This window comes from Pseudonocardia sp. CA-142604 (genome assembly GCF_050948475.1).
Classification (GTDB): domain Bacteria; phylum Actinomycetota; class Actinomycetes; order Mycobacteriales; family Pseudonocardiaceae; genus Pseudonocardia; species Pseudonocardia alaniniphila.
In genome coordinates this window covers 1822821-1879221 of the sequence record NZ_CP192045.1, presented here as the reverse complement: position 1 = coordinate 1879221, position 56401 = coordinate 1822821, and the positions used below count along the sequence as shown (strand labels likewise).

The window sequence follows — 56401 nt, the reverse complement described above, 5'->3', positions numbered from 1 at the left end:
AGGGCGGCCCCGTCGGTGGCGTACCCGGCGGAGATTTCCCGTGCTGCAGAGCTCTGATCAGCGCCGATTGTGTTCTCCACGGGCCGGAGCCTAGCCGGAGGGCCCCCTTCCGGCAGGGCTGCGAACGCGACTCACCCCGCGCGGGGGGCGGTGGCTCCGGCCCCGGGCCTAATGTGACGGGGGTGAACGACCGTCTGGTATGGATCGACTGCGAGATGACCGGGCTGGATCTCCAGCGCGACGCGCTCATCGAGATTGCCGTTTTGGTGACCGATGGCGACCTGAATGTGCTCGGCCGCGGTGTCGACGTCGTCATCCATGCGGACGAGTCGGCGCTCGCCGGCATGCCCGACGTCGTGCGTGAGATGCACGCCCACTCCGGCCTGACCGAGGCCGTCCGTGCGTCGAACGTCACGCTCGCCGAAGCCGAGGCACTCGCGCTCGCCTACATCCGTGAGCACGTCCCGGAGCCGCGCAGCGCCCCGCTCGCCGGCAACTCGATCGCCACCGACCGCGGCTTCCTGTCCCGCGACATGCCCGAGCTCGACGCCCACCTGCACTACCGCATGGTCGACGTCAGCTCGGTCAAGGAGCTGTGCCGCCGCTGGTTCCCCCGGGTGTTCTACGCGAAGCCCGAGAAGGGGCTCGCGCACCGCGCGCTCGCCGATATCGAGGAGTCGATCCGCGAGCTCGAGTACTACCGGCGCACCCTCTTCGTCGCAGCGCCGGGACCGACCACGGAGCAGGCGCAAGCCGCTGCGGCGCAGGTCGCGGGCCAGGAGGTAACCCGGTTCGATGTTGCGGAGCCGCCGCGCTAGGCTTGTGGAGGTTCCGGTCGAGGCCGGAACCATGGTGGGTGTAGCTCAGCTGGTAGAGCACCTGGTTGTGGTCCAGGAAGTCGCGGGTTCGAGTCCCGTCACTCACCCTGTGTCGGGGCTACCCCCGCCGCACGGCCCACCGGATGAACGTGTAGCGTTCCTCCTCGGCGCCGAGCGGTAGGGCGTCACGACATGCGCCGCTAGCTCAATAGGCAGAGCAGCTGACTCTTAATCAGCGGGTTGGGGGTTCGATTCCCTCGCGGCGCACCAGCTCAACCACTGTCTCGGTCCTCGGACCGAGCTTTTTGCAGCCGTCTCCGACAGCAACGCCCTCAGGACAGCTGATCGTCGAATTCGTCGAGCGCTCCCCGCTGGGCGTCCAGGTTCACGTGCGCTCCGCTGGGAGTGCCGCGGGCGACGGTGCGGATCTGGCAGGACCGGTTCGCGCAGCAGCGCTTCGGCGGGCTGGTCGATGAACCGCGGCCGAGACGACCGCGCACGGTGTCCGACGATGCGGCGGAGAGGCTGATCACCAAGACGTCGGAGTCATCACCACGCGAGGCGACGCACTGGTCGACGCGGTCGATGGCGGCGCACCTGGGGATGGCACAGTCGACGGTGTCGCTGGTACGGCTGGCGTTCGGGCTCGCCCCCCGCGGGTCGGTCGGCCCGTCTGCCCGGTGATGATCGTCACTTGAGGCCCCGTAGCCGTGTATCGCCCGGTTTCCGACCCCGATCTGCTGATCATGGTCGAGTCCCGGGCCGGCCGCCCGGCAGGGCATGCGCGCCCGTGCCCGAGGATGGACCGCACAACCGGGAAGCCCCACGTGTGGGTCATCCAGCAGCGGCCGGGGCGTGATCGGGTAGGCGGGACCGAGGTTCCGGGTTGACGCTGCCCTCCCATGCCAAATGCGGGCCTCGATCGCCGGATGACCCCCGAGTGGTATTGACAACTCATAAAATTCAATTTGTGGGCGGGTCGATGATATGAACCACCAGTGCCTCCAGGTGCCACTATTTGCATAAATCGGAATATGGATTTTGTGACAGGCAACGCTGGAGTTAACCTCACCTCCGTGCAGATTCGCGAGTTCTCCGGTGAGGAGTTCGAAGACGTCGCCCGTGAGTTTCTCGTGCCGGCGATCATGCGGTGCGGTCCCGACCTGCGCGGGCGGATGGCGTCGCAGGAACTGGGCCAGGACTTGGCACTCTCGCTGTCGCGCTGGGGGCCGAGGTCGGCGGTCCGGACCGACCGGATGGCGGCGCGGGACTCGGAAGGCAACCGGATGCTCGTCGTCGTACCGCTGGCCGGCCGGTTACACATGGTCCAGCGCGACCGTTTCGCCCGATTGACTGCCGGTACGGGGCTTTTGACTGAGGCGTGTAGTCCCTCCAAGTGGGCCGCGCGGACCGAGAACCAGCTGCTGACCTTGTCGTTCTCCCGCGAGCTGCTGCCGCTGCGTGCTGCCGAGATCACCGAGGCCTGTGCACGCAGCATGGACCCCACATCCCCGGCCATGCAGACGCTGTCCACATACCTCGGTCGATTGTTCGAGATCGCCGAGGGCCTCACCGCGCCGCAACGGATGGACGCCGGGCACGCCGCGATCGACCTGCTCGCAATGGCGCTGCGGGACGTCGTCCCCTCGGTCCCGGGCAGCGACGGCTCCGCGACGGTGCTGCTCGACATGATGCTGATGCACGTACGGGAGCATCAGGCCGACCCGCACCTGCAGGTCGAGGAGCTGGCGCGGCGGCACAACGTGTCAGTCAGTCACGTGTACACCCTGTTCGAACGGATCGGAACCACACCTGGTGCGTACCTGCGCGAGCAGCGGCTGCTCGCGGCGCAGGCGATGCTGTTGGACCAGCGGTACGCCTGGCTCGACACGACGGACATCGCGGCAGCGGTGGGGTTCGTCGAGCCCAGGACGTTTCAGCGGGCATTCCGGCGGCAGTACGGGATGACGCCCAGTAACTGGCGCCGTGAGCAATCCCGTACCGGATCTGCTCCCGCAGCCCTCAACGAGGCAATGCCTTCCCCACGAGAAAACGCTCGGCCCGGATACGGCAGATGTTGAGCCACGGTCATCGCCGAACTCGCGGAATCGGTCGGCCCCGGGCGACCCGCGACCGGATCGAGAGGTCGCGCCGGCCTTGTGCCGCCGACCCGCCATGGTCAGCCCGTTACCGGACCCAGCGTTCCACGTTCTCGGTGATCGACTTGAACTGTTTGTTCTCGATCGACTCGACAGCCCGGTCGAGTTTCCGAAGTTGCCGAGACAGCCACAGCCAGCGCGTGGCTCGTGACGACCATGCGACCCGACTGACGATCTCCGCCGCGTCGAGCAGGAGGTCATAGAGCCCCTGAGGCAGAGCCGCGGCTTCGGGGTCCCCGTAGCGCTCGACCTCTTCGAGTGTGTAGTGCAGGCAAGCGGTCGAGAGCTGCACGTAACGGACAATGGAACGGCGAGGTATCCGGGCGATCAGTGCAGCAGTTTCGAGCTGCCGGATGGCGCCCCGCAGCCGCGCGATGTCCTCCGCATCGGTTCCACCGTGGCTCGGCCACCGGGCGGCCTCCACCGCGGCGAGCTCGGTGAGCACGGCCGCCCGGCTCTTTCGCCGATCCTTCCCGGATGCGAACCACTGGCTGATGATCGTCGCGATCCCGAGTGCGCCGAGGACCGAGACGAGGAGCGGCACGGCGGTCGCGAGATCAGTCGGCACGCCGTGGAGCCTATTGATCACAGACCGTGCTGAAACGATCGAGACAGATCACGATTGTCGGCCGATGAGCGACGCGACCGCGGTGACCTTCCGGGAGCGTTCGCCATACAGCCGTTTCCGGGACGGTGCTCACGCCGCCGACCGGCCGGCCTGTCGTCACGTACCGGCACGACGACCCCCCGTTCGGATGGAGGCCCGGCACGGTCGGCGGACGCACGGATTCGTCGCCGGTCCTCGGCCTCCACAGCTGCTACTTTCCGCGAATCACCCCTGGTCACAGCGGCGAGGCTGCGTGCGTCCGCTCCTCCCGTACCACTTCGAGAGGCTGCATGCCGATGGCACGACCGACCTCCGACCTGTCCGCCGACGTCGTGATCTGTGCCTACACCGAGGACCGCTGGGACATGCTGTGCCGCGCGGTGGCCTCGGTGCAGGAGCAGTCGACCGTGCCGGGCCAGATTCTCGTGTGCGTCGACCACAACGAGCGGCTGTACGAGCGCTGCGTGGAGCGGTGGGGGGCGATCGGGACCACCGAACTGCCGACCGTACGCGTTCTGCGCAACCGTTTCCCCGGACGGCTGGGCTCGGCGCGCAACACCGCCGTCGAGCAGGTCTCAGCCGACATCGTCGCGTTCCTCGACGATGACGCCGAGGCCACGCCCACCTGGTTGGAAACGCTGTTGCGGGTCTACGTCGACCACCCCGGGGCGGTTGCGGTCGGCGGCGCGCCCTTGCCGAACCACCGGATCGAGCGGCCGGGCTGGTTCCCGCACGAGTTCGACTGGGTGTTCGGGTGCCACTACGAGGGCCTGCCCGACCAGCTGGCCCCGGTCCGGCACCTGATCGGCGCAAGTATGTCCGTACGCACCGACGCTCTGTGGTCCGTGGGCGGGTTCCACTCCGACAAGCACGACGACATGGACCTCTCCCACCGTGTCGCGGCCGACTACGGCGCCGCGGCGGTCCTCTACGAGCCGAAGGCGCAGATCTCCCACGTCGTCCACGCCGAGCGGCTCACCTGGAGCTACTTCTGGCGGCGCTGTTACTGGATCAACCGCAGCAAGGTCCGGGCGTTCCACGACATGGGCGAGGCCGGCAACATCACCGCCGAACTGCAGTTCGCTCGCCGGATGGCGGCGAGCGTGGTTCGCAAACTGCTGCGTGCGGTGCGCGGAGACACGGACGCGCTCCGGCAGGCGGCGGCGATCGTGGCCGGGCTCGGGGCGGCCGGCGTCGGTCATCTGCAGGGCAAGCTGGAACTGCGCCTCGGCAGGCTGCCGGTGTCGCTCACCACCGGCCTCGAACCGCGGTGAGCCCGCGGGGCACCAACCTCGTCGTCGGCTCCGGCCCCTCCGCGGCCGCGGTCGCTCTCGCCCTCTCCGAGCACCCGGGCCAGCAGGTCACGGTGCTGGACCTGGGCGGCCGGCTGGACGAGGAGCGCCGCACCGTCCGCGACCGGCTGGCTTCCGCCGACCCGGCGGACTGGCAGCCGCGCGACCTCGACGTCGTCACCGCGCGAGTGCCATGGAACGACCCGCTCAGCGCGGTCCCGCAAAAACGCACCTTCGGCTCCGCGTACCCGTTTCACGACCTGGGGCAGCTCCGCGGGATCAGTGGCACCCCGGGGACCAACCTCCACGTCGCATCGTCGGCCTACGGTGGATTCTCGACCGTGTGGGGCGCCCAGGTCATGCCCTTCTCCCGCAGCACCTTCGACCGCTGGCCGGTCTCCTGGGAGGACATGGAGCCGCACTACCGGGCGGTGCTCGGCGAAGTCCCCCTGGCCGGGGACGACGACGACCTCGCGGAGCTGTTCCCGCTGCTGCGTCCCACGAGCGGACTGCCACCGCTCGGTCCCCGCGCCGCGGCCGTGCTGCGCCGCTACGAGCGGCACCGCGACGCGCTGCGGGCGCGCGGGATCACCGTCGGGCGGGCACGGCTGGCCTTTCGCGCGCGCCAGTGCGTGCGCTGCGGCCTGTGCATGAGCGGGTGCCCGTACCAGCTGATCTACAGCGCCGCCCAGACGATGGACCGGGCACGGGCCCGCCCCGGCGTGCGGGTGCTGGACGGGCTGCTGGTGGAGCGCATCGGACAGGAGCGCGGCCAGGCCGTCGCGTCCTGCCGTGACGTGCGGACCGGGCAACGCTCGGAATTCCGTGCCGATCGCCTGTTCGTCGGCGCAGGCGGGCTGGGCACGACGCGGCTGGTCCTCGGGTCGCTGGCCGCACCGCCCCGGCGCCTGGAGCTCGCGGAGTCGGCCCAGTACGTCGTGCCGTTCCTCTCCGCGCGGCCGGTCACGGACCCGCGCGGCCCCGGCGTCCGGGACTTCACCCTCAACCAGTTCAACGTGCTGCTGCACTTCGACGACGAGGGTTACACGACCTCCCAGGTCCACTGCTACCCGTACAACCCGGCGATCTCGGACGCGCTGCCCGGGCTCCTGCGGCGCCGGTGGGCGGCGCCGGCGACCCGCGAGATGCTGCGCCGGCTGTCGGTGGGGTTCGGCTACCTCCCGTCCTGGGCCTCGCCTCCGATCACCGTGGTCGCCCGCCCCGGCTCCTCGGGCGGCCTGCCGGACCTGGAGCTCGGCCGCGACGAGATGTCGGAGCGCCCGGAGCTGCTCGGCCGGGCGCTGCGCCGGCTGGTGAGCGCGGCACCCCGCCTGGACCTGTGGCCGCTGCTGACGCACGTGACCCTGTCGGGAGCGGGGAAGAGCTACCACTTCGGCGGGGCGTTCCCCCACCGCGACGGGCCGAGGGCGACAGCGACCGACCTCTGGGGCCGGCTGCCCTACTGGGATCGCGTGCACCTCGTGGACGGCTCGGTGCTGCCGTCGGTGCCGTCGACCACGTTCACGCTGACCGTGATGGCCAACGCGCACCGCATCGCCTGCGGGGTGCTCGCAGGCCGAGCGCCCGCCGCGGTCGAGGCGGAGCCGGCGAGGCACTGACCCACAGTGCCTGCCAGATCTAACAGGAACGACGCAGGTACCAAGAGCACTCGTAGTACGCCCACCTCGGCGGACGGCCCGGAACTAGCCTCGGGGCCGTGCAGATATTCGACTTCTGCGGTGAGGAGCTGGAAGAAGTCGCCGGTGAGTTCCTCTTGTCGAGGATCGCCCCGACGTGTCCGGACTTCCGTGGGCGGGTGGCGTTCCAGGAGCTGGGCGAGGCCGGCGCGCTCTGCCGGTCGCACTGGGGAGGGCCGCTACGGATATTCCGGACGGACCGGATGGCGGCGAGGGCGTCGGCAGACAACCTGATGCTGTTCTGCGTACAGGTGGCCGGTGAGAGCAGCCACCATCAGCACGACCGCTCCGCCAGGCTGGCGGCCGGTACAGGAGTGCTCAAGGAGACGCGCAGCGCCTACGAGCGGAGGTCGTCGGCCGAGACCCGGAGCCTGACCCTGCGTTTCCCGCGCGAGCTGCTCCCCCTCCGTACCACCGAGATCACCGAAGGCTGTGCACGCGGCATGGACCCGGCGGCGCCTGCCATGCGGGTGCTGTCCGGCTACCTCGGTCGGTTGTTCGAGGTCGCCGAGGACCTCACCGCGCCGCAGCGGCTGGACGCCGGGTGCGCCGCGATCGATCTGCTGGCGATGGTGCTGCGGGACGTCACCCCCTCCGTGCCGAGCGGGGACGGCCCTGGGGAGGTGTTGCTCGAGATGATGCGGATGCACGTCCAGGAAAATCTGGCCGACCCGGGGCTGCGGGTCGCGGAGCTGGCTCGGCGGCACCACGTGTCGGTTCGCCATGCCCACACGCTGTTCGAGCGGATCGGGACCACCCCCGGTGCCTACCTTCGCGAGCAGCGCCTGCTCGAGGCTCGGGTGATGTTGTCCGACCCGCGCTACGCCCACCTGGGAATGCGGGACATCGCCGCGGCCGTCGGGATCGTCAACCTCAGGACGTTCGAGCGGGCGTTCCGGCGGCAGTACGGGATGAAGCCGAGCAGTTGGCGCCGCGAGCACCTCCCCACCGGATCCGCTCCGCGACCCTGACGCTGCGGGGATCGCGCATGAGCGACGTGGAACGGCAAACGATCGTCAGCCAAGTTCGTCCGTCAGGCGGGGTGCGACTCCGAACTCCAGCGCCGTACGCCCGTCTGCCACCGGGCCCGAGCCGCGGAGCACGAGCCCGCACTCGGCGGCCAGCTCGGCCAGCTCGTCGACCGTCCGTTCCCGGCCGCCGAAGCACATCAGCATGAACAGGTCCATCGCGGTGCCGACCCCCTGCCCCCGCACCGGCTCGATCACCACCACAGTGCTGTCCGGTTCGGCGGCGCGACGACATTCGGCGAGGATCTCGCGGGCATGGTCGTCGTCCCAGTCGTGCAGGATGTCGGACAGAAGGTAGGCGTCGGCCCCCACGGGCAGAGGGTCGAAGAAGCTGCCGGAAACGGCGCCTGCCCGGTCGTCGAGTCCGGCTGCCGCGAATCTGTCGGTCGCAGCGGCAGCCGTCGGTGACAGGTCCAGGACCCGTCCGCGAAGATCGGGATGAGCGCGCAGGATCGCTGCAAGTACGGTGCCATCGCCTCCGCCGACGTCGAGGATCTCGGAGAACCGACTCCAGTCGAAACGTTCGGCGATCTGCGTTGCCTGCATCCGGAATCGCCAATTCATCTGGGCGTCGAACGAGCGTCGCAACTCCGGGCTGGCGTCGAGGTCCGCCCAGAAATCGCGCGCGTATCGCTGCACGTAGCCCGGAGTCCCCGTGGTGATCGTCCCGAGCAGTTCGACGAAGCCGAGTTCGGCGCGCCCGCCTGCGCTGTTGATGTCGAGTAAGGGCTTGATCCCTTCCGGGGCATCCTCGCTCAGCTCGGCGCCGAGGGTCGTCGGTCGATAACGGCCGGAATCCGTATCGCGGTCGAAGACACCGATCGTGACCAGGTGATCGAGCAAGCGTCGTAAGGCGGGGGCCGCGGTTCCGGTCTCGGAAGCAAGTTGCTCCGCCGTTGCTCCCGCGCTCCCCGCGCGCTCCACCAGGCTGAGTGTCGCCGCCACCCGTATGGACATGGGCGTAGCCAGATCGGCCATGGCGCGAATCGACGGTGCGCCCATCGGTGGATCCACCGTCGGAACTTAGTCACCGGACACGACTCCGCGCCACCGGCGCGACCTGAGGGCAGCCGCCGCCTCAGCTGCTGTCGTACGCGGCGATCAGGCGCTTCGGCGCCCGGTTTCGCCAGGCGTGCTCGATCAGCTCCTGCATGCGCTCCTCGCTGACCTTGGCCAGGTCGACGCGGAGGCCGACGAAGATCCGGCCGCTCCGCCACACCTCCTCGTAGACGTCCGGCTGATCGGCGGCCGCCGTCTCGGCCTCCGCCTGCCCGACACACACGATCGCGTGCGCGTCGCCCCTCTCCAGGTGTGCGAGGAGCTTGTCCGCGACCCGAAAGCCGGGCAGGCGGAAGTGTGGCTTCTCCACGACGTCCGGCAGCGCCATCGCGTAGCTACGGATATCAGCCAGCCTGATCATGGACGGGCTCCTCGTCGGCGTCTCCAGTGGACGAACGCGCGATGACGTTAGCGAACCTCTGACGCGCCGAGGAGCGCGTAACGGCCACACATTCGGGACGAAGTGAACAAACAGCGTCCTGGCAGTCGAGGGCGCCCAGAGGGGGACCTGATGACGCAGGGTGGGCCGGGCCGGCCTCCACAGCAGCCCGAACCGGGTTGGCAGTCGCCGCCCCCGGGACAGAGCCGGCAGTCACCGCACGGGGGGTGGCGCCAGCAGCCCGTGTACGGGCCGAGTTGGCCACCGCCGCAGCATCCGTACGCGCAGCGGCCCTACCAGCCACAGCCACCGAGAAGGCGCAAGAAGTGGCCGTGGGTCGCCGGGGCCGTCGTGCTGCTCCTCGCGGCGCTGATCGGCACTGCGATCAATGCGGCCACGCCGAACTCCAGGGCGGCCGACAGCGCAGCCGCCGCAGTACCGCTCGTCCCGCATCGCGTGATCAATTCCCGCGACTGGCAACTCATCGTGAAGGATCCCGACGCCCACGAGGGCGAGCGCATCATCGTGTACGGGCGAGTCACACAGTTCGACGCTGCAACCGGCAATGACACGTTTCGCGCGAGCGTGGACAGCGTCGACCACCCCGGCAACGCCTACGCCTTCGACACGAACACGATCCTGAGCGGCAACGCGTCTGCCCTGAAAGACGTTGTCATCGATGATCTGTTCAGGGCCGAGGTCACCGTGGCCGGCTCGATGTCCTACGGCACGCAGATCGGCGGGAGCACGACGGTGCCGATGTTGACGGTCGACACCATCAAGGTCATCGGCCGGGGATGACACGCGTCCTGGACCGATGAGTTCTCCACGCGCGGTGGTCTAACCGGTAGCGACACAACGACACCGAAGGGACCACCCCGATGGCCGACATCGTCTCCACCCTCTTCATCTCTCTCGACGGCGTGGCCGAGATCGCCGAGGACTGGCACTTCCCCTACTTCGACGAGAACATGGGCCGCGCCGTGAGCGAGGACTACGCCCCGGCCGATGTCCTGTTGCTCGGCCGCGTCACCTACGACAGCTTCGCCGGCGCGTGGCCGGACCGAGAAGCCGCGGGCGAAGACGACGCGGCGTTCGCCAAGTCGCTCGGGGACCGGCGCAAGATCGTCGTCTCGCGCAAGCCGCTGGAGTCCACCTGGCGCAATACCGAGCGACTCGACGGCGATCTCGTCGAGGCCGCAGCGGCACTCAAGGCCGACCCTTCCATTGCGAGCATCCTGATCCCCGGCTCCATCTCGGTGGTGCAACAACTCCTGGCGGCGGGGCTCGTCGACGAGCTGCGCCTTCTGGTGCACCCCGTGGCAGCGCGGAACGGCAGGCGACTCTTCGAGGACGGGGACGTCCGCTACCACCTGAGTCTGCTGAAGTCGGAGACGTTCCCCACGGGCGTGGTTCGCCTGCTGTACGCACCCGCCTCGGCACCCGGCAAGACGACCTACGAGGACATCAAGGACATGGGCCCGGGCACGCGCACCGACGACTGAGGCCGATCGCCCCATGGTCGCCGCACGCGCCGTCCGCCGCTCGTCGGGTGGTGGTGGGTCAACCGCTCCGTACACTCACCGCCCGTGATCAACCTGGATGAGCGGCGTCGCCCGCAACCGCCCCTCGCGGGCGACGAGACCGCCACTCTCCTGGGATTCCTGGACTTCCAGCGCGCCACCTTCGACTGGAAGTGCGCGGGACTTGATGCGGCTGGGCTCGGGGCGACGGTCGGCGTCTCGTCGATGACCCTGGGCGGGATGATCAAGCACCTGGCGTTCGTCGAGGACCACTGGTGCACCCAGTGGCTGTACGGGCGAGACATGCCGCCCCCGTGGGACACGGTGGACTGGAAGGCCGACCCGGACTGGGACTGGCACTCGGCCGCCCAGGACTCCCCTGAGCAGCTCTTCGCACTCTGGCGGGACGCCATGGCCCGCTCCCGCGCCCTGGTCGCCGAGGCGCTGGCCGACGGCGGCCTGGAGCAGCAGGCCCGGCGCACGCCGCCCGAGCACTGGCACAGCGAGCCACCGACCCTGCGCTGGATCCTGGTCCACCTGATCGAGGAGTACGCACGACACAACGGCCACGCCGACCTCCTGCGGGAGTCGGTGGACGGGCTCACCGGGGAGTAGCCGCCCCGGATCACGACGCCTGATGGGCCCGGAACCGCGTATTCGTCCTGGGATGCCGATCTTTGTCGGGGACTGGCGCTAGGGTGCCGCCCATGGCTGAGGTTCTGCTGTTCCACCATGCCCAGGGCCTCACTGCGGGGTGCCTCTCGTTCGCTGAAGCGCTCCGCGCCGCCGGACATGTCGTGCACACCCCGGATCTCTACGAGGGCAGAACCTTCGCCGAGCTGGCCGACGGTGTCGACCATGCCGAGGAAGTCGGCTTCCCCACCATCATCGAGCGCGGCCGGCTCGCCGCCGAGGGCCTGCCCGGCGAGATCGTCTATGCCGGGTTCTCGCTCGGAGTGATGCCCGCGCAGATGCTCGCGCAGACGCGTCCGGGCGCGAAGGGCGCGCTGTTCTTCCACAGCTGCGTACCCACCTCCGAGTTCGGTGGCCGGTGGCCCGCGGGCCTTCCGCTCCAGATCCACACCATGGACGCCGACGACTGGGGCGACCTCGACATCGCCCGCGATCTCGTCGACTCGCTGGAGAACGCGGAGCTCTTCCTGTACCCGGGCGACGGCCACCTGTTCGCCGACGACAGCCTGCCGTCGTACGACGAAAGTGCGGCGGCGCTCGTCAAGGAGCGCGTGCTCAGCTTCCTCGACAAGGTCGAGTAAACCGAATGGCGTTGCCCTCGGCACGCACCCGGGGACGCCGCCCGAAACGATTCATCCACATTTGCGGAAATCCTCCTCCCTGAGTGGCTTGCGAATTTCTCCGAAAACCTCGGGGCTCGGGTCGTGTGCAATGCTTATTGCCGCTGATCCCCCGACAACAGCCCCGAGCGGACCGACGCGTCATTCCTGGACCGATCCGCATGATCCGGACCATTCGTCCGGTCGGCAGGCATGAACTGCGAGGCGTGCCCGCACAAGGCGTCGTGAAAGGCAAGGCCCTCATGACCGAGAACGAGCCCCACGAGCAGCGCCGCCGGGTCGTGGTGGCGTGCCAGGGCGGAGGAAGCCAGACGGCGTTCACCGCCGGGGTGCTCACCGAACTGCTGGCCGACCCCACCGTCGAGATCCGCGCGCTCAGCGGCACGTCGGGGGGCGCCGTGTGTGCGCTCCTCGCCTGGTACGGCCTACTGACCCATCGGCCGGAGGACGGCATCAGGCGACTCGAGGACTTCTGGGAGGACAACACCACACACGGCTTCTACGAGAACCTGCTCCAGGCCGTGACGGTCGCCTCGGTCCGCACGGTCGCCGAGCTCGGCATCACCGTCGAGTTCAGCCCTTACAACATTCCGTTCGACGCGCGCCAGCAGTTTCTGCAGTTGTTGGAGCGGCACGTTCCGTTCGACGACATCCGCCCGGACGAGCTCGACCCGTCAGGACCACGGCTTCTGGTCGGCGCCACCGATGTGCTCAGCGGCCGGTTCCGCGTGTTCCGCAGCCACGTCGTCAACAGATACCCCGCCGACCGGATCGCGAGCACGGTGATCCTGGCTTCCTCGGCCGTGCCCACCCTGTTCCGCGCCGTACGCGTCGGCGAGGACGTGTACTGGGACGGCGTCTACGCCCAGAACCCGCCGATCCGGGAGCTCGTGGACGCCGGACGGCCCGTCGCACCGCAGGGATCCGTCGGGGCGCCCCCGGAGGAGCTCTGGGTGATCCAGATCGACCCCGACCAGCGCAGCGGCGTGCCCATGGCGGTGGACGCGATCCGCGACCGGCGCACCGAGCTGTCCGCGAACATCTCCTACCAGCAGGAGATCTTCACCATCGGGCACGTCAACAAGCTCATCCACGAGCGCCTGCTCACCGCACGCGCGCTCACCAGATACCGCCCCATCAAGGTCCGCGTCATCACGATGAGCGACGCCGTGGCCTCGGGTCTGGACTGGGAGTCCAAGCTCGTGCGTTCCCCCGGGTTCATCCACAGGCTCTTCGCCCACGGGAAGGAGCGCGCCCGGCTCTTCCGCCACCTCCTCGACTCTCCGGACGCCGACGAGGCCACCGCTCTGCGCGACCGCAACATCTGGGGCCAATGGACGGCCCCGGTGCCGCCGTACCTCGGGTAGCGGGCTCGACCGGGCAGGCTCCTCGCGGATCGGGCGACGAACCCGGACCGGTACATGATCAGCGGCGATCCGACCCGGGCCTCTCCTTCCGCCGCGGCGCCGCTACGGTCATGCGATGACAGCGGAGCAGCAGCCGGAACGCATCGGCCGGTACGTGCGGATGGTGGCACAGCCGGGCCGGGGGGCCGCGCTGGCCGACACCCTGCTCCGGGTGGCCAGCGGCCTGCGCGACACGCCGGGCTGTGAGCTGTATCTGATCAACCTCTCCGCCGACGAGCCCGACACCATCTGGGTCACGGAAGTGTGGGCCGACGAGGCGGCGTCCGACCGGGCCCTGTCGGCTGACCTCGGCGAGGTCGGGATCGGCGAGGTGCTCGAACTGCTGGCCGGCCCGCCCGAGCTCGTGGATCTTCGTCCCCTGGGCGGCACCGGGCTGCCGACGAGCTGAGGACTGCGGGCGCTCCGGGCGCGGCTCAGGTCTCGCCGCGCCCCGGCTCCGTCGCCTTCTGCTTGTGCGCGCGCAACGAGCCGGCGTGCGCCTTCATCGTCGGGTCGCCCTTCGTCTTGATGAGGCTCGCGACCGTGACCACGACGAGCACCGCCACGATCACCACCAGGCTCATCGCCGTGGAGATCTCCGGGACGCCCGGGCTCACGTCCTCGTGCGCCCAGTGCAGGATCAGCTTGACCCCGATGAAGCCCAGGATGATCGACAAGCCGGTGGACAGGTACACCAGCCGGTCGAGTAGCCCCTTCACCAGGAAGAACAGCGCGCGCAGGCCGAGAAGTGCGAAGGCGTTGGCCACGAAGACGATGTAGGGCTCCGCGGTCACACCGAACACCGCGGGGATCGAGTCGAGCGCGAACAGCAGGTCGATGCTGCCGATCGCGATGAGCACGACGAACAGCGGGGTCAGCACGCGGCGGCCGTCGACCTTCGTGATGATCCGGCCGTCGACGTACTCGGTGGTGATCGGCAGGACCCGCCGCGCGCCACGGACCACCGCGTTGTCCTCGACGTCGGGGTCCTCGTTGCGGTGCCGGAACAGCTGCACGGCCGTGTAGATCAGCAGCAGCCCGAACACCAGGAACATGAACGAGAACAGCGACAGGAGCGTGGCGCCCAGCGCGATGAAGATGGCGCGCATGATCAGCGCCAGCACGATGCCGAACGTCAGGACCTTGTGCTGGTACTCCTCCGGCACCGCGAACGTGGTCATGATGATCACGAAGACGAACAGGTTGTCGACCGAGAGACTCTTCTCGACGATGTAGCCGGCGAAGAACTGGGTGCCTGCGTCACCCCCGTAGGTCATGCCGAACCACACGCCGAAGGCGACGGCGACAGCGACGTAGAAGACGGACCACGCCGTGGCCTCGCGGAACCCCACACGGTGCGGGCGTATCCCCGACAGCACGAGGTCGATCACGAGAAGCACGACGACCAACCCGATCGTCGCCGCCCAGGTCGCCCCGCTGATCTGCAGCACCTGATCCTCCACACCCTCCGATCGGCATTACCGACGCATTACCCAAGGGCATCGGGACCGATGCGTTATGCGTCACCCGGCGCGAAGGTGGGCACGTCGCCTAAAACCTCGGAGAGGGGGTAGTCCTCGCCCGTCATCGCTGTGGTGACGCACCAGCAGAGGAGGAGCTCGATGGCGCTCGACGACGACGACATGATGACCACGGCCGGCGGCGGGACCGAAGGGCCTGCCGACTCGGGAGCAGGCGGCGGCACCCCCGGCGTCCACGACGGCGGCGCTGACGGCGGAGCCGACTCCGGAGCAGAAGGCCCGGCCGACTCCGGCGCAGGCGGCGGCACCCCCGGCGTCCACGACGGCGGCGCAGATGGCGGAGCCGACTCCGGAGCAGAAGGCCCGGCCGACTCCGGCGCAAGCGGCGGCACCCCCGGCGTCCACGACGGCGGCGCAGATGGCGGAGCCGACTCCGGAGCAGAAGGCCCGGCCGACTCCGGCGCAAGCGGCGGCACCCCCGGCGTCCACGACGGCGGCGCGGACGGCGGAGCGGACAGCGGTGCCCGCTGAGGTCACCGGACCTGCGGGGGGTGGTGCCGGGCAGCCCGTGACGGGGTGCCCGGCACCGCCGCAACGCACCGCTCTCGCCCGCGTCACGGGCCTGGACGCCACCGAGTTCGGCGCCCGACACTGGGGCCGCGAGCCGCGGCTCGTCCGCGGGGCGGACACCGATGCCTTCCGCGACCTGCTGGATCTGGACGGTGTGGACGAGCTGCTCTCGCGCCGTGGACTCCGCACCCCGTTCCTTCGCCTGGCGCGCAACGGGTCGGTGGTCGACTCCAGCTCGTTCACCGGCCCGGGCGGGGTGGGCGCGGAGATCGGTGACCAGGTCCATGACGACAAGGTCGCCGCGCTCTTCGCCGAGGGCACGACCGTGGTGCTGCAGGCGCTGCACCGCACATGGCCGGCCTTGATCGACTTCGCCGTGGCGCTGTCGGAGGAGCTCGGGCACCCGGTCCAGGCCAACGCGTACGTGACGCCACCGTCGTCGCGCGGGTTCTCGGCCCATTACGACGTGCACGACGTGTTCGTGCTGCAGCTCGCCGGGCGCAAGCACTGGACCGTGCACGCGCCGGTGTATCCCGACCCGTTGCGTGACCAGCCATGGAACGCCCACGCGACGACGGTGGCCGCTCGCGCCCGGGACGAGAACCCCGTGATCGACACGGTGCTGGAACCCGGCGACGTGATGTACCTGCCGCGAGGATGGCTGCACGCCGCCACCGCGCTGGGTGACGTGTCGGCGCACCTGACGGTCGGCGTCCACGTGGTCACCCGGTTCGCGCTGGTGGAGGCCTTGACCGCACTCGTCGCAGACGACGAGCAGCTGCGGGGTTCGCTCCCTCTGGGCATCGACGTCGCCGATCCCGCGCAGCTCGCCCCGCACGTCGACGCGGTCCGCGCGGCCCTGGCAGCCGCCCTGGACCGGGTGAGCGCCGACGACGTGGCCCGCCGCGTGCGCGGCCGGGTCTGGACGGGTGGCCGGCCGGAGCCGGTGCGGCCGGTGGCCGTGGCCACGTTCGTCGAGCACCTCGCCGCAGGCGACGGAGTGCGGCGCCGCGCGGGGCTGCGGTACCGGCTCGTTCACCAGGGCGAGCAGGTCGTCCTCGCCCTGCCCGATCGGCAGATCACGCTGCCGGCCGCCACCGAGGCCGCGGTGCGTGCGCTGACGAGCGGGGGAACCTGCTCCGTGGGTAGCCTCCCGGGCATGGACGAGGCCGACCAGGTTGTCCTGGTGCGCCGCTTGCTTCGGGAGGGTGTGCTGGTGCCGGCCACTCACGAATGACCCCGGCCGTGCCCTGGCCTCGCTGCTCGTTCGTCGCCGACGCCGCCCAGGACCCGCGGGAAGGCAGCGCACCACCGGCCGACTTCTGGTTCCTGATCGAGCATCCGGGGCCATGGGGCCGGATCCCGCTCGCGCAGTCGGGGATCCACTCGGCCGCGGTGGCGGCGATCGCTGCCTGGTCCACGGCGGAGAAGGGTCGCGTGGTGCTCATCCGCAGGCCGGGCCGCGCCGCACGGAACTCCCCGGCCGACGAGATGCCCGCTCCCGGCGCGGTGCGCCGCTGGTTCCGCGTCGACTCGCGCCCCGGCCACGAGTCGATCCGCACGGGCACGTTCGTCGACGAGTCGGATCTGGTCACGGCCGTGCACGCCCCGGGAGAGCCGTACGCCGGTCCGATGGCCCTCGTCTGCACCCACGGCCGGCACGACACCTGCTGTGCCGTGCGTGGACGCCCCGTCGCCGCTGCGATGGTCGCCGCCGACCCCGAGCACGTCTGGGAGTGCAGCCACATCGGCGGCTGCCGCTTCGCCCCGGCACTGGTGCTGCTCCCCCACGGGTTCGTGCTCGGCGGGCCGGGTCCGAGCGAGGCGCCCGCGGTCCTGCGCGACTACGCCGCGGGGCGGCTGGATGCGCCGTGGGTGCGCGGACGCTCGTCGCTGCCGCCCGCCGTCCAGGCCGCGCAGCACCACGCCGTCGCGGCCACCGGAGCCACGGGCGTCGACGCACTGGGGCTCGTCGGCATCTCGGCCGAGCAGCTTGCGGACGGCAGTTCCGGCTGGCGGGTGGAGCTGGCCGACCCCGCATGCACGGTGTGGCTGCGCGAGCGCCGGGTGGAGACGGGGCGGCCGCTGACCTGCGCAGCCACGGTAACCGGCTGGATGCGGGTGTTCGACCTGGTCGAACTCACGGTGGGGACCCCGCAGGGCTCCCTGCACGACGCCGACACCTGAGCCGCGACGAGCGTCGGGGCCAGCGCGGCTCAGTGCGCGAGCTCTGCGCGGACCGTGGCCACCGCGTCCTCGTCGAGCAGTCCGAGCGCCGCGGCATGGGCTGCGATCTGCGCGCTGTCGTCCACCGCCAGCATCGGCACCCCGGCTGCGGTGATCTCGGCGGCGAGCGTGTCGACCTGCCGGATGCGCACCGGATCGGCTCCCGTGGTGCGGCGGATGTACACCGCGGCGACCCGCTCGGGGATGGCCCGTGCGATCGTCGCGTAGATCTCGGGGTCCTCCTGCCCGCTGTCGCCGATGAGAATGAGCCGCAGGTGCGGGTGCTCGTCGAGCAGCCGCCGCACCAGCCCGAGCTTGTGGGCCTGTGCCCCGATCCGGAACAGCCCGGTATGGGACGGCCCCCAGTCGGTGAGCAGCAGCGGACCGAGCGGGAAACCGCGAAGCCCCACGAACTGCAGGAGCATCTCGTGCAGGTTCCACGGGCTCGTCGAGACGTAGAAGACCGGGCGGGCGGGCTCGTCCACCGCCGTGACGAGCGCCCGGTAGAGGGCCGCCGCGCCGGGCAGGGGCGTGCGCTCACGGACGTCGGTGAGCAACGTGACGCGCAGGAACTCCAGGCCACGGGTGAGCCCGGTGTGCACGATCGTGTCGTCCACGTCGCTGACCAGGCCGATGCGGGCCTCGGGATCGGTGATGAGCACGCGCGCCGTCGCGCTGGCACCCGCGGGCCCGGTGAGACCGACCTCCAGCCAGCCGGGATCGACGTCCGGCAGCTCCACCTCGTGATCGACGTACCCGTCCCGGTCGGTGCGGACGACGACGTCACCACCCGGGAGGTGGAGGGTCACCTCAGCGTCCGGGACCTCGGCCGTCAGGAACCGCGCGATGCTCGCCCGCAACACCGCCCGGCGCGACTGCGGCGTCGGTGCGTCCCCTCCTTCGGCGGTCTCCAGCACCGACGGCGCGACGGCCTCGCGCCCGAGCACCAGCCTGGCTCCCACCCGAGCGCGCCGGGTGGTTCCGTGGCCGATGAAGGGAATGATCACGGGGTGCCGGCGGCCGCGGAGGCGGGCGACCGCCCTGACCGCCGACTCGACGGCGTCCTCCACGCGCAGTGCGGCGGCGATGATCAGTTTTCCCGAGTCGGTCACGGGACAGGGCTACCGCACCCCGCATCGCGCTGCCACCCCGGGATCGGCGAGTGGCCGCCGGCGACGCGCTCGAACCCTCCGGCTGCGGGGTAGGAAGCACGGGGGCCGTAGTCTCAGGTCGGTGCGCACTGTCCTGCTCGACCTCGACGGCACCCTGGTCGACTCCGCCCGCACGATCACCGAGCACCTCGCTGCCGCACTGGCAGAGGTCGGTTTCCCGGTGCCGCCCCCCGAGACGTTGCGCACGCTCGTCGGGCCACCGTTCGAGACGGCACTCCCCGACCTCGGCCTGACGGACGCGCAGACCTCCGCCGCCATCACCGCCTACCGGTCGTCCTACGACGCCGTGGCCGCCACGGTCACGCCGGTCTACCCCGGTGTGCCCGCCCTGCTCGAACGCCTGCGCGAGGCGGGCCTGCAGCTGGCCGTCGCCACGTCGAAGCCCGAGGAGCTGGCGCGCAAGATCGTCGCCGGCACCGGGCTCGCCGGGTTCCTCGAGGTCGTCGGCGGTGCCGACCACGTGGGCGGCCGGGTGGGCAAGTCCGCCGTCGTCGGCTCCGTGATCGAGCGGCTGGGCGTCGACCCGGCACGTCGGCCGGTGGTGATGGTCGGCGACCGCCACCACGACGTCGACGGCGCGGCCGAGCACGGCATCCCCACGATCGGGGTGTCGTGGGGGTACGCGGAGCCCGGCGAGCTGGACGGTGCCGCCCTGGTGGTCGCCGACCTGCACGAGCTGGCGCAGGTGCTGCGGGACGGAGCGGTCTGGTCCACCCGTCCCCCGGTGTGAGGGGACCGCACACATCTCGTGGCCACCGCGCACACGTCACGACATGGGTGCGGTGGCCATCCGGTGTGCGCGGTGGTGCTACTCCGGGCCCGGTGTCTGCACCCAGCCGTAGCTGCGGTTCACCGCACGGCCCCAGTTCTCGTGCTCGCGACGGCGCAGGCCCTCGTCCATCGCCGGTTCCCACGCGGCCGCGCGGTGCCAGTTGCTGCGCAGCACCTCCAGGTCGGACCAGTGCCCGACCGCGAGTCCCGCCGCGTACGCCGCTCCCAGCGAGACGGCCTCGGACACCAGTGGCCGCTCCACCGGCACGTCGAGGACGTCGGCGACGAACTGCATCAGCAGGTGGTTGGCCGTCATCCCGCCGTCGACCTTGAGCCGGGTGACCGGCACGCCGGAGTCGGCGTTCATCGCGTCGATCACCTCGCGCGTCTGCCACCCGGTGGCCTCGAGCACCGCCCTCGCGAGGTGGCCACGGTTGATGAACGACGTGAGCCCCACCATCACGCCACGCGCGTCCGGGTGCCAGCGCGGCGAGTACAGGCCAGAGAACGCGGGGACGATGTAGCAGCCCCCGTTGTCGGGCACGGAGTTCGCGAGCGTCTCGATCTGGGCGGCCGTGCCGATCATCCCGAGCGAGTCGCGGAACCACTGCACGAGCGACCCGGTCATCGCGATGGCGCCCTCCAGCGCGTAGACGGGCTTGTCGCCGAACAGATACCCGATGGTCGGGATCAGGCCGTGGGTCGACTCGGCCAGCCGGGGACCGGTGTTCATCAGCAGGAACGCGCCCGTGCCGTAGGTGCACTTGATCTCGCCGGGTGAGAAGCACACCTGCCCGACCAGGGCCGCCTGCTGGTCACCGAGCGCGCCTGCCACCGGAACGCCCGGCAGCACGGCGGTGCAGGTGCCGTAGACCTCGGCGTTGGGACGGATCTCGGGAAGCATCTGCCGGGGCACCGCGAGCACGTCGAGCAGCTTCTGCGACCACTCGAGCGTGCGGACGTCCATCAGCATCGTGCGGCTCGCGTTGGTGACGTCGCTGACGTGCCGGCCGCCGTCGGGGCCGCCGGTGAGCCACCAGATGAGCCAGCTCTCCATCGTGCCGAACAGCACGTCGCCCTTCTCCGCGCCGTCGCGGGCGCCGGGCACGTGGTCGAGCAGCCAGCGCAGCCGGGGGCCCGAGAAGTAGGTGGCGGGGGGTAACCCGCAGATGTCCTTGATCAGGCTCGCGTGCCCGTGCTCGACCAGACGGGCGACGATGCCGTCCGTGCGGGTGTCCTGCCAGGTGATGGCGCGTGCGAGCGGGGTGCCGGTGTGCCGGTTCCAGATCACGGTGGTCTCGCGCTGGTTCGCGATCCCGAGCCCGACGATGTTGTCCGGGGTGAGGCCTGCGTTGCGCAGCGCCGCCGGGACGACCCGCATGACGTTGCGCCAGATCTCGGCGGCGTCGTGCTCCACGAGACCGGGCCGTGGGTAGTGCTGGCGGTGTTCCCGCTGCGCGACGGCGAGCATGCGCCCCGAGCGGTTGAACAGCAGGCAGCGGGTGGATGTGGTGCCTTGGTCGATCGCGGCGACGACTCGCTCGGTCACGGCTCCTCCGCTCCGCGCGCCGGGACGGCGGCCGCCGAGGAGGACCGGCGTCCGGCGGAACTACTCGCGGTCCTCGCGGCCCGTGTCATCGTCCCTCCGTCAACGCGGCGGAGATCTCGCGCGCCGCACCCACCATCTGCTCGAGCATCCACGGCCGCAAGTCGCCGCCCAGCCCGAAGAGCTCCTCGACCGGCCCGACCACTCCGATGGCCGCAACCACAAGCCCGCCGCTGGCTCGCAGCGGTGCGGCCGCACCGCCTACTCCCGTCTCGTACTCGCCGGTGTCGCTCGCCCAGCCGCGGCGACGGGCGACCGCGAGGTGGGCATCCAGCGACGCCACAGTGGTGCACGTGCGTCCGGTCCACCGCTGGAGGTCGAGCTCCCGGGCCTGCGGCGTGGCCACCGGCGCGAACGCGAGCAGGCATTTGCCCAGCGCCGTGGCGTGCAGGGGGAACTCCTCCCCCGTCCGGATCCGCTGCGGCGACCCGTCCGGCCGGAAGACGTGGTGGACGAGCCGGACCGATCCCGAGGACACGACGCCCAGGTGCACGGCCTGGCCGGTGCTCCCAGCGAGTGAATCCGCCCAGTTCATGGCGCGGGCCCGCAGGTCGTGCAGGTCCCATCCACCGCTGTCGAGCTCGCGCAACGCCAGGCCGAGCTGGTAGCGGGCGGTCTCCAGGTCCTGCTCGACGAACCCGACCTCGCGCAGCGTCCGGACGATGCCGTGCGCGGTGGGGCGCGGGAGGTCGAGCGCCGCGGCAATCTCTTTCAGCCCGAGCGGCCGGTCCGTACTACCGAGCAGCCGCAGCACCGCCGCGGCCCGCTCGATGGACTGGATGAACCCCGGCACGGGCCGAGCGTACGGCGCGTCGACCAGGCGATCGACGCGCAGAAGAAGGGCTCCACACGATGGCGCGCCCTACGGCCGTCCGGGTGGGTGAGCTGTGCACCTTCTCGGAGGCATGTGATGTTCGTCCGAATGCGCGTTCGACGATGCCGAACGACCGCCGTTGACCGCAGGTCACACGCGTTTCTAGCGTGCGGGCACCGCCCGTCCGAGCGGTATCCCATCCAGGGAGGACTTCGATGACGAAGAACTCGTACATCGGGGAACTGGCGGCCGAGTTCTTCGGCACCATGATCCTCTTGTTGTTCGGCGCCGGTGTGGTGGCGCAGGTCGTGGCAGCCGGACTCGGAGACCACGACTCCATCGCCTGGGCCTGGGGGATCGGCGTGATCCTCGGCGTCTACGTGGCAGGTCGCCTCAGCGGTGGCCACATCAATCCGGCCGTGACGCTCGCGCTGGCCGCGTTCCAGGGTTTCCCCTGGCGCAAGGTCGTGCCCTACATCGTCGCGCAGACGGCGGGGGCGTTCGTCGCGGCGATCATCGTGCGGTTCAACTATGCCGACTGGATCGACAAGGTCGACCCAGGGCACACCTACAAGACGCAGATCATCTTCTCCACGCTTCCGGGTAACGGCGAGCCCGGCATCAGCATCACCACCGCCTTCTTCGACCAGATCATCGGTACCGCGATCCTGGTCTTCGTGGTCTTCGCGCTGGTCAACGCGCGGAACAACCCACCCCTGTCCAACCTCGTCCCGGTGGTCATCGGGCTCCTGGTTGTCGGGATCGGCATGGCGTGGGGCGCCAACGCGGGCTACGCGATCAACCCCGCCCGTGACTTCGGGCCCCGGCTCGCGTCGTACATCACGGGGTACGCCGGCGCTTGGACTGATCAGAACGGCACACCATATTGGTGGCTACCGATTGTGGCGCCGATAATCGGCGGGCTCATCGGTGGCGCGCTGTTCCAGCTCTGCATCAACCGTTTCATCGTTGCCGCAGACGCCGAACACGAGCCCACCCCGGTGGGCCGCGACGTCCCTCGCTAACAGAGCCCCACTAACACAAGCGGAGACAACTCATGGCCGAGTTCGTCGGAGCCCTGGATCAGGGCACAACCAGCACCCGCTTCATGATCTTCGATCACTCGGGCAACGAGGTGGGGCGCCACCAGCTCGAGCACGAGCAGATCCTGCCGCAGGCCGGCTGGGTGGAACACAACCCCGTCGAGATCTGGGAGCGGACGTCATCCGTGCTCCAGACCGCGCTCGTCAAGACCGGGCTCAAGGCTTCGGACCTCGTGGCGTTGGGCCTCACCAACCAGCGCGAGACCTCCGTCGTGTGGGACAAGCGGACCGGGCGCCCGCTCTACAACGCGATCGTCTGGCAGGACACCCGCACCGACCGCATCGCCTCCGCCCTCGAACGTGAGGGCAAGGGCGATGTGATCCGGCAGAAGGCCGGTCTCCCGCCCGCCACGTACTTCTCCGGCGGGAAGATCCAGTGGATCCTGGAGAACGTCGACGGCGCCCGGGAGGCCGCCGAGAGAGGCGACGCGATCTTCGGCAACACCGACACCTGGGTCCTGTGGAACCTCACGGGCGGCAAGGACGGCGGTGTCCACGTCACCGACCCGACGAACGCCAGCCGCACGATGCTCATGAACCTCGAGACGCTCGACTGGGACGACGAGCTGCTCGGCTTCTTCGGCATCCCGCGGTCGATGCTGCCCGAGATCAAGCCGAGCTCGTGCCCGGAGTGCTACGGCACCACCATGCTGAGGGGGCCGCTGAGCGGCGAGGTCATGATCACCGGTGACCTCGGTGACCAGCAGGCCGCCACCGTGGGTCAGGTGTGCTTTGCGCCCGGCGAGGCGAAGAACACCTACGGCACCGGCAACTTCATGCTGCTCAACACGGGCACCGAGCTGGTGCGCTCGAAGGCGGGGCTGCTCACCACCGTCTGCTACCAGTTCAACGATGATCGTCCGGTGTACGCGCTGGAGGGCTCGATCGCCGTCACGGGGTCGGCCGTGCAGTGGCTGCGCGACCAGCTCGGCATCATCTCGGGCGCCGCGGAGAGCGAGGCGCTGGCCCGGCAGGTGGAGGACAACGGCGGCGTGTACTTCGTGCCCGCGTTCTCCGGCCTGTTCGCCCCGTACTGGCGCTCGGACGCCCGCGGCGCGATCGTCGGGCTCTCGCGCTACAACACCAACGCCCACCTGGCCAGGGCCACGCTCGAGGCCATCTGCTATCAGAGCCGCGACGTGGCCGAGGCGATGGAGAAGGACTCCGGCGTGACGCTGGACGTGCTCAAGGTGGACGGCGGCGTCACCGCCAACGAGCTGTGCATGCAGATCCAGGCCGACGTGCTCGGCGTGCCGGTGAGCCGGCCCGTCGTCGCGGAGACCACGGCTCTGGGCGCGGCCTACGCGGCAGGCCTCGCGGTCGGGTTCTGGAAGAACACCGACGAGCTGCGCTCCAACTGGAACGAGTCGAAGCGCTGGCAGCCCCAGTGGAGCGACGAGCAGCGTGCGGCCGGGTACGAGCGCTGGAAGAAGGCGGTGACCAGGACTCTGGACTGGGTGGACGTCGACTGAGCACTACCCGGCCCGGAACCGGGCCATCACGATGAGAGGAATCAGCCATGAGATCGGTTGCGCTCTCTCCGCAGGCCCGTGAGGCTGCGCTGGAGGCAATGGGCTCGACCGAACTCGACGTGCTGGTCGTCGGGGGCGGTGTCGTGGGCAGCGGGTCCGCCCTCGACGCCGCCACCCGCGGCCTCAGCGTCGGGCTCGTCGAGGCCCGCGACTTCGCGTCGGGCACGTCCAGCAGGTCGAGCAAGCTCATCCACGGTGGGCTGCGCTATCTCGAGATGCTGGATTTCCGTCTCGTCGCCGAGGCGCTTCAGGAGCGGGGCCTGCTCATCGAGAAGCTGGCTCCGCACCTGGTCCGGCCGGTGCCGTTCATCTACCCGCTGAAGCACCCCGTGTGGGAACGCGCCTACGCCGGCGCGGGTGTGGCGCTCTACGACACGCTGGGGCTGCTGTCCGGCCGGCCCCGGGGTGTGCCGCACCACCGGCACCTGACGCGGCGGGGCGCCCGCCGCGTGTTCCCGTCGCTGCGCAAGGACGCCCTGGTGGGTGCCCTGGAGTACTACGACGCGCAGGTCGACGACGCCCGCCACACCATGTTCGTCGCGCGCACCGCTGCGGCCTACGGCGCGCACGTGGCGTCCAGGGCACGGGTGATCGGGCTCCTGCGCGAGGGTGAGCGGGTCACCGGGGCGGAGGTGCACGATCTCGAGTCCGGCCGCACGTTCAGCGTGCGCGCACGTCAGGTCGTCAACGCCACCGGGGTGTGGACCGACGAGACCCAGAGCCTCGCCGGTGAGCGCGGGCAGTTCCACGTCCGGGCGAGCAAGGGCATCCATCTCGTCGTCCCGCACGACCGGATCCGCGGTGACGCGGGCCTGATCCTGCGCACCGAGAAGTCGGTGCTGTTCGTCATCCCGTGGGGGCGGCACTGGATCATCGGCACCACCGACACCGACTGGACCCTCGGGCTGGCCCATCCGGCCGCGAGCGCGGCGGACATCGACTACCTGCTCGAACACGTCAACACGGTGCTCGAGGAACCGCTCAGCCACGCCGACGTGGAGGGCGTGTACGCCGGGCTGCGGCCGCTGCTGTCGGGCGAGTCGGAGTCGACGTCGAAGCTCTCGCGCGAGCACGCCGTCTCGCATGCCGTGCCGGGCCTGGTGGTGGTGGCGGGCGGCAAGTACACCACCTACCGCGTCATGGCCAAGGACGCCGTCGACGCCGCGGTGCACGGGCTCTACACCAAGGTGCCGCCGTCGGTCACCGAGGACGTCCCGCTGCTGGGCGCCGAGGGCTTCGCCGCGCTGAAGAACTCCTCGCACCTCCTGGCCGAGCAGTACGGGGTGCACGAAGCTCGTATCCAGCACCTGCTCAGGCGATACGGGTCGCTGATCCACGAGGTGCTCGACCTCGTCGCACAGGACCCGGCGCTGGGCGAGCCGCTGACCGGGGCACCCGACCACCTGCGTGCGGAGATCGTCTACGCGGCCTCGCACGAGGGCGCCCGGCACCTGGACGACGTGCTCGCTCGCCGCACCCGGATCTCGATCGAGACCTTCGACCGGGGACTCGGGTCCGTCGAAGAGGCCGCCCGGCTCGTCGCGCCGGTCCTCGGGTGGAGCCAGGAGCAGATCGATCGAGAGGTCGAGCACTACCGCAAGCGCGTCGAGGCCGAGCGGGAGAGCCAGAAGATGCCCGACGACGAGACGGCCGACGCCGCCCGGATGGGCGCACCGGAGGTCGTGCCGGTGCGGTGACCAGCCTGCCGCCCTCGTCCGCGCGGGTGGCGGCAGGCAGCGGTGACGGACTCGCCCGCGAGCCGACGTCCCCCCGACTCGGGGGCGAGTCCGTCTGCCCACCGGCGACCCCGCTCTCCGCGGTCAGTCCGTGAGCGCGGCGTCCCCTCGAACCCAGCGTCGGAGCAGCTCCTTGCGCACCTTGCCGTTGTCGTTGCGGGGCAGCGCCTCGACGAGCGCCAGGCGGGAGGGCAGGTACCACTCCGTCATGCCCTGGTCGCTGAGGTACGTGCGCAGCTCGTCGAGGGTGACCGCGGGCGAGGTCGCCGGGACGACGACGGCACAGGCCAGTTCGCCGGCGTCGTCATCGGGGTAGCCGACCAGCGCGACGTCCGTGACGCCTGGATGGCCGAGCAGCCCGGACTCGACGTCGTGGGCGGGGATCATGAACAACCCGCCGATCCGGTCGGCGGCGCGGCCCATCAGCTTGAACCCACCGCGTCCGTCGGGAACGGCGAGGTCTCCGGTGTCGTACCAGCCGTCGTTCTGATCGGCGATGAGCACGACCTTGCCGGTGTCGCGGCCCACGGTTGCCAGGCGTACGCCACCGCCTCGGACGAAGGCGCGGCCGGGTCGGTCGCGGGTGATCTCGGCGTCCGACCGTAGGTCGATCTCCACGGCTCTGGCGGGGCGCCCATCGCTGCGCGCGGCCCATTCCGGCGGGTCGTCCTCGCGGGTCAGCGTGAGGAGCCCGACCTCGGTCATGCCCCAGCCCGCCCGCAACTGCACCCCGAACACCCGCGGGATCTCCGGGACGAGCGGCCGCGGAATGGCGGTGCCGGCACAGACGAGCGTGCGAATCGCGGGCAGCCGCTGCGGTCGGCCGTTCCGGGCCGCGATCAGATCTCGGAAGAAGGTCGGCCCGGCATACATGATCGTGGTGCCGGTTTCGGCGAGCATTGCGGCAGCCCGCTCGCCGGACCAGGAGTCGAGCAGGACTCTGCACGCCCCGTTCAGCAGGGAGAGCAGGGTGCTGCGATACGCGAGGGTGTGCATCAGCGCATGCGGCGTGAAGATCACGTCCCGAGGCCCGACTCCCAGCTCTCCGAGACCTGACGTGCCGGCGTGCAGGGTGTTCTCGCTGTGGAGCGCGCCTTTGGGTTCGCCGGAGGTGCCCGACGTGAAGAAGAGCACGGCGACACGGTCCGGATCCTCGACCGCGTCGTCCAGAGCGACCGGATGGCGCTGCTCCCATGGGGTGTTCTCGAAGAACGAGCCGAACTCGGTCTCATCGTCGTCCGCCTTGCCGATCACCACCCGGTGACGCAGCTCAGGCAGCCGCGGAGCCATCTCGCGCAGTGCCGCGGCGTGGTCGAAACCCGCCCACTCGTCGACCGTGATGCAGACGTTCGCGCCCACTCGAGCCAGCACCCGCTCCAGCTCGCGCGGCCGGATCGTGGTCATGACCGGTGCCAGCACCGCCCGCAGCCGCGTGGCCGCCAGCAGAAGCGCAGCCGCTTGCCACCAGTTCGGCAGCTGGAACGCCACCACCCGGCCCGGCCGCACGCCCAGTTCGTAGAGCGCTCCGGCGAACCGCTCCACGTAGTGGGCGAAGCCGGCGTAGTCGAGCTCGACGGAGCCCATCTCCGAGGCCGTGGCGCCGGCTCGGTAGGCCCTGACCGCAACAGCGTCGGGCGACTCGCGGCGCCAGCGACGCAGATCGTCGATCGGGCCAGAGTCGCGCCACACCCCGGCGGCTCGGTACTCCTGCGCGGCAGCATCGGATGGGCGAATCAGAAAAACAGACACTTCAGAGCCCCCTCTATCCGAGATCGTCAACCGAACAAGCGGGCAAATTGAATGGGCACCTTTGCCCTGGCCCGCTTTCAGAATTCGGGTCGGACGATCTCGGCGAGGAGACACTCCCGCTGCTATAAGCACCACTGCGCACGGGACCGACAGGGAGGGATCAGGAGGAGCCAAGCGGGAACGTCACGCCCGTCAGCTTCTCCGAGAGTGTCCAGAGATCGCGGGCGAGGTCGGGGTCGGCAGCCTCCGGCGACCTCCCGACGAGGGTCGGGCGCCCGCGCATCTCGTTGAAGCCGTCCGGTCCGACATAGCTGGCACCGGGGAGATCCCGGGTGGCGGCGAAGAGGGTGGGCGCCGCGCCGGCCTCGGTGCTCTGCCGCACGACAGTGCCGACGGCCTTCGCGACGACCACCAGGGCAGCGGGTAGGTCGCGGCCGAGGTTCGACGCCGCCATGCCGGGATGCGCCGCGAGCGCGCGGACGGAAGACCCGCAGGCGACGAGGCGCCGCTGCAGTTCGAGCGTGAACAGCAGGTTGGCGAGCTTCGACTGACCGTAGGAGGCGAAGAGCCGGTACGGCCGCGACTCCCAGTTGAGGTCGGCCAGGTCGATACCGCCGTACCGGTGCGCGTTCGACGCGACCGTGACCACGCGGTCCGTGATGTGCTGCAGCAACAGGTTCGTCAACGCGAAGTGGCCGAAGTGGTTGGTGCCCATCTGCAGTTCGAACCCGTCGGCCGTGACGCGGCGCTTCGGTAGGTTCCCGACCCCGGCGTTGTTGATCAGCACGTCGAGGTCGCCGTCCCAGGACTCGGCGAACCGCCGCACGGAGCCGAGGTCGGCCAGGTCCAGGGCGCGGACCTCGGTGGAGCCGCCCAGCTCCGCCGCGACACGTTCGCCCGCGGTGACGTCACGAACGGCCAGCACGACCCGGGCACCGCCCCTGGCGAGCGCTCGGGCGGCGGCGAGGCCGAGCCCGCTGCTCGCTCCCGTGACCACGAACCGGCGACCAGCAATCCGGGCAGCATCCGCTGCGGGAGTACTCATGGCCGTCAAAGTAGGCAGCGGATACATTGTTGTCAACGACTACATCGAGGTACCCTGCCGACATGCCCCCGGCACGTACCGCGTACCACCACGGCAACCTCCGTGAGGCGTTGCTGAAATGTGCCGAGCAGATGCTGGAACGCACCGGGGTGGGCGAGGTGTCACTCCGCGAGGTGGCCCGGCAGGCGGGAGTCAGCCACGGCGCCCCACGCCGCCACTTCCCCGACAAACAGGCCTTGCTCGATGCCCTCGCAGAGAATGGCTTCGAACGGCTGGGGCGCGAACTGGACGCGGCGGTGCAGGATGCGGACGGACCGTTCACGGTCCGGCTCACCGCTTTCGCACGGGCCTGGGTGAACTTCGCCTCTCGCCATCCGGCGCTGCTCGACATGATGTTCGCGAGCAAGAACCGGCCTCAGGCCGATTCGCTGCGGCGCGCCGCCGATCGGGCCTTCGCGGCGTCGTCGGCCATGATCCGCGAGGCGCAGGCCCGCCGCGACATCGTCGACCTCGACAACGATCAGGCGGCCACCGCGATCCTCGCCACCGTGCAGGGTCTCACCGCGCTGATCGTCAGCGGGATGCTCCCCGACCGGCCACCGGACCTCCTGATCGCCGACACGATCGAGACGCTCGTCCACGGGCTCCGGCCCCGGAGCTAGCACGATCGCGTGCGCTGGATCCGTACGCCTCGCTGAGCCCCGATGGCCACCGAACCGTCGTCGGCTGTTTCTGACGCGAGCGGGCAACCAGTTCGAGTGACCGGCGGGCGCGACGGCGCCCCATCCGAGAACGGGCTACTCCTCGTCCCACACGGCCAGCAAGCTCACCAGCACGAACACCTGCACGGACAAGGGCAGGCCGGGAAGGTCGGCCTCCGCCTCACCCCGCCAGGTGCTGACGCGCCGCACCGACCCGGCCACGGCGTCGTCCTGGATCAGCACGTGTTCGCTGCGGATAAGCGACTGGCGTTCGAAGGAGTACGTGTGGCCGCCGGTCTCGAGCGTCCACTCGGCCCGGCCCACGGCGTCGGCCATCGCGAGGAGCTCGCCCGACTCGTCGAGCAGCCGGTAACGGCGCCACGACCAGCCGCCGCGTGCCACGTCGTAGCGACGGCCTTCGAGCACGAAGGAACCGCCGCCGAAGAACGCGGACGGCTTCCACGTGCACAGCGTCGTGCCATCACGGGCGATCTCGTAACGGGTGCTCAGCAGGCCCATCCGCGACGCACGCAGCACAGCCAAACCCCACCACGCCTCGGCACAGCTCCGCCATCCCCCGGGAGCAGCCCGTCTGCGACCGCGGCCACATGCGGGGGTTAGCGTTGCCATGTGAGCGACCTGATCACCATCGACCACATCACGGCAGCGGCCGAACGCATCGCGGGGCACGTGTTGCGCACCCCCACAGTCGCCAGCCCGGGCCTCACCGCACACTTCGGGGTGCCCGTCACGCTCAAGCTGGAGCTGCTGCAGCGCTCCGGCTCGTTCAAGCCACGCGGCGCGTTCAACAAGCTGCTCGGCCTCACCCCCGCCGAGCTCGCGGCAGGCGCAGTGGCGGTCAGCGGCGGCAACCACGGGATCGCGCTGGCCGACGTCGCCGGTTCGCTGGACGTCGCCGCCACCGTCGTGATGCCGGAGTCGGCGCCGCAGCGGTCGATCGCGGCCTGCCGGGCCGCAGGCGCCACCGTGCGCCTCACGCCGGACATGGGGAGCGCCTTCGCCCTGCTCGACGAGCTCGTGGCGGGCGGGCTCACGCTCGTGCACCCCTTCGACGACCCGATCGTGATGGCCGGCCAGGGCACCGTCGGCGCCGAGTTCGCCGCCGACGCACCTGACGTCACCGACGTGCTGGTCAGCATCGGGGGCGGCGGCCTGATCTCGGGGGTGGCCACCGCCATGCGGGACCTCCTGCCCGGCGTGCGCATCTGGGGCGTCGAGACCGAGGGAGCGGACGCGATGGCGCGCGCGCTCAAGGGCGGGTCGCCCGTGGGCATCACACCGACCTCGATCGCCAGCACGCTCTGCGCGCCGCACGTGTCGCAGCTGACCCTCGACCACGTCCGCACCCTCGTCGAGGACGTCCTCGTCGTGCCGGATGCCGACGCCGTCGCGGGCGCCCTCACCCTCGCCGAGGAGGCGAAGGTGTGGGCCGAGCCCGCTGCGGGCTGCCTCGTGGCCGCCGCCACCCAGGTGCTCGACCGTGTCGGCCCGGACGCCCGCCTCGGCCTGGTGATCTGCGGTGGCAACGTCACCACGGCGGACGTGGCCGGCTGGGTGGAGCGGTTCGCGGTCGGTCCGCTCCCCCGTCGCCCCGCTCCCGCCACGCACTGAGCTGCGTGGAAGCCCCGCGGGGCGTCCGGCGTTCCACGGCTGTGCGTAGCGACGTCGTGGTGATCGGAGCCGGTCAGGCGGGGTTGTCCGCGGCGTACGGCCTGCGCCGGGCCGGGCTCGAGCCGGGTGCAGGCTTCGTCGTGCTCGACGGCGAGGACGGCCCCGGCGGCGCGTGGCGGCACCGCTGGCCGACGTTGCGGATCGACAAGGTCCACGGCATCAAGGACCTGCCGGGACTGCCGTTCGCACCCGCCGACCCGTCGCGGCCTGCGGCCGAGGTAGTGCCCGCGTATTTCGCCGCGTACGAGCGCGAGTTCGACCTGCAGGTGCGCCGCCCTGTGCACGTCGCGGCCGTTCGCGACCGTGCGCCCGAACTGCTCGTCGAGACCGACGCCGGCACATGGACGACCCGTGCCCTGATCAACGCCACCGGCACGTGGACCCGCCCCTTCCGCCCCCGCTACCCCGGGCAGGACACCTTCCGCGGCCGTCAGCTGCACACGGCCGACTACCGCGGGCCGGAGGAGTTCGCCGGGCTGCGGGTGGTGGTGGTCGGCGGCGGGACGTCCGCCGTCCAACTGCTCATGGAGATCGCCACGGTCGCCGCGGCCACCACATGGGTGACGCGTCGGCCGCCGGAGTTCCGGGACGCGCCCTTCGACGAGGACGCGGGACGCACCGCGGTGGCCCGCGTCGAGGAGCGGGTCCGAGCGGGCCTGCCACCGCAGAGCGTCGTCGGCGTGACCGGGTTGATGCTCACCCCGCAGGTGCGCGCGGCCCAGGAGTCGGGCGTACTCCACCGGCTGCCGATGTTCGAGCGGATCACCTCCGACGGGGTGAGCTGGGCCGACGGCACCACCGCGGCGGCCGACGTGATCCTCTGGGCCACCGGCTGGCGGGCCGCGCTGGGGCACCTCGCTCCACTGGGGCTGCGCGGGCCGGGCGGAGGGATCGCGGTGGACGGCACCCGGGTCCGCTCCGACCCGCGCATCCATCTCGTGGGCTACGGCCCGAGCGCGAGCACGATCGGCGCCAACAGGGCCGGGCGGGCGGCAGCGCACGAGGTGGTGTCGTTGCTGCGGGAGCCCCTCAGCGCGTGATTCCGGTGTGCCCCAGCGAATAGCGACCGGGCTGGGGCCACACGCACAGCCCGTGTGGCCCGTGCCCCACGCGGAACGTGTGGATCAGGCGTCCGTCGGTGGTGTCGATGACGTAGACGGCGCGGTCGTAGCGGCCCGAGAGCCACAACTGCCGGCCGTCCGGGGTCACGTTGCCCATGTCGGGGCTGCCACCGGGGATCCACCACTTCGTGATCGGGGCGCCCGTGTAGGCGTCGAGCACGCTGATGCTGCCCTCGTGGCGGTTGGTGACGAACATCCGCTGCGCGTCGCGGGAGAGGTAGAGCCCGTGCGCGCCGTGCCCGGTGGGGATCTCGCGAAGCACCTTGGTGGCCGCGCCGTCGAGCACCCAGAGCCCGTTCTGCTCGCTGTCGGCGACGTAGAACACCGAGCCGTCCGGGGCGAGCTTGACGTCCTGCGGGCCCATCGTCGTGTTCCGCACGGGCATGTCGATCATGCGGAGCAAGCGGCGCGACGCCACGTCGACCACCGCGACCCGCCCGGCGAACTCGCAGCTGAACACGGCCGTGCGCCCGTCGGCGGTGAAGTCCGCGTGGTCGATGCCGGCGCAGTCGGGGGTGGGCAGGTCGCCTTGCTCCTGCCAGGTGTGCGGGTCGTAGAAGACCAGCCGCTTCTGGGCCTCGGCCACGGAGATCGCCGTCCGGCCGTCCGGGGTGAAGTACATGTTGTACGGGTCCTGCACCGGGATGTTCGGTCCGGGCTCGCCCGTCCTCGGGTCGAACGGCGTCATCTTGTTCGTGATGTCGTCGGTCGCGTAGAGCGTCTTCATGTCGTAGGACGGCACCACGTGCTGCAACTCGCCGCCCAGCTCGTACCTCGCCACGACGGCGAGGCGGGCGGGGTCGATCACCCAGACGTCGCCGCTCTTCGTGTGCGGCACGTACACCAAGGGCTTCGCCGCCTTCGCCGCGTCGGTGAACATCGTCGGCCCGGTGGCGGAGTAGATGTTGCGCGGGTCGAGCACCGGCGGCATCCCGGGTAGCCCGTCGACCACGGGAGCCGGGGCGGGCCCGGCCGGCGCGGCGGCCCCCGGCGCGCCCGCAAGCGGTGGCGCGACATGCGGCACGCCGGCGCAGGACGTGATGGCCACCACGACGGCCGGCAGCAGTGCGGCGAACCGCCTGCGACACAGCCTGCGAGCGTGCCCGCCAACCGCGCTGGGCGCGAACCCGCACCGTCGCGTGTCGTCGTCGCTCCCCATCCGCCGGACGATACGAGCCCGTGACCAGGCTTTTCCATCGCTGAGACGGCCCAGTGGGCAGAGCGGTCGCGTTCGTCACGATCTCCCGCACGCCGTCCGGGTGACGGGTTTCAGGATCGTCGGGATTCTGCGTTCGCGAGCCAGTCCTGGAACTCGGTGGCGACGATGCGCTGGTCATGGGTGTCGGCGGCGGCCGGAGAACAGAGCCAGCGCACCGGTTCGGCCATGACGTCGGCGGACAGCAGGTGCGCCGCGCCGGCCACCACGCCGTCCGTCATGCCGGTCGCGGTGCCGCCCCCGGGAAGGAGAATGTTCACCCGGACAGAGGTGTCGGCGAGATCGGCGGCCATGACCCGGGACAACGCCTCCGAGCCCGCCCGAGAAGGCCCGTACGGCACGAACCCGGCCCTCGTCATCGTCGCGTAGTTCACGCTGACGTTGATGATCCGGCCACCGGGAGCCGCCAGAAGGTCGGGCACCACGGCGGAGGCGACGAGGAAGTAACCGGTGAGGTTGGTGTCCACCACGTCGCGGAACCCCGCCTCCGGCACCTGCCAGAACGGCCGGCGCTCCACCATGAAGCGCGGGTTCACCGTGCGCATGCCGATACCGGCGTTGTTGACCAGCACGTCCAGGCCACCGAGCAGGTCGATCGTGCGGTCGCGCCCGGCACGCACCGACGCGCTGTCACGAACGTCCATCCCGATGCCGTGCACCTCGCCCGGCAGCGTCGCGGCAACCTCCGCGGCACGCTCGGCGGCGCGGCCGGTGATGACGATCCGGTGCCCGTCCTCGACGAGTGCGCGGGCCATGGCCAGCCCCAGCCCGCTCGTTCCTCCCGTGATCAGGATCCGCATGCCGCCCAGTCTCCTCCGGCACCTGGTGCCCGACCGGGATCGGGCCGCCGGAGCGGAATACAAATAGCAGATTCGGCCCAGAAATTACCATTCTTCCTCGTCGGCGGTGATCAGCTTTGGTTTCTCGCCGCAATTGCGGAACATTGAGTTGGGGGTTCCACGGCGGGGCGCTGTGGCAGGAACGAGCCGGAGGATCTGATGCGGTCGTGGCGTGTGGTGGGTGTGCTGGCGGTGGCCGGACTTGCGCTCGCGGGGTGTACGGGCTCAGGCACGAACACGGCAGCCCCGGCTGCGAACCGCGGGCCCGTGCACGTCCTCTACGCGGGTTCCCTGGTGAACGTGATGGAGCGAGAGATCGGACCGAAGTTCGCGGCGGCCAGCGGCTTCCAGTACCAGGGGGAAGGCGGCGGCTCCGACGCGCTGGCGAACGAGATCAAGGGCAAGGTCAAGCAGGCCGACGTCTTCATCAGCGCCAGCCCCGCCACCAACTCGACCCTGGAGGGCGCCGCCAACGGCAACGAGGTGTCGTGGTTCGCCACGTTCGCGTCCTCGCCGCTGGTGATCGGCTACAACCCGAACAGCAAGTTCGCCGCCGACCTGAAGTCCAAGCCGTGGCAGCAGGTGCTCGCCGAGCCGGGCTTCCGCGTGGGCCGCACCGATCCCACCACCGACCCGAAGGGGAAGCTGGCGGTGCAGGCGCTCGACCAGAACGGCCTCTCGAAGCTGGCCTCGGACCAGGCGGAGGTGTTCCCGGAGACCGAGCTGGTCGGGCGGTTGCAGTCCGGTCAGCTCGACGCCGGGTTCTTCTACTCCGCCGAGGCGACGCCCGACAAGATCCCGACGATCGCCGTGCCCCCGGGATCGTTGGCAGCGAACTACACGGTCACCGTGCTCGACAACGCACCCGACCAGGCCGGTGCAGTGGCCTTCGTCAACTATCTGCTCGGCCACGACGGCACCTCGGTGCTGACGGCCAACGGATTCCGGCTGACGTCGCCGCCGAAGGTCTCCGGCGCGGCGAACGCGGTTCCCGCGGCGCTGCACCCGCAGATTCCCGCTTCATGAGTTGCTCACAGCGACGGCCGGCCCATCAGCCCGATCGGCCGGCATCGGCCAGACGACGATCCGTTCCGGAGGGAGTCGCACGCGGCAGCGCGCGCCGGTCGTCGCCGCCTCGTCGTCCGTGCTGACGGCAGTGAGCTCGCAGCCCCCGTCCAGCACGACCAGTAGCTCGGCGACGGCGCCCATGTGGACCACGTCGATGATCGTTGCGCCGTGCTCGCCGGCGCCGGGGGGCTCCGAGTCGAGCTCGACGTGTTCCGGGCGGACGCACCACTCCACGTCGGTCCCGGCTGGAACGCCGACCGCTCCCGTGGCGATCGCCGTTCCCGCCGACTCGAGCGTTCCGGCGTCACACATGCGGCCCGCGTGCAGGTTGCGGATGCCCAGCAGACGCGCGACGGCCGGGCCTGCCGGGTGGGCGAAGACCTCCGGCTGGCAGCCGCTCTGCAGGAGCGCTCCGTCGGCCACCAGCAGTACCTCGTCGGCGAGCAAAGCCGCCTCCTCGGGATCGTGGGTGACGAGCACCGTGGTCACCGCGGTGTCGCGCTGAACGCGCCGCAGCTCGCGACGGAGCTCGTCACGCACCGGCGTGTCGAGCCCGGTGAAGGGCTCGTCGAGCAGCAGCAACCGGGGCTGGCGGGCGAGCGCCCTGGCCAGCGCCACCCGGCGGCGCTGCCCGCCCGACAGCTGGTGGGGCAGCCGGTCCTCGAGACCGTCGAGATGCAGGCGGGTGAGCCAGTGGGCGGCGACGGCAGGGTCGGTGCCGACCCCGAAGGTGATCTGGCTCCACACCGGCAGATGCGGGAGCAGGCAGGAGTCCTGCGGCACGTAACCCACGTCGCGGCGCTCGGGGTCGAGCCCGGTGAGCGCGTGGCCCCCGAGATGCACCGCTCCCTCGCGCAGCGGCGCGAGTCCGGCGAGCAGCTTCAGCATCAGTGACTTCCCCGCCCCGGACGGACCGAGCACTGCCAGGTGGCTGCTGAGCGCGGAGTGGCCCACCCGCAGATGGAACCCGCCCAGCCGGGCGTCGAGGTCGAAGCCGAGCCGCTCGGGAGGGCGGGCGGCCGGGGCGCGCGGCGGCGGTGGCGCCACCCGCGCGTGCCGTCCGCCGTACCGGCGTCCAGCGGCCCCGCTCAGAGCAAGCACCACCACGGCAGCGAGTAACGCCGCGGCCACGGGGATCAACGTGGTGTCCACCCCGGAGCTGCCGAACTCCACGTAGGTGAAGACCGGCAGCGAGTACGGGTGGTAGGCGAGCACGACGGTGGCCCCGAACTCCCCGAAAGCGCGCAGCCAGGCCAGGAGCAGGCCCGCCCGGATCCCGGCCCAGGCCCCCGGGAGGGCGACCCGTGCGAACCGCGACCAGCGCCCGTGCCCCAGGGTCGCGGCGACGTCGGCGAGCTCGGGATCCAACGCCGCGAACGCCGACCGCGCAGCGATGATCAGGAAGGGCGCAGCCACGAAGACCTGGGCCAGCACCACCCCGGTCAGGTCATCGGTCAGCCCGCCGCCGAACAGCCCCCCGAGCGCCGTGTAGGGACCGATCACGTACACCAGCAGCAGCCCGCTGACCAGCGGCGGAAGGGCCAGCGGCAGCTGCACCGCCACGCCGAGCAGCTCGGCGGCACGCCCGCGCGCCCGCGCCAGCAGGTAGCCCAGCGGTATGCCGCCGACAGCGATGACGACCGTGGCGACCGTGGCCGTGACCACCGAGACCCCCAGCGCATCGCCGATGCCCGGCACCGTGAGCTGGTCAGCCGGCGCTTCCGCCAGCCGCACGAGGAACGCACCGATCGGGACCAGCAGGTAGGCCACCAACAGCGCCGCGAGCCACGGCAGCGGCGTCCCCAACGTGACGTCGCAGCGTGTGGTGCGTGCTCGCAGCACGCCTGCACGCTGCGAGGCTGCCCCACGCGCTGCGAAGTGCGCCAAGAACCACCGCGACGCCAAGATGCCCGGGGTCAGGCGTCGGTTCTCACCTCGGTGCCGTCCTGGGCCCACCGGGTGTGGAACGAGCCCTCCGCGTCGATCCGGCGGTAGGTGTGGGCGCCGAAGTAGTCGCGCAGACCCTGGATGAGGTTCGCCGGGCCGCGCTCGCGGCGGTAGCCGTCGTAGTAGGACAGCGACGACGAGAACGCCGGGATCGCCACGCCCTGCTCCGTCGCCGTGACCACCACCCGTCGCCACGCGTCCTGCGCGTTGGCCACGGCCTCGGTGAAGTAGGGCACCATCAGCAGGTTCTCGATGTCCTCGTGCTCGGCGTACGCCTCGCGGATCCGGTTGAGGAACCGGGCGCGGATGATGCAGCCGCCCCGCCAGATGGTGGCCATGGCGCCGAGGTCGAGGTTCCAGTCGTTGGCCTGCGACGCGGCCCGCATCTGCGCGAAGCCCTGTGCGTACGCCACGACCTTGCTCGCGTAGAGGGCCAGGCGGATGTCCTCCACGAGGTCGGTGCGGTTCTCCCCCGCGCCGGGGACGGGCCCGGCCAGCGTGCCGGCTGCCGCCTTGCGCTCCTGGCGCAGCGAGGAGAGCGTGCGCGCGAACACGGCCTCGGTGATGCCGGTGAGCGGGACCCCGAGCTCCAGAGCGTCCTGCGACGTCCAGCGTCCGGTGCCCTTCTGCTCGGCCTGGTCGACGATGGCATCGACCAGCGGGCCTCCGGTGCGTGCGTCGGTCTTCTGGAGGACCTCGCCGGTGATCTCGATCAGGTACGACTCGAGGTCGCCCGCGTTCCACTCCTCGAAGATCTTGCCGATCGCCGGGGCGTCGAGCCCTGCCACGTGCGTGAGCAGGTCGTACGCCTCGGCGATGAGCTGGATGTCGGCGTACTCGATGCCGTTGTGCACCATCTTCACGTAGTGGCCCGCGCCGTCCGGGCCGACGTGCACGCAGCACGGCGTTCCGTCGACGACGGCGGCGATGCCCGTGAAGATGTCCTCGACCTCGGCATATGCCGACGGGTCTCCCCCGGGCATGATGCTGGGCCCGAGCAGCGCGCCCTCCTCGCCGCCGGACACCCCGACGCCCATGAAACGCAGCCCGCGCTCTGCACAGGCGTCGGTGCGCCGCTTCGTGTCGGGGAAGTGCGAGTTGCCGGCGTCGATGATGATGTCGCCCTCGTCGAGGAGCGGGGAGAGTTCCTCGATCACCGCGTCGACGGGCGCCCCGGCCTTGACCATCACGATGATCCGGCGCGGCCGCTCCAGCGCGGCGACGAAGTCCTCCATGCTCTCCGCAGCCGTGAACGCGCCCTCGTCCCCGTACGCCTCCATGAACTCACGCGTGCGTGCCGGCGTCCGGTTGTGCACGGCCACGGGGGTGCCTCGCCGGGCGATGTTGCGGGCGAGGTTCGCCCCCATCACCGCCAGCCCGGTGACTCCGATACGGCTCTTTGCGTCTGCCACGGTCATCGCTCTCCCTCACCTCGGCCCCGGCGACGTTACCCGCGGAGCACATCGCTCAGCTCGTCGCCCGCCTCACGCCGACCCCGCCGGACGCCCGGGAATTCCGCGGGCGGCCGGCGGGGCGGCAGGACGTCAGAACTTCGCGGCGGCCGGCACGACCTCGCGCCCGAGGAGCTCCAACGGCGTGATCTCCCACATGCCGGGCACGTAGCCGTGCACCTCGGCGACGCCCAGCGCTGCCAGCTGCTCCAGGCGCCCGATGATCGTGTCGATCTTCTCGCCCTTCTCGCCGGGGTCGAGGCGCATCATGACGGTCTTCTCGATCTCGTCGTACGGACGGCCGACCGTCTCGCAGTGCCCGCGCAGCACGTCCAGCTTGTGCTCCAGCTCGGGCCCGTCGAACAGGTTGCAGGCCTGCGCGTACTGCGCGACGAGCCGCAGCGTCTTCTTCTCCCCGCCACCGCCGATCAGGATCGGCGGGTGCGGCCGGCTCAGCGGCTGCGGGACGTTCAGCGTCCGCGCGAGCCGGTAGTGCTTCCCCTGGTAGGGGCCGTCCTCGGCCCCCCACATCTGCAGGCAGATCTGCAGGCTCTCTTCCAGTCGCTCGAACCGCTCGGCGGTGGGCGGGAACAGCAGCCCGAGCCCGTTCGCCTCCTCCTCGTTCCACCCGGCGCCGATCCCCAGCCAGGCACGTCCGCCCGAGAGCACATCCAGCGTGCTGACCATCTTCGCGAGCATCCCGGGCTCCCGGTAGGTGGCCGCCGTGACCCAGGCCAGCAGCTGCACCCGTGATGTGCGCGCCGCAAGGTAGCCGAGGGTGGTGTACGCCTCGAGCATGTCGTCCTCGACGGGCCCGATACCGCGGATCTGCCAGATGTGGTCCATGACGCTGACCCGCCCGAAGCCTGCGTCCTCAGCAACGGTGACGATCCGGGTGAGGTCGTCGGCGAGCCCGGAAGGCCCCGCCGGGAAAGTGAAATTCGCGATGTGCAGGCCGATGTCCACGTGCGTAACTCCTCTACCGCATGTCCCATGTGGGTCACGAAGTACGGTACTCGGAGAGCACTCCGGTTTGCCTGGTCCTACCGGTACCAGGCGATGGCGTGGAGCGTCGGTGAACTCAGGGTTCAGAGGTACGTACGTACCGCAGGCTCAGAAGGCCGGCCAGGGGATGGCGGGGCCGTAGCCGGAGGGCTCGGGATAGCACGGGTCGGCGAGCATCGCGTCGACGCGAGCCGACAACGTGCGCATCTCGCGGCGGGTGATGTGCTCGCCCAGCGTGTCGCAGAGCCCGTCGTCGAGCTCGGAGCGCAGGCGGCCCATCGCCTCCATGACGTGCTCGGGCAGCGGCCTGCCCACCCAGCCCCACAGCACCGTGCGGAGCTTCTCCTCGGTGTGCAGGCACAGTCCGTGGTCGACGCCGTAGACGTTGCCGTCGACGCCGGCGAGGACGTGGCCGCCCTTGCGGTCGGCGTTGTTGGTGACCACGTCGAACGCGGCCATCGCCTGCAGCTCCGGTGTGTCGGCGTGCACGAGCACGGCGGGCTCGCCGCGGTCACCGCGCGCCCGCAGCACCCCCAGCCAGCCCGGCGGCACGTCCTTCGGAGCGCAGACGTCGACGAGCTCGCGCTCCTCGTCGGTGTCCACCCAGATCTGCACCATCCCGGTTCCGAACGGGCCGTTGCGCAGCACCGTCGGCGGCACGACATGCAGGCCGGCGGCCTCGGACACCAGGTATGTCGCCACCTCGCGCCCGGCGAGCGTGCCGTCCGGGAAGTCCCAGAGCGGACGCTCACCGCGCACCGGCTTGTAGACGCACTGCGCCTCGAGCCCGTTGGTGGTGATGGTGCCGAACAGGGTGGCGTTCGAGGCGTCCACCAGTCGTCCGGTGATCTCTATCCGGCCTCGCCGGAGTAGTTCCGGCACAGCCGGGTCGCGAGGGTCCACGTGCGTCAGCGTCGGTCTCTCGTCAGTCCCCGACCGGGGAGCGCTCGTGGTAGCCGTTCAGCCGCACGCACACGTGACCCTCCGGGTCGAGTGGCTCGGCGCACAACGGGCAAGGTGGGCGCCCGGCGGACACCACCCGCTCCGCCCTGTCGGCGAAGGCACGGGCCTGCACCGGCGAGAGGAACACGCGAAGAGCGTCGGGGCCCTCCTCGGTGTCGTCGAGGACGACGGACTCGTCGACCTCCTCGTCGGTGACCGCGAGCAGTTCGACGACGATGGACCGCGAGTCGGCGTCCCAGCCCAGGCCCATGGTGCCGACCCGGAACTCCTCCTCGAGCGGCACGGCGAGCGGGTCGAGATCGCTGCCACCTGCGCTCTCGGGAACCTCGTCGCCGAACCGGCGCGCCACCTCCTGCAGCAACGCGCTGATGCGGTCGGCGAGCACCGAGACCTGCTGTTTCTCGAGCAGGACGCTGATCGTGCGAGCATCCTCGATGGCCTGCAGGTAGAAGGAGCGGTCGCCGGGTTCGCCAACGGTCCCGGCGACGAAGCGCTCGGGCTGGCGGAAGACATGGATGACGCGTGACATGACGCCATCGAGAGTAGGCCACCGCGGCCCGCACGGCACGTCCTCGGTCGATCAGGTACCGGTGCTACCGCCCACCACCGCGTCCGAGCTGCGAGAGGTCGTCTTGCGCCTGCGTTTCGGCTTCGGCGGGATCAGCCCGGCGACGTCGCCGCCGAGGTCGTTGACCCGTGCGACGAACGGCCGGGTGTCGGTGTAGTGCACGACGCTGATCGACCCCGGATCGACCACGATGCGCTGGAAGTTGTCCAGGTGGGTGGCCAGCGCGTCGGCCAGCACGGCCTTGATCACGTCGCCGTGGGTGCACGCCAGCCACACCGCAGTGGGCCCGTGCTCCTCGGCGATGCGCGCCCCGTGCCTGCGCACGGCCGCCACCGCGCGGGCCTGCATGCCCGCCAGCCCCTCACCACCCGGGAACACGGCCGCGGACGGGTGCGCCTGCACGACCTTCCACAGCGGCTCCTTGAACAACGTCTTGAGCGCAGCCCCGGTCCACGACCCGTAGTCGACCTCGGCGAGCTCGGGCTCCGACACCGACGTCAGTCCGCGGTCCTTCGCCAGCGGGGCGACGGTCTGCTCGCACCGCACCATCGGCGAGCAGACGATCTCCGAGACGGGCACGCCCGTGAGCCGGTCCACCAGCTTCTGCGCCTGCGCCAGCCCCACGTCGTCCAGCTCCACACCAGGGCTGCGCCCGGCGAGGACGCCGGCCGCATTGGCCGCCGACCTGCCGTGGCGGAGCAGGATGAGGGTGGTCACGTCAGCTCCTCTCCCACGTTTCGTCGCGGCCTCGCCGGGCCCGTCGCGGTCCGGTCACGATCACCGAGCCTACGTGCCACCGACGGACCAGGGCTCCGGTTGCAGCGCCGAGCCCCCATCGGGACGGTCAGGTCGCCGCGAGCCAGCCCGCGCTCAGTGCCACGAACAGCACCGCGCCCAGAACCACTCGATACCAGACGAACAGGTACACGCTGTGCCGTTCGACGTAGCGCAGCAGCCACGCGATCGAGGCGTAGCCGATGGCGAACGCGATGACGGTGGCGACGGCCATCTGCAGCGGGCTCGGCCCGTCACCGGCGAGGACGTCAGGAATCTGGAACAGCCCCGATGCCACCACGGCCGGGATCGCGAGCAGGAACGAGTAGCGCACCGCGGCGGGGCGGGTGAAGCCGAGGAACAGTCCCGCGGTGATCGTGCCGCCGGAGCGGGAGACCCCGGGGATCAACGCCATCGCCTGCGCGAAGCCGAGCAGGATGCCGTCCACCGGCTTCATCTGGTCCAGCTCCAGCCGCTGCCGCCCCACCCGCTCGGCCAGTCCGAGCAGCAGGCCGAACAGGATCAGCGTGGTCGCGATGAGCCAGAGGTTGCGTGCTGCGGTCTGGATCTGATCTTCGAAGATCACACCGAGTAGACCGATCGGGATCGTGCCGATGATCACGAGCCAGGCCATCCGGTAGTCCGGCGTGGTACGGACGGCCGCGTTCGTGAAGCCCCGGAACCAGGTGGCGACGAGGTGCCCGATGTCGCGCGCGAAGAACACGATCACCGCGAGTTCGGTGCCCAGCTGGGTGACCGCGGTGAACGCCGCACCCGCATCGCGTCCGAAGAAGACCTCGGAGACGATCCGTAGATGGGCCGACGAAGAGATCGGCAGGAACTCCGTCAAACCTTGCACAACACCGAGAACCAGCACTTCCAGCCAAGTCACGCGCGGACCGTACCGAGACCCCGGTCGTGGTCACGCCTAGGCTCTTCTTGTGCGGCGGCGACGGGTCGGGACCAGCGGGCTGGAGGTGTCGCACATCGGCCTCGGCACCTTGACGTGGGGTGCCGACACCGATGCCGACGCTGCGAAGGCTCAGCTCGCCGCGTTCGTCGACGCCGGCGGCACCCTCGTGGAGACCTCGGACGCCTATGGCGACGGCGCCGCGCAAGAGACTTTGCGCGGGGTCCTCGCGTCCGCCGTGGCGCGTGAGCAACTCGTGATCGCCGGGCGAGCCTCACTGCCCGGTGGCCCGCTCGGGGACGGCGCGGCGCGTGGCGCTCTCCTCGCGGCGCTCGACGCCACGCTCGCCCGGCTCGGCATCGACCACCTGGATCTCTGGCAGCTGCCCGGCTTCGACGCCACCGTCCCGCTGGAGGAGACGCTCTCCGCGGTGCAGCTGGCCGTCATGGCGGGCAAGGTCCGCTACGCGGGGCTCGTCGCTCCCGCGGGATGGCAACTCGCCACGGTGGCCGAGCGCGGGCGGACCCTCGGCAGCATCACGGTTCCGGTGTCGGCGCAGGTGGAGTACTCCCTGCTGTCCCGCGACGTCGAGCATGAGCTCCTCCCTGCCGCCCAGCACCACGGCCTCGGGCTCCTGGCCTGGGCTCCGCTCGGGCGTGGCGTCCTCACCGGCAAGTACGCCGACGGCACCCCTGCCGACTCGCGGGCGGCATCGCCCACGCTGGCGCCCTACGTGGAGGCGCGGCGCAACGAGCGTTCGGCCCGGATCGTGCAGGCCGTGCTCACGGCGGCCGACGGGCTGGGCACCTCACCGCTCTCGGTGGCGTTGGCGTGGGTGCGCGACCGGCCCGGCGTGGCCGCAGCGATCGTCGGCGCCCGGGACGCAGCGCAGCTGGCTGCGTCGATGGCGGCCGAGTCGGTGACGTTGCCGCCCGAGATAAGGTCCGCGCTCGACGACGTGAGCGCCACGCGTTGAGCGCCCGAGAACCTGGCACGTCACCCCCACCGGGCCTATGGTGTGGGGATTCCACCCGGCGTTCACCACAACGTCGGATTCTGCAGGTGGGCGAGCTGGCGGGGAGGTGAGCCGGTGGAGCGAAGCGGCCCGACCGGCACGATCGAGGGGGATTCTGCAGACGGAGACTGGGAGTACCGCCCGGTCCAGCTACCCGGAGATGTTTCCCGGATGACCGCGGCGGTGCGACTGGCGATCCAGGCCGAGTTCGGCGGCTGGGAGCTTTCGCGCGTGCGGCTCTACCCGGGCGGTGTCCGGAAGGTGTGGCTGCGCCGGCGGCGAAGCTCGAGGATGCTCCCCGAGCTCTCCGTCTAGCCCGTCCCCATCAGGGGGTCAGTGGTCCGCCCACGACACCCCCGTCGGTGGAGGTGTGCCGTCCTTCGGGCCCGGCACCCCTCGGAAGGCATACGGGGCAGGCTCGCGCCCAGGCTGCACGAACCAGCAATCCCCCGGCTCTCCGCGCTCGAGGATCGACTCGATCGCCGCCACCACGTCCTCCGGGGCGAGCAGCGGGAAGTCGGCGAACTTCGGCTTGACGCGCGCGATCAGCGGGGTGTCGGCGAAGCCGGGGCAGACCGCGTTCACCCGGATCCCCTCGGGCGCGAGCGTGGGACCAACCGCGCGGACGTACCCGACCACCGCGTGCTTCGTCAGGGTGTAGAGGGCATCGCCGGGCAAGGGAACCAGGCCTGCCAGCGACGCCGTGGCCACGATGTTGCCGCCGCCCGCCCGCCGCAGGGCCGGCACCGCCGCCGTCAGCCCGAAGACCACGTGATCGACGTTGACACCCATGATCCGCCGGTACGCCGCCAGGTCGAGCGTCTCCACGCCCGACTGACCCGCCGTGACCCCGGCGTTGAGCAGCACGATGTTGAGCCGGCCGAACGCGTCCTCGGCCACGTCGACGGCCATCGCCATCGTGTCGGGCTCCGACGCGTCGCCCGGCAGGGCTAGCCCGCCCACCTCCTCGGCGAGAGCCCGCGCCCCGGCCTCGTCCCGGTCGGCGATGGCGACGACGGCCCCGGCAGCGGCCAGTCTCCGCACCGCGGCGGCCCCGATCCCCGACGCCCCGCCGGTCACCAGGGCGGCTTTGCCCGTGAGATCCATTCAGCAACTCCTCAAGAAGGTGTCGAGTACACGGCAGCCGAACTTCAACGACTCGACGGGCACCCGCTCGTCGATCCCGTGGAAGAGCGACGCGAAGTCCAGGTCGGGCGGGAGCCGAAGCGGGGCGAAGCCGTAGCACTCCATGCCGAGCGACTGGAACGACTTCGCGTCGGTGCCACCGGAGAGCATGTACGGCACGGCCGTTGCGCCGGGGTCCTCGGTGAGCAGCGCGGCGGCCATCGCGTCGGTGAGCGGGGTGCCGAACGGCGTCTCCACCGCAGGCAGGTTCTGCACCCATTCCCGCGTGACGTCCGGACCGAGCAGCTCGTCGACCTCACGCAGGAACGCCTTCTCGCGCCCGGGCAGCACGCGGCAGTCGACCACCGCCTCGGCCGACGAGGGGATGACGTTGGCCTTGTAGCCGGCCGAGAGCATGGTCGGGTTGGCCGTATCGCGGACGGTGGCACCCACCATCCGGGCGAGCGGCCCCAGCTTGGCGAGCGCCCCCTCCAGGTCGTCCTCGGGGAACTCCTGCCCGGTGAGCTCGGCCATCCGTTCGGTGAAGGCGCGCACGGTGTCGGTGAGCACGAGCGGGAACCTGTGGTTGCCCAGCCGCGCCACCGCCTCCGCAACCTTCGTCACGGCGTTGTCGTCGTGCAGGAAGGAGCCGTGCCCGGGCTTGCCCCGAGCACGCAACCGCATCCAGGCGAGCCCCTTCTCGGCGGTCTCCACGAGGTAGACGCGGCGGTCCTCGGCGAGGGTCAGGGAGAACCCGCCCACCTCACCGACGGCCTCGGTGCAACCCTCGAACAGGTCGGGCCGGTTCGCGACGAGCCACTGGGCGCCGTAGCTCCCACCGGCCTCCTCGTCGGCGACGAAGGCGAAGACGATGTCGCGCGGCGGCACCACCCCGTCGCGCTTGAACCGGCGGGCGACCGCCAGGGTCATCCCCACCATGTTCTTCATGTCCACGGCACCGCGGCCCCAGACGTAACCGTCCTGCACCGCCCCGGAGAACGGGTGCACCGACCACTCCGCGGGGTCGGCGGGCACCACGTCGAGGTGGCCGTGCACGAGCAGCGCCCCCCGATCCGGGTCGGCACCCTTCAGCCGGCAGAACACGTTGCTACGCCGGGGAGCGCCGGACTCGAGAACCTCGACCTCGTAGCCGACCTCGGTCAGCTTCGCCGCCACGTACTCCGCGGCCTCCTGCTCGCCGACGAGGGTCTCGGGATCCGCGGTGTTCGTGGTGTCGATCCGGATGAGCTCGGACGTGAGCTCGACTACCTCGTCCTCCGCTGCAAGAGTGCTGGCCACGCCGATCTTCCTACCACCGGAGGTCCCCCCGCGGGGCCCCGGCGTGGGTGGGCTATCCTTTTGCTCGCGCGCCGGGAGGCCGCGCAGCTTGTCCGAGTGGCGGAATGGCAGACGCGCTAGCTTGAGGTGCTAGTGCCCTTTAACGGGCGTGGGGGTTCAAGTCCCCCCTCGGACACGTTCACTATCCCTACGCGGCTGGATCGTCACGTCCAGCGCGCGTTCTTCCGGATGGAAGATCAGCTCCAGGCCCAGCGAGGCATAGAGTTCGGCCATCCTCTCGGGCCGTGCACGGCTCAGAGCCGCGCCCACGTCGCCGAGGTAGTCCAGCATCGCTTCGACCTCCGCTCATCCGAGACGATGCAGCGCCGGAGCTTGCTCACACCGGAGGCGGGCGGCCGTCAGCTGCTCCTGTGCCCGGTTGAGCGGATCGATCAGGGCCGCGGGGTCCGCGCCCGCCTCGATGGCCGCCTGAAGGCGCCGCAGCTTCGTCTCGGCCTCCGCCACCGCGCGCTCGGCGTCAGCCGTCCGCGCGTCGTCCGCCTGGTCAGGCGCGACTCCAAGTAGCCGGCGCACCGTCTCGTCCCGCCGAGCGGGATCGAACACCGAACCGATCCATGTGTTGATCGGCTCCAGTACCGGCGCTTCCGGCAGGTACACGTTCTTGGGGTGTGTCTCCAGGATGGGCGAGCCGGGCACGATGCTGCGCGCCGCGCAGCGGTAGTAGATGCGCTCACCCCGCGGCGTACCTTCCATCCGCCGCCGGCAGTACCCGCACCGCACACGGCCCCGAAGGCAGTACGTGCGCTTCGTTGGCCTCGGCCCGCGTTCGAGCGTCCGACGCGCCTCCAAACCACCGGCCGCCTTCGTCCGCCGCATCAACTGCACCTCGGTGAACGTCTCCACCGACACGATCGCCGGATGCGCCGGAACCCGCGAGCGCACCACTTGATCCGGCGAAGAACGTCGAAACCGCACCACGTGACCCGCCGCCACATCGTCCGGATCGCTCAACTCCTCGTTCCTGCTCCACCGCCCGAACACCGCATAGCCGGTGTACCGCGGGTTTTCGAGAATGGCGCGCACCGTGCTGCCTTGCCAGCCGTCCGCCAACCGGTGCCGGTTCTGATCCGGGCGGCGCACCGACGGACAGGGCACATCGTCCCGGTTGAGCCCACCGGCAATCGCCCGATCCCCGCTCCCCTCCAGGTACTCCCGGAAGATTCGGCGCACAACGTCAGCCGACGCAGGATTCACCCCAGCAAAGATCAAAGACGGGCAACTCTGGACCCTACCGACCGGCCACGTCGCCCCCGCAGCGGTCGCGCAGTCCCGTCCTCTCACCGACCTGCCAGCCGGACAGGATGTTGCTCTCGCCGTCGCCATCTCCGCCGACCTGACGCCGACGTCCGCCAACACCTCGCCTCAACTGGCCGCGACATTCCCCTGCTGACCGTTCGGCCAGCCACGGGCACGTCCAACACGAGCATCGCAGGCTTGAACCACGCCTTCGGAGTCGCGCTCGCCGTCCGCGACCTCGCCCGCGAGATCGCCCGCACCATCAAACCCCGGTTCTACATCTCTTCCTCGCCACCCGCGCGGGATTTGCCGTCCTCCTCGGCGGAATCTGGGATCGAGTCCCCACCACTCAGACCTACGAAGACCTCGCAGTCCACGGCTACGAACCAGCCTTCATCATCCCCAACTAAGAACGTATGGACCTCCAGTTGAGGCGTAGCCGGCTCTCCACGGGTTTCACCGGCTGCTGCTGCCGGGTGTTTGCGTCCAATACACGTCCAGGCTTCGGCGGTGGCGCGCCAGCGCACCTGCGTCCTGCCGGCTTGTTAAGCAATGAGGGCTTGCGGGTCAGGACTCCGAGGCCCTGGTTCGCACCACGATCCGCACCACGGACCGCCATTGTGGCGAGTGCAAGGCAACGCCTGTATGGGCTGTGACATCGGTGGCGGACCGGTCGGCACCTTGAAGGCACGCTCCGGTGCGGAGCTTGCGCGCGTCCGGACGCCCGCGACCGGGGCTCCTACTCACAACCGACTTAGCGGGTCTCCAAGGAAATCGCAAGCATGCATCCGTCGCCCGAAGTCGCCACGGGCATACTCGTTCCAGTCTCCATCGATTCGCCCCTGATGGGCGCTTGGCCACGACCGGTGCGGCGCCGCCTATAGGCGCTTCGCCGTTCCGACAGATCTCCAGACCGGTAGGCGTCGGAAGAAGAGAGGAACTCTTCCGCGACCCCGGTCCGGACGGTAAGGACCTGGTTGCCGATCTCCACCTGGCTAGCCTCGCACCGGAAGCCGATGCCGTCAGCCACTACGACCTCGCGCCGCTCCAGCGTGCGGCGCACCTGCTCGCTCCCGCTGAACAGACTCTGATAGGTGACCGGGACCCCGGCGAAGGCGTGCAGCCTCACCTGGTCAAGAGTTAAGGATTCGGCTGCCGCGGCCTCTTTCGCGACTTCTCGACTGAACCGGTCGTCCCGTGGGTCATCTAGTGCTGCCGGACGGCGAAACTCCCTGCTCCGGACAACCTCGTATGCGTGCCTGCGTACTGTTTCCTCAGGCTCGGCGACCTCGACAGCGCAGGCCTTCAGCTTCCCGTTGTTCAACTCCGTCCCGACAACGATGCGGCGCATGGCGACGCCACGAATCCGGGCCGGCACCAGCACCTGCTCCACCCCGCGGGCCATCTGTTCAATGCAGCGCCAGCGACCCGACGTGGTGCCCTTGACCTCGACCACAACGATATCGGTCAGTCGGTCGCCGTCGACGCGGTACCAGAAGTAGTCCGGCTTGTGCGAGGCCAAGGCTGCCATGTCGAAGCTAAGCACGGGGTCGTAGTCCACCGCGTCGGCGTCGACCACTCGAGTCGCGCCGGGTAGGACATACCTTTCAACCAGGTCCGCCGCGAGCGCAAGCCCGAAGCTCTCGGACAGCAGGGTCCGCTGGTGGAATCGCACCTGATTGGTGAGGTCCGAGAGCTTCAGGTCCGGCCGATGGTCGGCGAATGCCCAGAGATAGCGAATGACAGCCCACCGACTCGCCGTCCGCAGCGCAGTCAGGCCGGGCATCCCGCCCGCGCCGATCCGATGCAGGCCTGGCAGTGCGCTGGTGAGCCGGCCTAGTCCAAGAAGCAAGTCAAGTGGAGCCACGTCCTCCCGTACCTGTACGCCGGTCAGTTCGAGGACTGGGCGAACGTCGGCGCCCACGTCGCCCTTCAACGCAGCTTGGACCGTCCCAGCCAACGCTTGATCTGACTCCACCGCGTACAGGCCTGGCCGGGCAAGACCGTCCGGAAGGGCGATTGACCAGTCCGTTGACATCGACAAATCCTCGCATAAGCCCTGCTTTAGGTGCGCGACCACCTCCACGCCACATCTTGGACAGCGGCTACTCGGGGTTGGTGCGGCCGATCCCTCGCACATCGTCCTGCTGCCAAGCGCGCAGCCGTTGCCAAGCGGCTGTTGGTCCGATCCGCAGCCGACTCGGGCGGGAGATCGCTCGCCAGCAGCAGTCAGTGTGCAGCACGAACGGGGACGCCTTTCAGTGCGGCCCCCGCTTGTCTAACCGCGACCGCGCCGCTGGCTCATACACCTTGATCCACGTCAAAGGCGGCAGCCAGTTCCGCACCACTAAGGCATCAATGCAATCAGGCACTTGTCTCAATCCAGCCACTGTCCTACGAGCCGGAAGCCTGTGCGAAATTCGACGCCATGGTGGCGAAGCTTAGCGGTGGTCGACTCACCGTGCCGGTGGACTTCCGTCCCAGCAAAGTCGTGCTGGCCATCCTGCTTGAAGGGGAAAGAGCTGACTCCCGAATCTCTCTACCCGTTCGCGCAAGTCGGCCTTGTGACCATGGCTGACGATCTCAAACGCGAGCACGGTGTGACGGTTGAGGCGGTCGGTATCCCGGTCGAGACCGCTCATCACAGGCAGGTCGCCTAACAACGCGAGCACGGACTCTCAAGCCAGTTGGCGCACTGGTAGGGGCTGATGTACGAACCCGACCAGCTTCTGTGGATAGCCCGACTGGGCCCCGAGCGCCCCGCACGTTGCCGTGCCAGCGGGAGGCGACGCCGCCATGTTTGCCCTCGCGAAGGCGGACCCTACGCCAGCACCAACCGTGTGGTTAGTGCACAACTCCCCCCTCGGACACTCTTTCGTGGCAGCTCTGCCACATCCGACGTACCGGTGCTTGAAGGCACTCCGACACCCCCAATGGCCACCGAGTGCCACGTTGCGGTGGACCCGGTGACCGCGGCGGCCATCACCCCGCTGCTCGTCCCGAGGTCGGTCCCGGCCATGCAACACCGCTCATCCCCGCCACGCCGACCCCTGCCCATCCCAGCGATGCCAGCACTCCGGCCGCCCGACGCCGCCGTGTACGGGATGCCCGCGATGGAAGATCGCGGCCGCATCACCGACCGGTCGGTGCTTTGCGCCCTCGGATGGATCTCCGGCACATGGACCTGGGGCGCCAGCAGGATGAGTCTCTGCTGCAGCCTGCCTCGTCATCCCGCCATGAGCGCAGGGTCGTCGCGGAATGCACCGAGGGGCACAGCTGTGCCGTCGACGAGCGTGACCTGCCAGAACTTCCACCCCTGGCACCTCTTGAGTCCTGTCGCCATGCAGCCGGCCTCGTCCGGGAGTCGGAATCCGTCGTGATCGGTGAGCCAGAGCAGTCCGTCAGCGTCCACCCGGGCCTCGTGCCGGGTGCCGCGGTGGATGCCGTGGAGGTGCGTGCCCGGCCGGAGTCGGCCATCGGCGAGCAGGGCGGCGAGCTCGGTCCGTCGTCCACGCCGTGGGGCTCGGACGCGGGTAGGCGACGGAGTTGCCGCCGGAGCCACGCTCGGGGGCGGAGTTTCGGGCGGCTCGCTCGACGGAGCGATGAACCCGAGGCTTACGGGATCCCATAGGCGACGGGCGAGTCGCGTGTAGAGATCCGTACGTACGTCCAGGACCCCCATCATCGGCGTGGACGATCGGAACCCCCGCAGCGCTCCGTCCAGACCGTGCGAGGTCCGTAGTCGGCGCAGAGCAGGGTTGCGCTGCTCGTAGCCGGGCGCGAGCACGGCGAGCAGAGCGTTGTGGCGGCGATACCAGGTGAACTTGTCGGCGAACGGCAGGTCGCGCACGCTAGCGTTGTCCGAGGCAGGAAGCAGGCCGAGGCCGCCGATGCGATTGCGGGCGAGCCGGAACGTCAGGCCGTCCACCTCGGCGGCGTGCCGTTCGGGATGGTTCGCGAACACGTGCTCGATCTGCCACGTCCGCTCCCGGGACAGGTACTGCTCCACGGTGTCGGGACGCCCCATCTCGTACTCCACGTAGGCGGTGAGACGAGCGAGCAGGTAGTGGATCTGTCGGCGATTGTCGCCGCGCAGGCCCAGCGTCCTCATCACGGCGAAGTCCGTCGCCGGCAGGTGCGCCCCCAGGATCGTGCCGAGATCGGCCGCCGACCCGCAACCACGAACGAGCGGCACGAGTGCGACGACTTCGGCGTTGAGATCCTCAGGTCGGGTCGACTCGTCGTGCACGATGCGCGAGACGTAGAGCAGGTCGACGAATCCGGCCGCGACCCGCGCCTTCTCCCGCAGCACCGACAGGGGGTCGTCGGGCCGGACGGCAGCGAGGATCAGCGCGGTCTGGGCGGTGATGCCGTTGACATGGTTGTAGTAGACGGCCGCGAGCCCGTCGTCGTGCCGCGGCTGAGCCATCGCGGCTGCAAGGGTGGCGTAGTGGCGCCCGAGTGCGATCAGGTCGGTGACGAAATCGAGGTAGGGCTCACCGTCTTCGGTCAGACCGATCCGTTGCGCGTGGGCCCGAGTCCAGACGTGCGGCGCGAGCTCAATCTCGACGGCATCTTTCGACCCGTCCCGCAAGTCAGCATGCTGGGCGATCAGGTAGGCCTTGAGGAACTCCTTCGGGGCGTCAGCGTCGCCCCGCCGGCGAGTGACCTCAGCGAGCATGTCGCGCCAGAGCCCGTTGAGCTTCTCCTCGTCGCGCCGCGCACGCGACAGTAGGAAGCTCTTGATCAAATCTACGGACGTCAACCGGGCGCCGCGGTCATTCATCGACTCGAAGATGCGGAAGCCGTTGTCGCGGTCCACGGCCTCGATACCAACGAGCACCACGCTGTCGAGCAGCCAGTCGACGAGGCTGCCGTAGCGGTCGGAGTCGAGCTGGCTGAGCGTCTCCTCCACCTGCAGGCTGCGCCGCCACAGCGTCTGCACCGACAGCGAGGCGCCGAGCGGGATTTCATACGGCCGCCCGTCGAGCAGCGCCTCCAGAAGCAGCTGGCGCTCATCGATGTCAAGGCGGAACACCGGGTGGTCACCGCGGTAGTCCGGCACTACGGCCCGGTCCAGCCGAGCGCGTGTCTTGCGGCTCGCACCATCGGGCAACAGGCGAAGCAGATGCAGGAAGATCAGGTGCAGGGTGGTGAAGCGCTGCTGGCCGTCGACGAGGAAGCGGCGCCCGCCCTGTTCCTCTGCGTAAACGAACGGGCCAAGGAAGAACTGCGGTGGTGCGCCGCGCCAGACCTTGCGGACGCGGTCGATCCGGTCGAACTCCTCGAGGAGATCTGATAGCAGGGTCGCGACGACATCGGCGCTCCACTCGTACTCACGCTGGTAGTACTCGATCGCGTACCGGGTGCGGTCGCCGAACAGCTCAGCGAGGGAGAACGTCTTGCCTGTGATCCTGCCGCCTGCCATGCGCCCCCACCCGATCACCCGACAACACGTTGTTGTACCAGTACGGGCTGGTGTCTGACGACGGCTCGTCAGAAGGATCCGCGACTCCTGCATGGCGGCGTCACGCCCGCTCACTCGAGTCACGCTCGCATGCGCAGCCCTCGGCGACCTTCCCCGCCGCCAGCGACGAGGTGACGCCAACCGCGCGGCCACCGGCGCCGGTCACCAGGCCGGCCTGATCGCTCCGTGGAGCCGCGCGGGCTCCAGCGAACAGGCCAAGCCAAGCGGCGCCAGTGTGTCAAGGCGTCATCGCTCTTCGATCGACCGGTCGATGTGAACCACATCGAAAAGCAGAGACGCACGAGGTCGTGCTCCTCGCCGGAGTGGCAGGGGGAGCTGCGCGCGTTGCTCAACGAGCTTCCTGAGAAGCAGCGCGAGATCCTCGTGCTGCGAATCGTTGTAGGACTGTCGGCGGAGGAAACGGCGGATATTGTCGGATCCACCCCAGGGGCAGTTAGGGTGGCAGTCAAGTACCACTGCGAGGGCGGAACCGGCCCAGCGCAGACAACTACCGCGGTGGCGTTTGAGCGAGCGCCGCTCTCGACGAGGCGTCCACCACCACCGGACGGCCGACCAGCCCATTCGCTCGGAGCGACGGCCGCACCTCGCCGGGGGCTCTCGCTCCCGGCGGCTCTGCGTTTCGGAGTCGGCGCCTGGCCGGCAGTTGCCGCGGCGATCGTCTCGCACCTTTTGCACCTCTTGGCCACCGCGCCCGGGCCGCCACAGCGGCAGGCGAGTACTGCTCGTCTCGGGGGAGCGAGTGCTGCGGCCGATCCGTGGCCTGGTGCTCGATGCATGGTCGTGCGCGCGACAGGGTGGCTGACGGCGTCGATGACGAGCCAGTGGCAGCTCATGAGGGCCACTCACCACGGTCATGCGCCGCAGCGGATGCGGTCCTCGAACCGGGCATGGACACGGTGTCGGGCATCGAGGTGGGGCGAGTTACCCGAAGGCGGTGTCGGTGGCGAAGGCGCTGTAGCGCCAGCCGTCACGTTCCTCGAACGCATCCAGCTGCGCGCCGGGGTGCGGGCGTTCCCGGCGCACGATCACCCAGGTCCCGGCCGGATAGCCGGCCAGCGCCCGGGTGGGCAAGACACCGGTGATCTCGGCCAACCCGGCCCCGTCGCGGTGCCCGCCGTTGGCGTCGATCGCATCTGCCCAGACGGTCTTCGGCATGGCACTGATCGCCGCCCGCTCCTTGTCGTTGATCGACCAGCCGACCGAGAACTCGCAGCTCACCGCCTGCTCACGCAAGTCGCGGATGTGGGCGAGGAACTCCCGTGTGCCCCCGGCGGTGTCGGCTCGGACCAGGACCGGCGTGCCATGGCGATGGGCGTCGGGGATCTGCGCGAGCGCGGCATCGAGCACCGCGATGTGGTCGGCGACGGTGTTGCTGCCCGCGTTCCCGCGCCGAAGCTGCGCGGCGAGGATCTCGACGGTGTTGTCGCAGAACGCCAGCATCGGGTGATAGCACGGGGGTCTTTTTACACGTCGGCGCCGCCAGTTCCTTCTCGCTGTGGCAGACCACGATCGGGGCGTCGAGGTCGATCACCAGCCCGGGCATAACGATAAGGGGGTCAGTTCCAACGCGCTGTTGACAGTATGCGCCCAGCGCGCCGGACAAGGGTGGCGTCGACAGTACCTGTCCCAGCAGGGCCTTCCCCCGGGCGCAAAGCGGACATAACCTGCTGTAACCAGTTCCGGCCGCAATGGCCCAGACGAAATGTATCGAAGGGGCATTCTCCAATGCAGAAACGCAAACTTGGGCAGCACTTAGAAGTCTCAGCGCTGGGACTCGGTTGCATGGGCATGAGCTTCTTCTACGGTCCGCCCCCGGACCCAGCCGAGATGACGAGGCTGCTGCAGGCTGCGGTTGACCGCGGCGTGACCTTCTTCGACGCCGCCGAAGTCTACGGCCCTTTTACAAACGAAGAGCTGGTCGGCCAGGCGCTGGCGCCGGTCCGCGACCAGGTGGTGATCGCCACCAAGTTCGGTCTCAGGCACGGAGAGCACGGGCCGACCCCGACGTCAGGGCTCGATAGCCGACCCGCGCAGATCCGTCGGGTGACCGAGGCCTCGCTCCGGCGTCTGCAAACGAATTACATTGACCTTCTTTACCAACACCGCGTCGATCCCGAGGTGCCCATTGAAGAGGTAGCAGGCACGGTCAAGGAGCTGATCACCGAAGGCAAGGTCAAGCACTTCGGTTTATCGGAGGCCGGTGCGGCGACGATTAGCCGCGCCCACGGCGTGCAGCCTGTGACGGCGCTGCAAAGTGAATACTCACTCTGGACGCGAGACCTCGACGCCGAGATCATTCCGACCTTGGAGAGGCTGGGCATCGGTCTAGTGCCGTACAGTCCGCTTGGCAAGGGCTATCTGACCGGCACCATCGACTCCCGAACATCGCTGGCCGACAACGACCTCCGCCGTATGTTGCCGCGCTTCACTCCCGAAGCACGGCAGGCCAATCAAACACTGGTCGACCTGCTGCGGCAGATTGCCGACGACAAGGGAAGCACACCAGCCCAGATCGCTATCGCCTGGGTGTTGGCGCAGAAGTCATGGTTCGTACCGATCCCCGGCACGACCAAAATTCATCGCCTGGAGGAGAATGTGGGAGCGCTCGATGTCGAATTGACGTCTGGCGACCTGCAACGCATCGATGCGGCCGCGAACCAAGTCCAGGGTGAGCGCGTACCCGAGCAGTTGAAGTCTCTGTTCGGCCGCTAATACCGCAGCACTGAGCCCCTCTACCGGGCGGACTCAACCGATCGTCGCAACACCGCGATCATGGAGGTGCGGCGTAGGTGTACGCGAGCGACAGTGGGCGGTACGGCTCTACCGGGGCCAGATCC

At 70.0% G+C, this 56401-nt stretch carries 51 protein-coding genes, 3 tRNA genes and 5 pseudogenes (1 of these 59 running past the window's edge); 32 read left to right on the top strand and 27 right to left on the bottom strand.

The annotated features are described in order from the left end of the window. Positions 1-80: the start of a helicase HerA-like domain-containing protein gene (locus ACQPZQ_RS08600; protein WP_433293816.1), read on the bottom strand. 1480 nt of this gene lie to the left of the window's left edge; only the first 80 of its 1560 coding nucleotides appear in the window; the start codon lies at positions 78-80; the stop codon falls past the left edge of the window. Positions 81-182: 102 nt separating this feature from the next. On the opposite strand from ACQPZQ_RS08600, the gene orn reads away from it, so the two are divergent. The 5 genes and pseudogenes from orn to ACQPZQ_RS08575 all read left to right on the top strand — a co-directional run bounded on the left by orn (position 183) and on the right by ACQPZQ_RS08575 (position 2899). Next, positions 183-818, top strand: a complete 636-nt coding sequence (gene orn, locus ACQPZQ_RS08595; protein WP_433293814.1) for an oligoribonuclease — start codon at positions 183-185, stop codon at positions 816-818. A gap of 34 nt (positions 819-852) precedes the next feature. Then, a tRNA-His gene (locus ACQPZQ_RS08590) sits at positions 853-925 on the top strand. A gap of 87 nt (positions 926-1012) precedes the next feature. After that, a tRNA-Lys gene (locus ACQPZQ_RS08585) sits at positions 1013-1088 on the top strand. A 147-nt stretch (positions 1089-1235) separates the two neighbouring features. After that, positions 1236-1472: pseudogene (locus ACQPZQ_RS08580) on the top strand (helix-turn-helix domain-containing protein); the annotation flags it as partial. Between the two features lie 380 nt (positions 1473-1852). Next, a complete protein-coding gene (locus tag ACQPZQ_RS08575) occupies positions 1853-2899 on the top strand; it encodes an AraC family transcriptional regulator (RefSeq protein ID WP_433293812.1) in 1047 nt (348 codons plus the stop codon). A gap of 106 nt (positions 2900-3005) precedes the next feature. Here ACQPZQ_RS08575 and ACQPZQ_RS08570 read toward each other — a convergent pair whose 3' ends face one another. Continuing rightward, positions 3006-3545, bottom strand: coding sequence for a hypothetical protein (locus ACQPZQ_RS08570; protein WP_433293810.1), 540 nt, complete (start codon positions 3543-3545; stop codon positions 3006-3008). A 335-nt stretch (positions 3546-3880) separates the two neighbouring features. On the opposite strand from ACQPZQ_RS08570, the gene ACQPZQ_RS08565 reads away from it, so the two are divergent. The 3 genes from ACQPZQ_RS08565 (at position 3881) to ACQPZQ_RS08555 (ending at position 7544) form a co-directional block, all read left to right on the top strand. Beyond that, positions 3881-4858 carry a glycosyltransferase family 2 protein gene (locus tag ACQPZQ_RS08565; RefSeq protein WP_433293808.1) on the top strand — a complete coding sequence of 326 codons (978 nt, stop codon included), beginning with the start codon at positions 3881-3883 and terminating at the stop codon, positions 4856-4858. After that, positions 4855-6495: a hypothetical protein gene (locus tag ACQPZQ_RS08560; protein ID WP_433293806.1), complete on the top strand. Its 1641-nt coding sequence runs from the start codon at positions 4855-4857 to the stop codon at positions 6493-6495. The genes ACQPZQ_RS08565 and ACQPZQ_RS08560 overlap by 4 nt, the downstream gene beginning before the upstream one ends. A gap of 98 nt (positions 6496-6593) precedes the next feature. Beyond that, positions 6594-7544, top strand: a complete 951-nt coding sequence (locus ACQPZQ_RS08555; RefSeq protein WP_433293804.1) for an AraC family transcriptional regulator — start codon at positions 6594-6596, stop codon at positions 7542-7544. Between the two features lie 45 nt (positions 7545-7589). Here ACQPZQ_RS08555 and ACQPZQ_RS08550 read toward each other — a convergent pair whose 3' ends face one another. Both ACQPZQ_RS08550 and ACQPZQ_RS08545 read right to left on the bottom strand, forming a co-directional pair. Next, a complete protein-coding gene (locus ACQPZQ_RS08550; RefSeq protein WP_433293802.1) occupies positions 7590-8579 on the bottom strand; it encodes a methyltransferase in 990 nt (329 codons plus the stop codon). A gap of 100 nt (positions 8580-8679) precedes the next feature. After that, positions 8680-9021 carry an MmcQ/YjbR family DNA-binding protein gene (locus tag ACQPZQ_RS08545; protein WP_433293800.1) on the bottom strand — a complete coding sequence of 114 codons (342 nt, stop codon included), beginning with the start codon at positions 9019-9021 and terminating at the stop codon, positions 8680-8682. Between the two features lie 369 nt (positions 9022-9390). Between ACQPZQ_RS08545 and ACQPZQ_RS08540 the strand changes: the two genes are divergently transcribed. From ACQPZQ_RS08540 to ACQPZQ_RS08515, 6 genes are all read left to right on the top strand, one after another. After that, positions 9391-9840, top strand: a complete 450-nt coding sequence (locus tag ACQPZQ_RS08540; protein WP_433293798.1) for a hypothetical protein — start codon at positions 9391-9393, stop codon at positions 9838-9840. Positions 9841-9920: 80 nt separating this feature from the next. After that, entirely contained in the window at positions 9921-10544 is a 624-nt protein-coding gene (locus ACQPZQ_RS08535; RefSeq protein ID WP_433293795.1) for a dihydrofolate reductase family protein, read from the top strand. An 84-nt stretch (positions 10545-10628) separates the two neighbouring features. After that, positions 10629-11177: a DinB family protein gene (locus ACQPZQ_RS08530; protein ID WP_433293793.1), complete on the top strand. Its 549-nt coding sequence runs from the start codon at positions 10629-10631 to the stop codon at positions 11175-11177. Positions 11178-11269: 92 nt separating this feature from the next. Continuing rightward, positions 11270-11836 carry a dienelactone hydrolase family protein gene (locus ACQPZQ_RS08525; protein ID WP_433293791.1) on the top strand — a complete coding sequence of 189 codons (567 nt, stop codon included), beginning with the start codon at positions 11270-11272 and terminating at the stop codon, positions 11834-11836. A 281-nt stretch (positions 11837-12117) separates the two neighbouring features. Then, positions 12118-13242, top strand: coding sequence for a patatin-like phospholipase family protein (locus tag ACQPZQ_RS08520; RefSeq protein WP_433293789.1), 1125 nt, complete (start codon positions 12118-12120; stop codon positions 13240-13242). A gap of 115 nt (positions 13243-13357) precedes the next feature. Continuing rightward, a complete protein-coding gene (locus ACQPZQ_RS08515; protein WP_433293787.1) occupies positions 13358-13690 on the top strand; it encodes a putative quinol monooxygenase in 333 nt (110 codons plus the stop codon). A gap of 25 nt (positions 13691-13715) precedes the next feature. Here the strand turns inward: ACQPZQ_RS08515 and ACQPZQ_RS08510 are convergent, their stop codons facing one another. Next, positions 13716-14732 (bottom strand): TerC/Alx family metal homeostasis membrane protein, encoded by a 1017-nt coding sequence (locus tag ACQPZQ_RS08510; RefSeq protein WP_433293784.1) that lies wholly within the window; start codon positions 14730-14732, stop codon positions 13716-13718. 171 nt (positions 14733-14903) lie between these two features. Here ACQPZQ_RS08510 and ACQPZQ_RS08505 point away from each other — a divergent pair, with 171 nt between their 5' ends. From ACQPZQ_RS08505 to ACQPZQ_RS08495, 3 genes are read left to right on the top strand one after another with little or no spacing between them, the layout of a single operon-like run. Further along, a complete protein-coding gene (locus ACQPZQ_RS08505) occupies positions 14904-15293 on the top strand; it encodes a BatC protein (protein ID WP_433293782.1) in 390 nt (129 codons plus the stop codon). Continuing rightward, positions 15283-16569 carry a cupin domain-containing protein gene (locus tag ACQPZQ_RS08500; RefSeq protein ID WP_433293780.1) on the top strand — a complete coding sequence of 429 codons (1287 nt, stop codon included), beginning with the start codon at positions 15283-15285 and terminating at the stop codon, positions 16567-16569. Before ACQPZQ_RS08505 ends, ACQPZQ_RS08500 begins: the two co-directional genes overlap by 11 nt. Before the next feature lie 8 nt (positions 16570-16577). Further along, positions 16578-17519, top strand: coding sequence for a sucrase ferredoxin (locus ACQPZQ_RS08495; RefSeq protein ID WP_433293778.1), 942 nt, complete (start codon positions 16578-16580; stop codon positions 17517-17519). A gap of 29 nt (positions 17520-17548) precedes the next feature. Here ACQPZQ_RS08495 and ACQPZQ_RS08490 read toward each other — a convergent pair whose 3' ends face one another. After that, positions 17549-18670 (bottom strand): App1 family protein, encoded by a 1122-nt coding sequence (locus ACQPZQ_RS08490; protein ID WP_433293776.1) that lies wholly within the window; start codon positions 18668-18670, stop codon positions 17549-17551. A gap of 121 nt (positions 18671-18791) precedes the next feature. On the opposite strand from ACQPZQ_RS08490, the gene ACQPZQ_RS08485 reads away from it, so the two are divergent. Further along, entirely contained in the window at positions 18792-19460 is a 669-nt protein-coding gene (locus ACQPZQ_RS08485) for an HAD hydrolase-like protein (RefSeq protein ID WP_433293774.1), read from the top strand. Positions 19461-19538: 78 nt separating this feature from the next. On the opposite strand, the gene glpK (ACQPZQ_RS08480) is transcribed toward ACQPZQ_RS08485, so the two are convergent. Both glpK (ACQPZQ_RS08480) and ACQPZQ_RS08475 read right to left on the bottom strand, forming a co-directional pair. Continuing rightward, on the bottom strand, positions 19539-21050 hold the full coding sequence (gene glpK / locus ACQPZQ_RS08480) for a glycerol kinase GlpK (protein ID WP_433293772.1): 1512 nt from the start codon (positions 21048-21050) through the stop codon (positions 19539-19541). An 85-nt stretch (positions 21051-21135) separates the two neighbouring features. Continuing rightward, positions 21136-21900: an IclR family transcriptional regulator gene (locus ACQPZQ_RS08475; protein ID WP_433293770.1), complete on the bottom strand. Its 765-nt coding sequence runs from the start codon at positions 21898-21900 to the stop codon at positions 21136-21138. A gap of 236 nt (positions 21901-22136) precedes the next feature. Between ACQPZQ_RS08475 and ACQPZQ_RS08470 the strand changes: the two genes are divergently transcribed. From ACQPZQ_RS08470 to ACQPZQ_RS08460, 3 genes are read left to right on the top strand one after another with little or no spacing between them, the layout of a single operon-like run. Beyond that, the gene (locus ACQPZQ_RS08470) at positions 22137-22946 is read left to right on the top strand and encodes an MIP/aquaporin family protein (protein WP_241035310.1); all 810 of its coding nucleotides are present in this window, start codon (positions 22137-22139) and stop codon (positions 22944-22946) included. A gap of 32 nt (positions 22947-22978) precedes the next feature. After that, on the top strand, positions 22979-24496 hold the full coding sequence (glpK, locus tag ACQPZQ_RS08465; RefSeq protein ID WP_433293768.1) for a glycerol kinase GlpK: 1518 nt from the start codon (positions 22979-22981) through the stop codon (positions 24494-24496). Positions 24497-24543: 47 nt separating this feature from the next. Further along, positions 24544-26253, top strand: a complete 1710-nt coding sequence (locus ACQPZQ_RS08460; RefSeq protein WP_433293766.1) for a glycerol-3-phosphate dehydrogenase/oxidase — start codon at positions 24544-24546, stop codon at positions 26251-26253. Between the two features lie 123 nt (positions 26254-26376). On the opposite strand, the gene ACQPZQ_RS08455 is transcribed toward ACQPZQ_RS08460, so the two are convergent. Both ACQPZQ_RS08455 and ACQPZQ_RS08450 read right to left on the bottom strand, forming a co-directional pair. Beyond that, positions 26377-28041 carry an AMP-binding protein gene (locus ACQPZQ_RS08455; protein ID WP_433293763.1) on the bottom strand — a complete coding sequence of 555 codons (1665 nt, stop codon included), beginning with the start codon at positions 28039-28041 and terminating at the stop codon, positions 26377-26379. A 160-nt stretch (positions 28042-28201) separates the two neighbouring features. Continuing rightward, positions 28202-29086, bottom strand: coding sequence for an oxidoreductase (locus ACQPZQ_RS08450; protein WP_433293761.1), 885 nt, complete (start codon positions 29084-29086; stop codon positions 28202-28204). 62 nt (positions 29087-29148) lie between these two features. Here ACQPZQ_RS08450 and ACQPZQ_RS08445 point away from each other — a divergent pair, with 62 nt between their 5' ends. Continuing rightward, positions 29149-29748: a TetR/AcrR family transcriptional regulator gene (locus ACQPZQ_RS08445; RefSeq protein WP_433293759.1), complete on the top strand. Its 600-nt coding sequence runs from the start codon at positions 29149-29151 to the stop codon at positions 29746-29748. Positions 29749-29883: 135 nt separating this feature from the next. Here ACQPZQ_RS08445 and ACQPZQ_RS08440 read toward each other — a convergent pair whose 3' ends face one another. Further along, complete coding sequence (locus tag ACQPZQ_RS08440) at positions 29884-30330, bottom strand: hypothetical protein (protein ID WP_433293757.1); 447 nt, start codon at positions 30328-30330, stop codon at positions 29884-29886. Positions 30331-30417: 87 nt separating this feature from the next. Between ACQPZQ_RS08440 and ACQPZQ_RS08435 the strand changes: the two genes are divergently transcribed. Beyond that, positions 30418-31419 carry a threonine ammonia-lyase gene (locus tag ACQPZQ_RS08435; RefSeq protein WP_433293755.1) on the top strand — a complete coding sequence of 334 codons (1002 nt, stop codon included), beginning with the start codon at positions 30418-30420 and terminating at the stop codon, positions 31417-31419. A 5-nt stretch (positions 31420-31424) separates the two neighbouring features. Beyond that, on the top strand, positions 31425-32519 hold the full coding sequence (locus ACQPZQ_RS08430) for an NAD(P)-binding domain-containing protein (protein WP_433293753.1): 1095 nt from the start codon (positions 31425-31427) through the stop codon (positions 32517-32519). On the opposite strand, the gene ACQPZQ_RS08425 is transcribed toward ACQPZQ_RS08430, so the two are convergent. Further along, on the bottom strand, positions 32509-33759 hold the full coding sequence (locus ACQPZQ_RS08425) for a beta-propeller fold lactonase family protein (protein ID WP_433293751.1): 1251 nt from the start codon (positions 33757-33759) through the stop codon (positions 32509-32511). The genes ACQPZQ_RS08430 and ACQPZQ_RS08425 overlap by 11 nt on opposite strands. A gap of 110 nt (positions 33760-33869) precedes the next feature. Beyond that, entirely contained in the window at positions 33870-34616 is a 747-nt protein-coding gene (locus tag ACQPZQ_RS08420; RefSeq protein ID WP_433293748.1) for an SDR family NAD(P)-dependent oxidoreductase, read from the bottom strand. Between the two features lie 198 nt (positions 34617-34814). Between ACQPZQ_RS08420 and ACQPZQ_RS08415 the strand changes: the two genes are divergently transcribed. After that, a complete protein-coding gene (locus ACQPZQ_RS08415; RefSeq protein WP_433293746.1) occupies positions 34815-35681 on the top strand; it encodes an extracellular solute-binding protein in 867 nt (288 codons plus the stop codon). On the opposite strand, the gene ACQPZQ_RS08410 is transcribed toward ACQPZQ_RS08415, so the two are convergent. The 7 genes from ACQPZQ_RS08410 to ACQPZQ_RS08380 all read right to left on the bottom strand — a co-directional run bounded on the left by ACQPZQ_RS08410 (position 35676) and on the right by ACQPZQ_RS08380 (position 43323). Further along, positions 35676-37565: an ABC transporter ATP-binding protein/permease gene (locus tag ACQPZQ_RS08410; RefSeq protein WP_433293744.1), complete on the bottom strand. Its 1890-nt coding sequence runs from the start codon at positions 37563-37565 to the stop codon at positions 35676-35678. The two genes, ACQPZQ_RS08415 and ACQPZQ_RS08410, sit on opposite strands and share 6 nt — an antisense overlap. A gap of 74 nt (positions 37566-37639) precedes the next feature. Beyond that, positions 37640-39088, bottom strand: a complete 1449-nt coding sequence (gene gndA, locus ACQPZQ_RS08405; RefSeq protein ID WP_433293742.1) for an NADP-dependent phosphogluconate dehydrogenase — start codon at positions 39086-39088, stop codon at positions 37640-37642. Between the two features lie 126 nt (positions 39089-39214). Further along, positions 39215-40087 (bottom strand): LLM class F420-dependent oxidoreductase, encoded by an 873-nt coding sequence (locus tag ACQPZQ_RS08400; RefSeq protein ID WP_433293740.1) that lies wholly within the window; start codon positions 40085-40087, stop codon positions 39215-39217. A 147-nt stretch (positions 40088-40234) separates the two neighbouring features. Further along, positions 40235-41029, bottom strand: coding sequence for an SCO1664 family protein (locus ACQPZQ_RS08395; RefSeq protein ID WP_433293738.1), 795 nt, complete (start codon positions 41027-41029; stop codon positions 40235-40237). Between the two features lie 22 nt (positions 41030-41051). Next, complete coding sequence (locus ACQPZQ_RS08390) at positions 41052-41618, bottom strand: DUF3090 domain-containing protein (RefSeq protein ID WP_433293736.1); 567 nt, start codon at positions 41616-41618, stop codon at positions 41052-41054. A gap of 51 nt (positions 41619-41669) precedes the next feature. Then, on the bottom strand, positions 41670-42374 hold the full coding sequence (locus tag ACQPZQ_RS08385; RefSeq protein ID WP_433293733.1) for a histidine phosphatase family protein: 705 nt from the start codon (positions 42372-42374) through the stop codon (positions 41670-41672). Between the two features lie 127 nt (positions 42375-42501). Continuing rightward, complete coding sequence (locus ACQPZQ_RS08380) at positions 42502-43323, bottom strand: undecaprenyl-diphosphate phosphatase (protein ID WP_433293731.1); 822 nt, start codon at positions 43321-43323, stop codon at positions 42502-42504. Positions 43324-43372: 49 nt separating this feature from the next. Here ACQPZQ_RS08380 and ACQPZQ_RS08375 point away from each other — a divergent pair, with 49 nt between their 5' ends. Then, positions 43373-44317 (top strand): aldo/keto reductase, encoded by a 945-nt coding sequence (locus ACQPZQ_RS08375; RefSeq protein WP_433293729.1) that lies wholly within the window; start codon positions 43373-43375, stop codon positions 44315-44317. 141 nt (positions 44318-44458) lie between these two features. Then, positions 44459-44671 (top strand): DUF5703 family protein, encoded by a 213-nt coding sequence (locus ACQPZQ_RS08370; RefSeq protein ID WP_433299072.1) that lies wholly within the window; start codon positions 44459-44461, stop codon positions 44669-44671. An 18-nt stretch (positions 44672-44689) separates the two neighbouring features. Here ACQPZQ_RS08370 and ACQPZQ_RS08365 read toward each other — a convergent pair whose 3' ends face one another. Beyond that, complete coding sequence (locus tag ACQPZQ_RS08365) at positions 44690-45463, bottom strand: SDR family oxidoreductase (protein WP_433293727.1); 774 nt, start codon at positions 45461-45463, stop codon at positions 44690-44692. Next, the gene (locus ACQPZQ_RS08360; protein ID WP_433293725.1) at positions 45464-46780 is read right to left on the bottom strand and encodes a M20/M25/M40 family metallo-hydrolase; all 1317 of its coding nucleotides are present in this window, start codon (positions 46778-46780) and stop codon (positions 45464-45466) included. It abuts the gene before it with no gap. Between the two features lie 90 nt (positions 46781-46870). On the opposite strand from ACQPZQ_RS08360, the gene ACQPZQ_RS08355 reads away from it, so the two are divergent. After that, a tRNA-Leu gene (locus tag ACQPZQ_RS08355) sits at positions 46871-46955 on the top strand. Here the strand turns inward: ACQPZQ_RS08355 and ACQPZQ_RS08350 are convergent. Together ACQPZQ_RS08350 and ACQPZQ_RS08345 are read right to left on the bottom strand one after the other, a co-directional pair. Continuing rightward, positions 46937-47110: a hypothetical protein gene (locus ACQPZQ_RS08350; RefSeq protein ID WP_433293723.1), complete on the bottom strand. Its 174-nt coding sequence runs from the start codon at positions 47108-47110 to the stop codon at positions 46937-46939. The genes ACQPZQ_RS08355 and ACQPZQ_RS08350 overlap by 19 nt on opposite strands. Positions 47111-47125: 15 nt before the next feature. Further along, the gene (locus ACQPZQ_RS08345) at positions 47126-48034 is read right to left on the bottom strand and encodes a recombinase family protein (protein WP_433293721.1); all 909 of its coding nucleotides are present in this window, start codon (positions 48032-48034) and stop codon (positions 47126-47128) included. Between the two features lie 317 nt (positions 48035-48351). Between ACQPZQ_RS08345 and ACQPZQ_RS08340 the strand changes: the two are divergent. Then, positions 48352-48486: pseudogene (locus tag ACQPZQ_RS08340) on the top strand (hypothetical protein); the annotation flags it as partial. Positions 48487-48830: 344 nt separating this feature from the next. On the opposite strand, the gene ACQPZQ_RS08335 reads toward ACQPZQ_RS08340, so the two are convergent. Continuing rightward, positions 48831-50114, bottom strand: a complete 1284-nt coding sequence (locus tag ACQPZQ_RS08335; protein ID WP_433293719.1) for a hypothetical protein — start codon at positions 50112-50114, stop codon at positions 48831-48833. Between the two features lie 297 nt (positions 50115-50411). Here ACQPZQ_RS08335 and ACQPZQ_RS08330 point away from each other — a divergent pair. Further along, a pseudogene (locus ACQPZQ_RS08330) lies at positions 50412-50654 on the top strand (DUF6119 family protein); the annotation flags it as partial. Between the two features lie 648 nt (positions 50655-51302). On the opposite strand, the gene ACQPZQ_RS08325 reads toward ACQPZQ_RS08330, so the two are convergent. Continuing rightward, positions 51303-53504 carry a GmrSD restriction endonuclease domain-containing protein gene (locus ACQPZQ_RS08325; protein ID WP_433293717.1) on the bottom strand — a complete coding sequence of 734 codons (2202 nt, stop codon included), beginning with the start codon at positions 53502-53504 and terminating at the stop codon, positions 51303-51305. A gap of 366 nt (positions 53505-53870) precedes the next feature. Between ACQPZQ_RS08325 and ACQPZQ_RS08320 the strand changes: the two are divergent. Further along, positions 53871-54008, top strand: a pseudogene (locus tag ACQPZQ_RS08320) (sigma factor-like helix-turn-helix DNA-binding protein); the annotation flags it as partial. 413 nt (positions 54009-54421) lie between these two features. On the opposite strand, the pseudogene ACQPZQ_RS08315 reads toward ACQPZQ_RS08320, so the two are convergent. After that, a pseudogene (locus ACQPZQ_RS08315) lies at positions 54422-55101 on the bottom strand (transposase); the annotation flags it as partial. 188 nt (positions 55102-55289) lie between these two features. On the opposite strand from ACQPZQ_RS08315, the gene ACQPZQ_RS08310 reads away from it, so the two are divergent. Further along, positions 55290-56276 carry an aldo/keto reductase gene (locus tag ACQPZQ_RS08310; protein ID WP_433293715.1) on the top strand — a complete coding sequence of 329 codons (987 nt, stop codon included), beginning with the start codon at positions 55290-55292 and terminating at the stop codon, positions 56274-56276. The last annotated feature ends 125 nt before the right edge of the window (positions 56277-56401 follow it).

What these genes read in the sequence shown, in the direction of transcription:
- gndA (WP_433293742.1), bottom strand. Translation starts at nt 39,088, where the DNA reads ATGACCGTGGCAGACGCAAAGAGCCGTATCGGAGTCACCGGGCTGGCG.
- ACQPZQ_RS08415 (WP_433293746.1), top strand. Translation starts at nt 34,815, where the DNA reads ATGCGGTCGTGGCGTGTGGTGGGTGTGCTGGCGGTGGCCGGACTTGCG.
- ACQPZQ_RS08515 (WP_433293787.1), top strand. Translation starts at nt 13,358, where the DNA reads ATGACAGCGGAGCAGCAGCCGGAACGCATCGGCCGGTACGTGCGGATG.
- ACQPZQ_RS08445 (WP_433293759.1), top strand. Translation starts at nt 29,149, where the DNA reads ATGCCCCCGGCACGTACCGCGTACCACCACGGCAACCTCCGTGAGGCG.
- ACQPZQ_RS08460 (WP_433293766.1), top strand. Translation starts at nt 24,544, where the DNA reads ATGAGATCGGTTGCGCTCTCTCCGCAGGCCCGTGAGGCTGCGCTGGAG.
- ACQPZQ_RS08335 (WP_433293719.1), bottom strand. Translation starts at nt 50,114, where the DNA reads ATGTCAACGGACTGGTCAATCGCCCTTCCGGACGGTCTTGCCCGGCCA.
- ACQPZQ_RS08520 (WP_433293789.1), top strand. Translation starts at nt 12,118, where the DNA reads ATGACCGAGAACGAGCCCCACGAGCAGCGCCGCCGGGTCGTGGTGGCG.
- ACQPZQ_RS08545 (WP_433293800.1), bottom strand. Translation starts at nt 9,021, where the DNA reads ATGATCAGGCTGGCTGATATCCGTAGCTACGCGATGGCGCTGCCGGAC.
- ACQPZQ_RS08505 (WP_433293782.1), top strand. Translation starts at nt 14,904, where the DNA reads ATGGCGCTCGACGACGACGACATGATGACCACGGCCGGCGGCGGGACC.
- ACQPZQ_RS08390 (WP_433293736.1), bottom strand. Translation starts at nt 41,618, where the DNA reads ATGTCACGCGTCATCCATGTCTTCCGCCAGCCCGAGCGCTTCGTCGCC.
- ACQPZQ_RS08365 (WP_433293727.1), bottom strand. Translation starts at nt 45,463, where the DNA reads ATGGATCTCACGGGCAAAGCCGCCCTGGTGACCGGCGGGGCGTCGGGG.
- ACQPZQ_RS08525 (WP_433293791.1), top strand. Translation starts at nt 11,270, where the DNA reads ATGGCTGAGGTTCTGCTGTTCCACCATGCCCAGGGCCTCACTGCGGGG.
- ACQPZQ_RS08350 (WP_433293723.1), bottom strand. Translation starts at nt 47,110, where the DNA reads ATGCTGGACTACCTCGGCGACGTGGGCGCGGCTCTGAGCCGTGCACGG.
- ACQPZQ_RS08535 (WP_433293795.1), top strand. Translation starts at nt 9,921, where the DNA reads ATGGCCGACATCGTCTCCACCCTCTTCATCTCTCTCGACGGCGTGGCC.
- ACQPZQ_RS08565 (WP_433293808.1), top strand. Translation starts at nt 3,881, where the DNA reads ATGGCACGACCGACCTCCGACCTGTCCGCCGACGTCGTGATCTGTGCC.
- ACQPZQ_RS08550 (WP_433293802.1), bottom strand. Translation starts at nt 8,579, where the DNA reads ATGGCCGATCTGGCTACGCCCATGTCCATACGGGTGGCGGCGACACTC.
- ACQPZQ_RS08325 (WP_433293717.1), bottom strand. Translation starts at nt 53,504, where the DNA reads ATGGCAGGCGGCAGGATCACAGGCAAGACGTTCTCCCTCGCTGAGCTG.
- ACQPZQ_RS08420 (WP_433293748.1), bottom strand. Translation starts at nt 34,616, where the DNA reads ATGCGGATCCTGATCACGGGAGGAACGAGCGGGCTGGGGCTGGCCATG.
- glpK (WP_433293768.1), top strand. Translation starts at nt 22,979, where the DNA reads ATGGCCGAGTTCGTCGGAGCCCTGGATCAGGGCACAACCAGCACCCGC.
- ACQPZQ_RS08470 (WP_241035310.1), top strand. Translation starts at nt 22,137, where the DNA reads ATGACGAAGAACTCGTACATCGGGGAACTGGCGGCCGAGTTCTTCGGC.
- ACQPZQ_RS08575 (WP_433293812.1), top strand. Translation starts at nt 1,853, where the DNA reads ATGGATTTTGTGACAGGCAACGCTGGAGTTAACCTCACCTCCGTGCAG.
- ACQPZQ_RS08310 (WP_433293715.1), top strand. Translation starts at nt 55,290, where the DNA reads ATGCAGAAACGCAAACTTGGGCAGCACTTAGAAGTCTCAGCGCTGGGA.
- ACQPZQ_RS08425 (WP_433293751.1), bottom strand. Translation starts at nt 33,759, where the DNA reads ATGGGGAGCGACGACGACACGCGACGGTGCGGGTTCGCGCCCAGCGCG.
- ACQPZQ_RS08450 (WP_433293761.1), bottom strand. Translation starts at nt 29,086, where the DNA reads ATGAGTACTCCCGCAGCGGATGCTGCCCGGATTGCTGGTCGCCGGTTC.